Source organism: Micromonospora ferruginea (assembly GCF_013694245.2).
Classification (GTDB): domain Bacteria; phylum Actinomycetota; class Actinomycetes; order Mycobacteriales; family Micromonosporaceae; genus Micromonospora; species Micromonospora robiginosa.
Genome location: NZ_CP059322.2, coordinates 1263585 through 1321255, shown reverse-complemented (window position 1 = coordinate 1321255; position 57671 = coordinate 1263585). Strand labels below are relative to the sequence as shown.

The following is a 57671-nucleotide window of genomic DNA, read 5'->3' as shown; positions in this document are numbered from 1 at the left end:
GGTCGTCGGCGCGGCCGGTGAAGACGAGCTGCCCGCCGTGCGTCCAGCGGGCCCGGTCGCCGGTGCGGTACATCCGCGCGCCGTCGCCGGACGGGTCGGCGACGAACCGTTCCGCGGTCAGGCCGGGGCGCCCCGCGTACCCGCGGGCGAGCTGCGCGCCGGCGATGTAGAGCTCACCGTTCACCCCGACGGGCACCGGCCGGCACCGCTCGTCGAGCACGTAGAGGCGGGTGTTGGCCGTGGGCCGGCCGATCGGGACCACCGCACCGGGGTCGTCGCCGGCGCGGACCTCGTACGTGCAGCAGCCGACCACCGTCTCGGTCGGGCCGTACTCGTTGACGACGACCGAGCCGGGCGCCCGGGCGAGCCAGTCCCGCACCTCGGCGCCGGGCAACTGCTCGCCGCCGACGACGAACCGCCGGGCCACGGTGGCGTGCTGCTCGGGCGGCACCAGCGCGCCCAGCAGCGGCAGGTGCGCCGGGACGACCTTGACCAGCCCGAAGCCGCCGGACGTCCGGACCAGGTCGGCGAGGCCTTCGGCGCCGCCGGTCGGGCTGACCGTCACCGCGGAACCCGTGATCAGCGGCAGGAACAGGCTGGTCACGGTGAGGTCGAACGCCAGGGACGAGTGCAGCGGCGCCCCGCCCGCCGCGCCGTCGGCGTAGTCCCGGCGGGCCCAGGTCAGATAGTTGGCCAGTCCGGCGTGCGTGACGGCGACGCCCTTGGGCCGGCCGGTCGAGCCGGAGGTGTACATCACGTAAGCCAGGGCGTCACCGGCCGGCGCGGCGGCGGGGGCGGTGTCCGGCGCCAGGCTCAGTGCCGTCACGGTGAGCGCGTCGTCGATCGCCAGCACCGGCAGCCCGCCGACGGACAGCTCGTCGAGCGTGTCCTCGGTGCCGACCAGCACGACGGCGTTGCTGTCGGCCAGCACGAATCCGGCCCTTTCGGCGGGCTGGTGGATGTCGATCGGCAGGTATGCGGCGCCGGCCTTCCACACGCCCAGCAGCACCGGCACCAGGTCCGCCGACGGCGGCAGCGCCACCGCGACGACCCTCTCCGGTCCGGCGCCGTGCTGCCGCAGGACGTGCGCCAGCCGGTTCGCCCGCGCGTCGAGGTCACGGTACGACAGCCGCAGCCCCTCGCACACGACGGCGGTCGCCTCGGGTCGCCGCGTCACCTGCTCGGCGATGAGCGGCAGGATCGACGGCGCGACACCGGTCAGCGTGGTCTCGTTCCACTCCCGCAGCATCCGGCGCTCGTCGTCGCCGGGCACGTCGATCTCGTACGGCCGTAGCTGCGGCACCGCGGTGACCTGACGCAGCACCCGCACCAGCCGGGCCGTCACCGCCTCGGCCGTGGCCTGCTCGAACAGGTCCGCGGCCAGGACCACCGAGCCGCGCAGTCCGCCCGGCCGGCCGTCGGCGTCGTAGGCCTCGCTGACCGTCACCTCGATGTCGAACTTCGAGGAGACCGGTTGCCGCGCGGCGGGCGCGGCCGGACGGCGGCGGGGATCGGCCAGGCTCGTGCGCTGGTTCTGCACGGTGAGCATGACCTGCGCCAGCGGTGGGCGGGCCAGCGAGCGGGCCGGCGCCAGCTCCTCGACCAGCCGTTCGAACGGCACGTCCTGGTGCGCGAACGCGGCCAGGCTGCGCTCGCGGACCCGGCCCAGCACCTCCTGGAACGTCGGGTCGCCGGTCAGGTCGGTGCGGATCACCAGCGTGTTGACGAAGAAGCCGACGAGATCGTCGAGCGATTCGTCGGTACGCCCGGCCACCGCCGACCCGATCGGGATGTCGGTGCCGGCGCCCAGTCGCGACAGCAGCACCGCCAGCGCGGCCTGCACGACCATGTAGACGGTCGCGCCCTCGTCCTGCGCGACCCGCAGCACCGCCGCGTGCAGCTCGGCCGGCACGTCGAGGACGACGCGGTGCCCGCGGTGGCTCGTGACGGCCGGCCGCGGACGGTCGACGGGCAGCTCCAGTTCCTCGGGTACCCCGGCGAGCGCCTCCCGCCAGTAGCCCAGTTGGCGGGCGATGCGGCTGCCGGGGTCGCTCTCCTCGCCGAGCAGCTCACGTTGCCACAGCGCGTAGTCGGCGTACTGGACCGGCAGCGGCGTCCACCGCGGCGCGTGCCCGGCCTCGCGCGCGGCCAGCGCCTCGGTCAGGTCCCGCGCGAGGGGGCTCATCGACCATCCGTCGCTGGCGATGTGGTGCAGCACGACGACGAGCAGCACCACACCGTCGGGCCCGCGCAGCAGCTCGGCCCGGAAGGGAATGTCCCGGCTCAGGTCGAAGACCCGCTGCGTGCACTCCGCGACCGCCGCGGCCAGGTCACCCTCGACGGTCACCACCGTGAGCCGCCAGTCCAGCTCGGCGGTGCTCAGGATCCGCTGGTACGGCTCCCCGTCGATCGTCGGGAACACGGTCCGCAACGCCTCGTGGCGGGCCAGCACGTCGCCGAGCGCGGCGCCGAGCACCTCGACATCGACGTCGGACGGCATGGTGACGACGTGCGGCGAGTTGTAGGAGCTGTCCGCGTCGAGCTGGGCCAGGAACCACAGCCGCTGCTGGGCGTGCGACAGCGGGATCCGTTCGGGGCGTTCGCCGGCGATCAGGGCGGGTCGTGCCGCCGTCTCGGTGTCGGCCAGGTGCGCGGCGATCCCGGCGGGGGTGGGCTGCTCGAACAGGGTCCGGATCTCCAACTCGGCGCCGAGGACCACCCGCACCCGAGAGATCAACCTCACCGCCAGCAGGGAGTGCCCACCCAGGGCGAAGAAGTCGTCATCCACCCCGACCGTGTCGACACCGAGCACGTGCGCGAACGCGTCACACAGCGCCTGCTCCCGCTCGTTGGCCGGCTCCCGGCTCGACCCACCGGCATACTCCGGCGCCGGCAACCCCTTCCGATCCAACTTGCCGTTACCGGTCAACGGCAGCTCGGTCAGGGACACGAACGCCGACGGCACCATGTGCTCCGGCAGCCGCCCGGCCACAAACTCCCGTAGCCCGTCCACCGGACCGTCCGCCACCACATACGCCACCAGACGCCTGTCCCCCGGCTGATCCTCACGGGCGACCACCACCGCCCGCTCAACCACCGGATACGCCCCGACGACGGCCTGGACCTCACCCGGCTCGACCCGATAACCACGAATCTTCACCTGATCATCAGCGCGACCGGCGAACTCCACCACCCCGTCGGCGGTCCACCGCACCCGATCCCCGGTCCGATACCACCGCACCCCACCCGCGCCGGCAACGAACCGCGCCGCGGTCAAACCCGGCCGACCGGCGTAGCCCCGCGCGACCTGCGGGCCACTCACATACAACTCGCCGACCACACCCACCGGGACGGGTTGCAACCACTCGTCCCACACCACCACCCGCATATTCGGCACCGGCAACCCCAACACCCCACCCGAACCGGTCATCGGACCGGTCAGCACACCGATCGTGGTCTCCGTCGGGCCATAGTGGTTGAACACCGGCCGACCCACCGACACCACCGCATCCACCAACTGCGGCGCCGCCGCCTCACCACCGAGCACCAGTGACCCCGACGGCAGCACCGCCTCCACCCCACCGGCGGCTAGGGCAGCCAGGTGCGACGGGACGGCCTTCACATGCTCGATCTCGTGCTCACGCCAATACCCCGCCACCGCCGCCGGATCCACCACCATGTCCGCGTCCAGCACGTGCAGACAGCCGCCCGTGGCGAGACTGGTGAAGATCGTCGTGTTACCCAGATCCGTCACCTGCGCCTGCAACAAGCCGTAACGCGCACCCGGCGCACCCCACCCGAGACGCCGAGGCACCGCCGCCACGTAGTTCGCTAGACCCCGCTGCGTGACACCGACACCCTTCGGACGCCCCGTCGACCCCGACGTGTAGATCACGTAAGCCAAAGCGTCCAACGGCACGTCTACACCCGGCGCCTCGTCGGGCATGACGCCCAGCAGCGGATCGTCCACCGACACCGTCCGCATACCGGCGGGCAGATCACCCAACACCTCGTCCGTCCCGACAAGCACGGACACCCGCGCGTCGGTGAACATGAACGCCAGCCGATCCGTCGGCAAGCCCACGTCCACCGGTAGGTAGGCGCCGCCGGCCTTCCACACCGCCACCATCCCCACAACCATGTCCACACCACCCGGCAGGGCCAGACCCACCACCGAATCCACACCCACACCGTTGGCCCGCAACACCCGAGCCAGACGATTCGCCCGCGCATCCACCTGCGCGAACGTCAACGACACACCACCACCCACCACCGCCGGCGCACCCGGACACGCCGCCACCTGCCGCTCGAACAACGACACCACCGACACATCCACACCCAACAGGACCTCACCCACACCGGCCGACACCAGCCGCGCCAGATCCTCCTCACCCGACACCGCAACGGCACGCACCAACACCGACGGATCCGCCGCCACCTGCTCCAACACCCGCACCCACCCGGCCGACAACCGCCGCACCGAACCCGCATCGAACAGGTCCGCCGACACGATCACGGCGCCCTGGAGACCTGCCGGCCGCCCGCGTCCGTCGACGCTCTCCTTGGCGATGACCTCGACGTCGAACTTGGACGCCGTGGTCGACGGGCCGCTGCCGGTCCGCTCGGCGCGGGATGCGTCCTCCACGGCCGCCGCTCCGAAGTTCTGCAGGCTCAGCATGACCTGGAACAGCGGGTGCCGGCTGAGCCTGCGCGTCGGGGCCAGTTCCTCGACGATCCGGTCGAACGGCACGTCCTGGTGGTCGAAGGCGGTCAGGCTGCGGTCCCGGACGCGGCGGACCGCGTCGCGGAACGTGGGGTCGCCGCTCAGGTCGGTGCGGATGACGAGCGTGTTGATGAAGAAGCCGACGAGGTCGTTGAGGCTCTCGTCGGTGCGCCCGGCCACCGACGAGCCGACCGGGATGTCGGTGCCCGCGCCGACCCGGGACAGCAGGACCGCCAGGGCCGCCTGCAACACCATGAACAGCGTGGCGCCCTCGGCGCGGGCCAGCTCGACGAGCCGGGCGTGCACGTCGGCCGGCACGGTGAAGTCGGTGGCGTGGCCCTGGTTGCCGGCCACCGCGGGCCGGGGATGGTCGTAGGGCAGGTCGAGTTCGTCGGGGATCCCGTCGAGGGCCTGTCGCCAGTAGCCGAGCTGCTCGGCGGCGACGCTGGCCGGGTCGGCCTCGTCGCCGAGCAGTTCGCGTTGCCACAGGGCGTAGTCGGCGTACTGGACCGGCAGCGGCGCCCAGTCGGGGGCCCGTCCGGCGCTGCGGGCGGCGTACGCGGTGTGGACGTCGCGCCGCAGCACGCCCACCGACCAGCCGTCGGCGGCGATGTGGTGCACGACGAGGACGAGCACCCGGTCGGGGCCGGAGGTCAGCAGCGACGCGCGGATCGGCACGTCGCGGGCGAGGTCGAAGGGCAGCCGTACCCGGTCGGCGACGGCCTGCGCCGGGTCACCGGTCACCTCGGCGACCTCGAGGCGCCAGTCGAGGTCGGCCGGCGGCAGCACCTGCTGGTGTGGTTCGCCTTCGGCGGTCGGGAAGACGGTCCGGAGCACCTCGTGGCGTCCGAGCACGTCGCGCAGGGCCGCGGTGAGCGTGGCCGGGTCGGTCCCGGCGGGCAGCCGCAGCACGACCGGCAGGTGGTAGGTGGCGTCGTCGGGGTCGACCTGAGCCAGGAACCAGAGCCGGCGCTGCGCGAACGACAACGGAATCATCGGGCTTCCTCCCCGCGCATCGGGCGCAGTGCGGGCCGGTTCGGCCGCTGGGACGGTTGGGTCTGCAGGTGGGCGGCCAGGCCGGCCGGGGTGGGGTGCTGGAAGACCGTGCGGATCCGCACCTCGGTGTGCAGGGCCGCCCGGATCCGCGAGATCAGGCGCACCGCGAGCAGCGAGTGCCCGCCGAGGTCGAAGAAGTCGTCGTCGGCGCCGACATCGGCGAGGCCGAGAACGTCGGCGAACGCCCGGCACAGCGCGTCCTCGCGTTCGTCGGCCGGGGCCCGTCCGCGGCCGGCGGCCGGATGGTCGGGCCGGGGCAGCGCGTGCTGGTCCAGCTTGCCGTTCGCGGTGAGCGGGAAGTGGTCCACCACGGCCACCGCGGCGGGCACCATGTAGCCGGGCAGGAGCTGTCCGACGTGCCGGCGCAGGTCGTCGACCGGGCCGTCGGCGATGAGGTACGCGACCAGCCGGGGGTCGCCGGGTACGTCCTCGCGGGCGACGACCACCGCGTCGCGCACGGCGGGGTGGGTCAGGACGGCCGCGCGCACCTCGCCGGGCTCGATCCGGAAGCCTCGAATCTTCACCTGGTCGTCGGCTCGGCCGAGGAACTCGAGCGTCCCGTCGGCGGTCCACCGGGCCAGGTCGCCGGTGCGGTACACGCGCTGCCCGGGCTCGTACGGCGACGCCACGAACCGGTGCGCGGTGAGTCCCGCCCGGCCGAGGTAGCCCTGGGCGAGGCCGGCCCCGCCGACGTAGAGCTCACCGGTGACGCCGGCCGGGACGGGCTGCAGGGTGTCGTCGAGCAGATAGGTGCGCCACCCGGGCAGCGCGCGCCCGACGAGGCTGCCGTCGGCGGTCGCCACCAGCGCCGCGTCGAGCGCCGCGTGGGTGACGTGCACGGTGGTCTCGGTGATCCCGTACATGTTCACCAGTTGCGGGCCGTCCGGGAACGCGGCGTACCAGTCCCGCAGCCGGGACAGGTCGAGCGCCTCGCCGCCGAACACCACGTAGCGCAGCGTCAGCCGCGCGCGGGTGTCGTCGTCGAGCGCCGCCTGCAACTGGGCGAAGGCCGAGGGTGTCTGGCTCAGCACGGTCACCCGCTGCCGCGCCAGCACGTCGAGGAACTCGTTCGGCGAGCGGGTCACCTCGTACGGCACCACCACGAGCCGGCCGCCGGTCAGCAGCGCGCCCCACATCTCCCACACGGAGAAGTCGAAGGCGAAGGAGTGGAAGCACGTCCACACGTCGTCGGGACCCACCTCGAAGCGTTGCCGCGCGGCCGCCAGCAGGTCCATCACGCTGCGGTGGGTCACCACGCACCCCTTGGGCGCGCCGGTCGAGCCAGACGTGTAGATCACGTACGCCGGTTGGTCCGGCAGTACCGGGCCGCCGCGTTCGGCGTCGGTCAGCGGCGAGCCGTCGGGGTGGGCCACGGCGGGGTCGAGCGCCGGCACACCGGGGAAGTCGCCGGCGCCGACAACGCACACCGCGCCGGCGTCGGCCACCATGTAGGCCGCCCGGCCCGCCGGCTGCTGGGGGTCGATCGGCAGGTACACCGCGCCGGCCTTGACCACACCCAGCAGCGAGGCCACGACGTCCACTCCGCGGTCCAGCAGCACGGCCACCACGGCACCCCGGGTCACTCCGTGCGCCAGCAGGGACCGGGCGATCCGGTTCGCCCGGTCGTCCAGCTCGCGGTAGGTGACGCTGTGCGGGCCGGCCGACACCGCGACCGCGTCCGGCGTCGCGGCGACCCGCGCCTGGAACGCTCCGGCCAGGGACTCGACCGCGACGGGCACCTCGCCCTCGGTGCCGCGGTCCAGCAGCGACTTGCGGGCGGTCTCGTCGAGCACCTGTACGGCCGTCAGCGCCCGCTCGGGCGTCGAGGCCAGCGCCTCGGTCAGGTCCGCGACCGCGGTGAGCAGCAGGTCGCCCAGTTCGCCGGGGTCCGCCGGGGCGACCGCGTCGACGCTCACCGCGAAGCCATCGCCCTGGTCGTCGACCGAGACGCTGACCGGGTAGCTCTGCCGCTCGCGCGTGCGGACCGTGCGCACGCCGAGCGACTCGTCCTGCCGCTGCTCGGTGCGGGTCCGCCGGCTGCTGTGCCGGTAGTTGAACAGCGAGGTGAACAGCGGGCTGTCCGCCGGCACTCCGCTCGCCTGCCCGGCGAGGGCCAGGGTGGCCTGCTCGTGGTCCATCAGCGCGATCAGCTGGGCGCGCATGACCTCCACGGCGTCGCGCACGCTGAGTTCGCCGGTGCGTAGCCGGGCGGGCAGGGTGTTGATGAACAGGCCCAGGGCCCGGCCGGCGTCCGCGCCGGCGGTCATGCGGCCCAGCAGCACGGTGCCGAAGACGACGTCGTCGCGGCCGGAGACCACGGCCAGGACCCGGGCCCAGGCGACGTGCCAGACGGTCGCCGGGCTGGTGCCGGCCTGCCGGGCGACGTCCCGGATGCGGGCGGCTACGGCGCCTTCGACGGTGAGCCGGCTCTGCCGGGTGCCGCTGCCGTCGCCGTGGACGTCCATCAGCCCGTACGGGGCGGTGGGTTCGGTCACGTCGCCCAGCAGTTCGGCGAAGAACTCCTGGTGCGCGCCGTCGTCCCGGCGGGCCCGGGCGACGAAGGAGCGGTAGGGCACCGGGGGCGGGAGCTGGCCGCCACGGCCGGCCATGATCTCGCGGATCTCGTGCAGCGCCTTGTCCATGCCGGTGTGGTCCTGCACCAGGTGGTGCATGCGCAGCAGGGCCAGCCGGCGTCCACCGCCGCCGGGCACCTCGGCGATGTGCAGGTCCAGCAGGGGTGGCCGGTCCAGGCTCATGGTCATGCCGACCTGCGCGACGAGCCGGTCGGCCGGGTCGGCGGGGCCCGGTTCCAGGTCGACGGCGGTGACGGGCAGGGTCGCCTCGCGCCACACCACCTGGATCGGGTGGGGCACGCCGTCCCAGAGCACCGCGGTCCGGTAGACGTCGTGGCGGGTGACGACCTGGTGCAGGGCCGCGGCGAAGGCGTCGAGCCGCTCGGCGTCGTCGAACTCCAGCACGACCGCGGTGACGTACGCGTCGTCGGCCCCGGCGTCGGCCATGAGGTGGTGGAAGAGCATGCCCTCCTGCAGGGGCGCCAGCGGGTAGACGTCGGCGACGTTGGCCGCGCCACCGTCCACGGTGTCCACCACGACGTCGATCTCCGCCGGGGACAGCGTGACCAGCGGCAGCATGTCCGGGGTGAGGGTCCGTGCGCCGGCCGGGATGCGGGCGTCCGGGACCTCGACGGCGTCCGGTTCGGCGGCGGCAGCCAGGCCGGCTGGGGTCGGCGTCCGGAACAGCGATCGTACGGAGGCGTCGAGGCCCCGGTCGCGTAGCTGGTCGATGAGCCGGACGGCGAGCAGGGAGTGCCCGCCGAGGGCGAAGAAGTCGTCGTCCACGCCGACCGTGTCCACGCCGAGCACCTGGGCGAAGACCGCGCAGACGGTTTCCTCCCGGAAGTCCGCCGGCGGGCGCGAGACGGAGCCGGTGAGCGCCGGTTCGGGGAGTGCGGTGGTGTCGACCTTGCCGTTGGCGTTCAACGGCAACGCCGCCAACTCCACCACCACCGACGGCACCATGTAATCCGGCAACCGCTCACCCACGAACGCCCGCAACCCCCGCACCGAACCATCCGCCACCACATACGCCACCAACCCCTGCCCCCGCGCCACCACCACCGCCTGCCGCACCCCCGCAAACCGCAACACCACCGCCCGCACCTCACCCAACTCCACCCGAAAACCCCGCACCTTCACCTGCTCATCCACCCGCCCCGCGAACACCAACTCCCCACCCACAGACCACCGCGCCCGATCCCCGTCCGATACAACCGCTCACCCACCCCAAACGGCGACGCCACAAACCGCTGCGCCGTCAACCCCACCCGCCCCGCATAACCCCGAGCCACCTGCACACCACCCACATAAACCTCACCCACCACCCCCACCGGAACAGGCCGCAAACCCTCATCCAAAACCCACACCGAACAATTCGCCAACGGCCCACCCATCGACACCCCACGACCCGCCACCACCACACCACACGACACAATCACCGAACACTCCGTCGGCCCATACGCATTCGACAACACCCGACCACCCGCCCACGCCCACGCCGTCGCCTCACCAATCGCCGACGACCCCACCACCACATCCCGCCAATGAGCAAAACCCCGGATCCAACACCTCCAACAACGACGGCACCACACTCGCCGCCCCCACATCCAACCCCGCCAAACCCACCGGATCCCGCCGCTCATCCTCCGACGCCACCACCAACCGAACACCCCCGACAACGCCACCCCCACATCCAACACCGACGCATCAAAACTAAACGACACAAACTGCAACAACCCCCACCCCCACCCACCAACCGCGGCCCCAACACCGACACCACATTCACCAAACCCGCATGCGAACACGCCACCCCCTTCGGCACCCCCGTCGAACCCGACGTATAAATCACATACGCCAAAGACAACGGCAACACCACCACACCCGGATCCCCACCCCCACCACATCCAACCCCGCCATAACCGACTCATCCACCACCAACACCGCACCAGAATCCGCCACCATGAACTCCCGCCGCGCCACCGGCAACCCCGGATCCACCGGCACAAAACCCGCACCCGCCTTCCACACCCCCACCATCGCCACCACCACATCCACCCCACGCGGCAAACACACCCCCACCACCGAATCCACACCCACACCCACCGACACCAAAAAATTCGCCACCCGATTCGACAACACATCCAACTCCACAAACGACAACACCACCCCACCACACACCACCGCCGGCGCATCCGGCGTCAACCCCACCCACACCCGAAAACCATCCAGCACCGAACCCGGGACGTCGTCACGCCGCGGACCGTGGGCGAACGCCGCCAGTCGATCGCGCTCCTCGTCCAGTACGACGTCCACCGCCCGTACCGGCAGGTGCGGGGTGGCCGTCACCTGGTCGACCACCCGCATCCAGCGATCGGCGAGCGCCCGTACCGTCGGGTTGTCGAAGAGATCCGCCGAGCCGGTGAGGACCCCCGGCATGCCCGCCGGCCGCCCGGTCTCGTCGAAGGTCTCCCCGATGTGGAGTTCGAGGTCGAACTTGGCCGCCGACGTGCCGGCGCCGGCCGGCTCGTCGCCGGGCAGCAGGCGGACCGTCGAGTCGCCGCGCTCCGGGCGTCCGGCGCTCTGCAGGGTGCACATGACCTGGAACAGCGGATGCCGGGCCGCCGAACGCACCGGCGCCAACTCCTCCACCAGCCGCTCGAACGGCACGTCCTGATGCTCCAACGCGTCCAACCCACGCTCACGGACCCGACCCAACAGCTCCCGGAACGACGGGTTACCGCTGAGGTCGGTGCGGATCACCAGCGTGTTGACGAAGAAACCGACCACGTCGTCCAACGCCTCGTCACCACGCCCGGCCACCGCCGAGCCGAGCGGGATGTCGTCGCCCGCGCCCAGCCGCGACAGCAGCACCGCCAGAGCCGCCTGCACCACCATGAACACCGTGACGCCCTCGGCCCGGGCGAGAGCGGCCAGGCGTTCGTGCGTCTGAGCCGGCAGGTCGAACCGGATCCGGTGACCGCGATGGCTGGGGGTCGCCGGTCGGGGCGTGGTGGCCGGCAGCACGAGTTCCTCGGGCAGCCCGGCGAGGGCGTCACGCCAGTACGCGATCTGCCGCGCCAGCGCGCTGTCCGGGTCGTTCTCGTCGCCCAGCACCCGACGCTGCCACACCGCGAAGTCGGCGTACTGCACCGGAAGCGGCTGCCAGTCCGGGGCCGTGCCGGCGGTCCGCGCCTCGTACGCGAGCAGCAGGTCCCGCACCAGCAACCCGGCCGACCAGCCGTCGGACGCGATGTGGTGCACCACCATCACCAGCACCGGGCCGTCGTCGCCCTCGGACAGCCACGCCCGGAACGGCACGTCCACGTCGAGGTCGAAGTCGCCGGTCATCGGCGTGCCGCCCAACCGCCACCCCACCTCGGACACCGGCAGCACCCGCTGGTACGGCTGCCCGTCCTCCACCGGGAACACCGACCGCAGCACCTCGTGCCGCGCCAGCACGTCCCGGACGGCCGCCTCCAGCGCGTCGAGGTCCACGTCACGGGGCAGCGCGACGCGCAACGGGATCGAGTACAGGTCGCCGACGCCCTCCCACCGGGACAGGAACCACAGCCGCTGCTGACCGAACGACAGCGGCACCCGGGCCGGACGGTCCACGGCGGACAACGCGGGGACGTCACCGCTGCCGGGCGTACGCGTCAGCAGCCGCACCAGACCCGCGGGCGTCGGCGTCTCGAACACGGTGCGCACGGCCAGGCGTACGCCGAAGACGCGGGCGATCCGCGCCACCAGCCGCACCGCCAGCAGCGAGTGCCCGCCCCGGGCGAAGAAGTCGTCGTCCGGGTTCACGGCGGCCACGCCCAGCACCTCGGCGAAGACCCCGCACAGCAGTTCCTCGCGGGGGTCCGTGGCGACCCGGCCGGTGGACACGTGCTCCGGGTCCGGCAGCGCGTGGGTGTCGACCTTGCCGTTGGCGTTCAGCGGCAGCGCGGCCAGCTCGACGACCGCCGACGGCACCATGTAGTCGGGCAGCCGCTCGCCCACGAACGCGCGCAGCCCGTCGACCGTGCCGTCGGCGACGACGTAGGCCACCAACCGCTCGTCGCGGACGACCACCACGGCCTGCCGCACGGCCGGATGCTGAAGCACCACCGCCCGCACCTCACCCGGCTCCACCCGGAAACCCCGGATCTTCACCTGCTCGTCGGCCCGACCGGCGAACACCAACTCACCGCCACCGGTCCAACGAGCCCGGTCCCCCGTGCGGTAGAGCCGCTCGCCGGGGTGGAACGGTGACGCGACGAACCGTTGCGCGGTCAGCGCCGTACGGCCGGGATAGCCGCGGGCCACCTGCGGGCCCCCGATGTAGAGCTCGCCGGTCACGCCCGCCGGGACGGGCCGCAGCCACTCGTCGAGCACCAGCACCGAGGTGTTGGCGATCGGAGCGCCCATCGGGACCGGTCCGGTGTCGCCGTCGACGTCACCGGCGGTCACCATCACCGACGCCTCGGTCGGCCCGTACGTGTTCACCAGCCGCCGCCCCCGCGACCACACCCGCGCGGTCCGCTCCGACACGGCGGAGGCGCCCACCAGCACGGTGTCCGTGCGCGCCAGCTCGTCCGGCGTGATCGCCTCGAGCAGGGACGGCACCACGCTCGCCGAGTCGACGGCCAACCCGGCCAGCAGCCGGGGGTCACCACGCTGCTCCTCGGTGGCGATCACCAACGTCGCCCCGGACACCAGCGCCATCCCGACGTCCAACACCGACGCGTCGAAGCTGAACGAGGCGAACTGGAGGACGCGGCGACCCACGTCCGACCGCACCACGGGCGCGAGCGCCGAGACGACGTTCCAGAGGCCGGCGTGCGTGCAGGCGACGCCCTTGGGCACCCCGGTGGAGCCGGAGGTGTAGATGACGTATGCCAGGGACAGCGGCAGCACCGGCACGTCCGGCGCCGCGTCGTCGGCGCCGGACGCCTCGGCGAGGACCCGCTCGTCCACGACCGTCGCCGCGCCCGAGTCGGTGAGCATGAACTCGCGCCGCGTCCGGGGCAGCCCCGGATCCACCGGTACGAACCCGGCGCCCGCCTTCCACACGCCCACCATCGCCGCCACCACGTCCACCCCGCGCGGCAGGCAGATGCCCACCACCGCGTCGGCGCCGACACCCGCGGCGCGCAGGTGGTTCGCGACCTGGTTCGCGCGCGCGTCCAACGCGGCGTACGACAGCGTCACCCCGTCGCACACCACCGCCGGCGCGTCCGGGTTCGTCCGGGCCCGGTCCTGGAACCGCTCCAGCACGCTGCCCGGACCGAAGTCCCGCACCGGCCCCGACGCGAACCCGCTGAGCCGATCGGTCTCGTCGTCGAACAGCACCGGCACCGAGCTGACCCGCTCGCCCGGCCGGGTGACGACCGCCCGGAGCAGCCGCGCCCAGCGGGCGGCGAGCGCCGTCACCGCCGGCCGGTCGAACAGATCCGCCGACCCGGTCAGCGAGCCGCGCAGCCCGCGGGGCCGCCCGTCGTCGTCCAGCACCTCGCCCACGGTCAGGTCGAGGTCGAATCGGGAGGCCGCGGTGAGTGACCCGCGGTAGTCCTCCGGCGAGCTGATCCGCGCCCGCGACAGGCCCGGTTCGGCGTCGCCGACGTCCTGGACCGCGCACATCACCTGGAACAGCGGGTGGCGTGCCACCGAACGCACCGGGGCCAGCTCCTCGACCAGCCGCTCGAACGGCACGTCCTGATGCTCCAGGGCGTCCAGGCCACGCTCACGAACCCGACGCAGCACCTCGTGGAACGTCGGATCACCGCCGAGATCGGTACGGATCACCAACGTGTTGACGAAGAAACCGACCACGTCGTCCAACGCCTCGTCACCACGCCCGGCCACCGCCGAGCCGATCGGAATGTCAGCGCCCGCACCCAACCGCGACAGCAACACCGCCAGCGCCGCCTGCACCACCATGAACACCGTGACCCCTTCGGTACGGGCGAGATCACGCACGGCCCGGTGCACGTCGGCGGGCACTTCGATGGCCACGCTCTCGCCCCGGTGGCCCGGCACGGCCGGCCGGGGGCGCACGGTCGGAAGGGTCAACTCCTCGGGTAGGCCCGCGAGCGCGTCCCGCCAGTAGGCGACCTGCCGGGCGATCACGCTGCCCGGGTCGTCGACGCGGCCGAGCTGCTCGCGCTGCCAGACGGCATAGTCGGCGTACTGGACGGCCAGCGGCGCGGTCTCCGGCGCCACCCCGTCCCGGCGCGCGGCCAGCGCCGTGGTGAGGTCACGGATGAGGATGCGCTTCGACCAGCCGTCGCCGGCGATGTGGTGCATCACCAGCAGCAGCAACGCCTCCTCGCCCTCGTCGGCGGGCAGCAGGCTCGCCCGGAACGGCACCTCGGTCGCGAGGTCGAAGGGCCGCCGGGCCCGCTCGGCGACGGCCTCGGCCCGGTCGGGCTCGCCGTCCACCACGTCGAGCTGCCAGCCGAGTTCCGTGACGGGAAGGATCTTCTGGTACGGCTCGCCGTCGGCCGACGGGAACACGGTCCGCAGCACCTCGTGGCGCTCCAGCAGATCGAGCAGGCTCTCCTGCAGCGCGGCGGGCTCGGTCCCGGCCGGCAGCCGCAGGACGAGCGGGACGTTGTAGGTGGGGCTCGGTCCCTCCAACTGGGCGAGGAACCACAGCCGCTGCTGGGCGTAGGAGAGCGGGATTCGTTCGGGGCGTTCGCCGGCGATCAGGGCGGGTCGTGCCGTCGCGTCGGTGAGGTGCGCGGCGAGGCCGGCGGGGGTGGGCTGCTCGAACAGGGTCCGGATCTCCAACTCCGCGCCGAGGACCACCCGCACCCGAGAGATCAACCTCACCGCCAGCAGCGAATGCCCACCCAGAGCGAAGAAGTCGTCATCCACCCCGACCGAATCGACACCGAGCACATGCGCGAACGCCTGACACAACAACTCCTCGCGCGCGTTGGCCGGCTCCCGACGAGGACCCGACGCATACTCCGGCGCCGGCAACCCCTTCCGGTCGAGTTTGCCGTTACCCGTCAGCGGCAGCTCGGTCAGGGACACGAACGCCGACGGCACCATGTGCTCCGGCAGCCGCCCGGCCACAAACTCCCGTAGCCCGTCCACCAGACCGTCCGCCACCACATACGCCACCAGACGCCTGTCCCCCGGCTGATCCTCACGGGCGACCACCACCGCCCGCTCAACCACCGGATACGCCCCGACGACGGCCTGGACCTCACCCGGCTCCACCCGATAGCCACGAATCTTCACCTGATCATCAGCACGACCGGCGAACTCCACCACCCCGTCGGCGGTCCACCGCACCCGATCCCCGGTCCGATACCACCGATGTCCACCCGACCCGGCAACAAACCGCGCCGCGGTCAAACCCGGCCGCCCGGCATAACCCCGCGCGACCTGCGGACCACTCACATACAACTCACCGACCACACCCACCGGAACGGGTTGCAACCACTCGTCCCACACCGCCACCCGCATATTCGGCACCGGCAACCCCAACACCCCACCCGAACCGGTCATCGGGCCGGTCAGCACACCGATCGTGGTCTCCGTCGGGCCGTAGTGGTTGAACACCGGCCGACCCACCGACGCCACCGCATCGATCAGCGACTCCGGCGCCGCCTCACCACCCAAAACCAGCGACCCCGACGGCAGCACCGCCTCCACCCCACCGTCACCGGCGGCGAGCGCCGCCAGGTGCGACGGGACGGCCTTCACATGCTCGATCCCATGCTCACGCCAATACCCCGCCACCGCCGCCGGGTCCACCACCATGTCCGCATCCAGCACGTGCAGACACCCGCCCGTGGCCAAGCTGGTGAAGATCGTCGTGTTACCCAGATCCGTCACCTGCGCCTGCAACAAGCCGTAACGAGCACCGGGCGCACCCCACCCCAACCGCTGCGGCACCCCCGCCACATAGTTCGCCACACCCCGCTGCGTGACACCCACACCCTTCGGACGGCCCGTCGACCCCGACGTATAGATCACATACGCCAAAGCATCCAGGGGCACCTGAACACCCGGCGCCTCGTCCGGCATGACCTCCAGCAGCGGATCGTCCAACGACACCGTCCGCATCCCAGCCGGCAGATCACCCAACACCTCATCCGTACCCACCAACACCGACACCCGCGCATCGGTGAACATGAACGCCAGCCGATCCGTCGGCAGCGACACATCCACCGGCAGGTAGGCGCCGCCGGCCTTCCACACCGCCACCATCCCCACAACCATGTCCACACCACCGGGCAGCGCCAGACCCACCACCGAATCCACACCCACACCGTTGGCCCGCAACACCCGCGCCAAACGATTCGCCCGCGCATCCACCTGCGCAAACGTCAACGACACACCACCACCCACCACCGCCGGCGCATCAGGACACGCCGCCACCCGCCGCTCGAACAACGACACCACCGACACATCCACACCCGACAAAACCTCACCCACACCCGCCGACACCAGCCGCGCCCGCTCCCCCTCACCCGCCACCGCAACCGACCGCACCAACACCGATGGATCCGCCGCCACCTGCTCCAGCACCCGCACCCAACGCCGCCCGATCGCCTCCGCCGTACCCCGATCGAAGAGATCCGCGGCGGCGGCGATCGCGCCGCGCAGGCCCGCCGGCCGGCCGTCGTCGTCGCGCAGCTCGCCGACCATCACATCCAGGTCGAACTTGGCCCATCGGCGATCCGCGCGCACCGCCTCGGCCGTGACGCCGGGCAGGTCGAGCACCGCGTCGACGGTGTTCTGCATGGTGAGGATGACCTGGAAGAGCGGGTGCCGGGCCAGGGAACGCGCCGGCGCCAACTCCTCGACCAGCCGCTCGAACGGCAGGTCCTGATGCGCGAGCGCCTCGAGGCTGCGGTCGCGGACCCGGGCGAGCACGTCGCGGAACGTCGGGTCGCCGGACAGGTCGGTCCGGATCACCAGCGTGTTGACGAAGCCGCCGACGAGGTCGTCCAGGTTCTCGTCGGTACGCCCCGCCACCGCGGAGCCGATCGGGATGTCGGTGCCGGCGCCCAGCCGGGACAGCAGCACGGCGAGCGTGCCTCGCAGCAGCATGAAGAGTGTGACGCCCTCGGCCCGGGCGACGTCGGTGAGCGCCTGGTGCAGGGCGGGATTGACCTGTAGCGGCACGCTGTGGGCGGTGTGCGTCGGGACGGCGGGCCGCGTCCGGTCGTAGGGCAGGGCCAACTCGTCCGGTACGCCGTCCAGCGCCTCCCGCCAGTAGCCGAGTTGCCGCGCGCTGACGCTGTCCGGGTCGTCGGCGGCGCCGAGCAGGTCGCGCTGCCACAGCGCGAAGTCGGCGTACTGCACGGGAAGCGCGGTCCACTCCGGTTCCGTGCCCGCCAGCCGAGCGCGGTACGCGACGGAGAGGTCCTTGGCCAGCGGACCCATCGACCAGCCGTCCGCCGCGGCGTGGTGCAGCACCAGCACGAGTAGCTGGCGCCCCGCCGGCCCGCGCAGCAGCCCGGCCCGGAACGGGATGTCCACCGTCAGGTCGAACACGTGCCGCGCCCACTCGGCCGCCGTCGCGAACTCGTCCGTCGACGCCCCGTCGAGCTCCACGATGTCGAGCCGCCGCCCGATCTCCGGGACCGCGACGATCTTCTGGTACGGCTCGCCGTCCGCCGACGGGAACACCGTCCGCAACGCCTCGTGGCGCGCCAGCACGTCGCCGAGCGCGGCGTCCAGCGCCTCGTCGTTGACGTCGCCGGTCAGCTCCAGCACCACCGGCAGGTTGTACGTGGCGCTCGGCCCTTCCATCTGGGCCAGGAACCACAGCCGCCGTTGGGCGTAGGAGAGCGGGATTCGTTCGGGGCGTTCGCCGGCGATCAGGGCGGGTCGTGCCGCCGTCTCGGTGTCGGCCAGGTGCGCGGCGATCCCGGCGGGGGTGGGCTGTTCGAACAGGGTGCGGATCTCCAACTCGGCGCCGAGGACCACCCGCACCCGAGAGATCAACCTCACCGCCAGCAGCGAATGCCCACCCAGCGCGAAGAAGTCGTCGTCCACCCCGACCGAATCGACACCGAGCACGTGCGCGAACGCCTGACACAACAACTCCTCGCGCGCGTTGGCCGGCTCCCGACGAGGACCCGACGCATACTCCGGCGCCGGCAACGCCCTCCGATCCAACTTGCCGTTACCGGTCAGCGGCAGCTCGGTCAGGGACACGAACGCCGAGGGCACCATGTGCTCCGGCAGCCGCGCCGCCACAAACTCGCGTAGCCCGTCCACCGGACCGTCCGCCACCACATACGCCACCAGACGCCTGTCCCCCGGCTGATCCTCACGGGCGACCACCACCGCCCGCTCAACCACCGGGTGCGCCGCCACGACGGCCTGGACCTCACCCGGCTCCACCCGGTAGCCCCGGATCTTGACCTGATCATCGGCGCGACCGGCGAACTCCAGAACCCCGTCGGCGGTCCACCGCACCCGATCCCCGGTCCGATACCACCGCACCCCACCCGACCCGGCAACAAACCGCTGCGCGGTCAAACCCGGCCGACCGGCGTAGCCCCGCGCGACCTGCGGACCACTCACATACAACTCACCGACCACACCCACCGGAACGGGTTGCAACCACTCGTCCCACACCGCCACCCGCATATTCGGCACCGGCAACCCCAACACCGCACCCGAACCAGCCGCCACACCGACCCGACCGGCCCGATCCGCCGACCCCGCCACCACCCCGGACGACCCCGCCATCGGGCCGGACGACCCCGCCATCGCGCCGGACGAATCCGCCATCGCGCCGGACGACCCCGCCATCGCGCCGACCGAATCCGGGACCGACCCGACCGTGGCAGTAACCGACCCGGCCGAACCGGTGATCGGGCCGGTCAGGACGCCGATCGTGGTCTCCGTCGGCCCGTAGTGGTTGAACACCGGCCGACCCACCGACGCCACCGCATCCACCAACGAACGCGGCGCCGCCTCACCACCCAAAACCAGTGACCCCGAAGGCAGCACCGCCTCCACCCAGCCGCCGGCGGCGAGCGCCGCCAGGTGCGACGGGACCGCCTTCACATGCTCGATCCCGTGCTCACGCCAATACCCCGCCACCGCCGCCGGATCCACCACCACGTCCGCATCCAGCACGTGCAGACACCCGCCCGTGGCCAGACTCGTGAAGATCGTCGTGTTACCCAGATCCGTCACCTGCGCCTGCAACAAGCCATAACGAGCACCAGGCGCACCCCACCCCAACCGCTGCGGCACCCCCGCCACATAGTTGGCTAGACCTCGCTGGGTGACACCGACACCCTTCGGACGGCCCGTCGACCCCGACGTGTAAATCACATACGCCAGGGCGTCCAACGGCACGACCACACACGGCGCCTCGTCAGGCATGACACCCAACAGCGGATCGTCCACCGACACCGTCCGCATCCCAGCCGGCAGATCACCCAACACCTCATCCGTACCCACCAACACCGACACCCGCGCATCCGCGAACATGAACGCCAACCGATCCGTCGGCAGCGACACATCCACCGGCAGATACGCGCCGCCGGCCTTCCACACCGCCACCATCCCCACAACCATGTCCACACCACCGGGCAGCGCCAGACCCACCACCGAATCCACACCCACACCGTTGGCCTGCAACACCCGAGCCAGACGATTCGCCCGCGCATCGACCTGCGCGAACGTCAGCGACACACCGCCACCCACGACCGCCGGCGCATCAGGGCACGCCGCCACCTGCCGCTCGAACAACGACACCACCGACACATCCACACCCGACAAAACCTCACCCACACCCACCCGAGCCAGGAACTCCCGCTCCTCCACCCCGGCCACCACCACCGACCGCACCAACACCGACGGATCCCCGCCACCTGCGCCAACACCCGCACCCACCCAGCCGACAACCGCCGCACCGAACCCGCATCGAACAGATCCGCCGCCCCGGTCACCGTCCCCCGCAAACCCGCCGCGACACCCGCACCGTCAAACGTCTCCGCCACCATCACGTCCACGTCGAACTTCGCCGCCGGCCGCTCCACCGGCAGAAGCTCCACCTCGACGCCGTCCAGCCGCAGGGCCGACTCACCCATCCCGTGGGTCGTCAGCACCACCTGGAACAGCGGGTGGCGGGCCAGCGACCGCGCCGGCGCCAACTCCTCGACCAGACGCTCGAACGGCACATCCTGATACGACAGCGCTTCGAGGCTGCGCGCACGCACCCGCTGCAACACCTCGCGGAACGTGGGGTCACCGGACAGGTCGGTCCGGATCACCAACGTGTTGACGAAACACCCGACCAGATCATCGAGCGCCTCATCCGTACGCCCCGCCACCGCCGACCCGATCGGCACATCAGTGCCCGCACCCAACCGCGACAGCAACACCGCCAACGCCGCCTGCAACACCATGAACACCGTCACACCCTCGACGCGCGCCAACTCGACCAGCGCCCGGTGCACCCGCCCGTCGAGGTCGAAGCTCTCGGTGCGCCCCTGGTGCGACGGCTTCGCCGGCCGGGCGTGGTCGAACGGGAGCGGCAGTTCGTCCGGCGCCCCGTCCAGGGCCTGCCGCCAGTACGAGAGCTGCCGCGCGCCGACGCTGTCCAGATCGTTGTCGTCGCCCAGCAACTCGCGCTGCCACAGGGCGTAGTCGGCGTACTGCACGGGCAGCGGCGTCCAGCCGGGCGCCGCGCCGGCGCGGCGGGCGGCGTACGCGGTCGCGAGGTCGCGGGCCAGCGGCGCCAGTGACCAGCCGTCGCTGGCGATGTGGTGCATGACGATCACGAGCAGGTGCTCGTCCGGCCCGGTGGCCAGCAGCCACACCCGGATGGGCAGCTCCCGCGAGAGGTCGAAGGCGTGTCGCGCGCGGCGGTCGACGGCGGCGGCGAGTTCGTCCGGTGCCGCCGCGCTCAGATCCTCGACCTCGACGGTCCACTCCAGCTCGGTGGTGCGCCGGATCTGCTGGTACGGCTCCCCGTCGCGGGCCGGGAAAACGGTACGCAGCGCCTCGTGGCGGTCCAGCACGTCCCGGAAGGCGGCGGCGAGGGCCGCCCGGTCCAGCCCGCCGTTGATCCTGGCCACGGCCGAGCTGTTGTACATCGGGTTCGGTCCGTCGAGTTGCGCCAGGAACCACAACCGCCGCTGCGCGAACGACAAGGGAATCATCGAGCGTCCTCCGTACGGGCCGGGCCGCACCGCGGGCCGGGGTTGATCGGGCGGGTCGTCGGCTCCGGCCACTCGGCGAGCCGGCCGGGGTCTCCGGCTGTTCGGCGAGCCGGGCGCGTCGAGCGGGCGGGCCACGGGCACGAGCGCGGGATGGGGCGGGATCCGCGGCGAACACGAGCGCGGATGGAACGGGACGCGCGGCGTGCGCGAGGTGCGGTCCGCGCGGACGGGCGAGGGACGGGCCGATGCGCGAGCGGGCGGGTGGGGAGCGGCCGTACGACCGGGTGCGCCGGCCGGGCGCGGCACCGGAGGGGGAGGTGCCGCGCCGGCCGGCGGGTCACGTTGCGGCCGGTCGACGCCGGGTGGGTCAGGCCCGGCTCTCCTCCAGGGCCCGGATCAGGCTTTTCGGCCGCAGATCCGTCCAGTTCTTCTCGATGTAGTCGAGGCATTCCTGCCGGCCGTCCTCGCCGAACACGGTGGTCCACCCGTCGGGCACCTCGGCGAATACCGGCCAGAGTGAATGCTGCCCCTCGTCGTTGACGAGGACGAGATAACGGCCGTCGGGGTTCTCGAACGGATTCATCGGAATTCCTCTCTCGAGCGCGCCCCGGCGGGGTGCGCGAAGACGTGCGGGATGCCGGCGTGGCCCGCCAGGTGACCTGTCCGACCGTCACTCTCACCCGCTGCTTCCGCGGTGACAAGGACGTTCGCGGGTGTTCGACCGCAGCGCGGACACAGTCGAACACCGCAGCCGCCGGTCACCAGGAATTGCGTGTTCGACGGCCGCCGAAGAAGACCGGTCCCGGACACCGGCGGGCCTGAACGCATTTGACAACTGCAATTAGTCGCGCCCTGGGCGCGGGCCGGCCGCGATCCGCCCGCCGCGCGGTTGTCGGGGACAAAAAGGGCGACACGCCCGCCGCCGGGGCCGCGCCCTGGTCAAAGCATTAAGCTTCGGGTATACGAACGTTCTACTGTCCCGAAGTGCTATGAGGTTAGACGGATGAGTGTGGCGACTTGATCGAGTTCCACCTGGACGTGCGCTCGGGTGTCGCGCCGTACGCGCAGCTGGTCCAGCAGGTCCGTCAGGCGCTGCGGCTCGGGCTGCTCTCGGTCGGCGATCAGCTTCCGACCGTCAAGGAGGTCGTCGCCAAGCTGGCGATCAACCCGAACACCGTCCTCAAGGCGTACCGGGAGCTGGAGCACACCGGCCTGGTCGCCGCGCGGCCGGGCCTCGGCACGTTCGTCACCCAGAGCCTGGCCGACAAATCGCTGGCCGCTCACGAGCCGCTTCGACAGGAGCTGAGACAATGGCTCGCCAGGGCCCAGGCCGCCGGGATGGACGCCGACAGCATCGAAGCCCTGTTCATGACCACGTTCCGGACCTCGTTGGAGACGCGGCGATGACCTTTCTGCTCGACGCCGACGGGCTCGGGAAGCGTTACGGCCGGCAGCGCGTGCTGACCGACTGCACCGTGCGGATTCCGGCCGGGCACGTGGTCGGGTTGGTCGGCCCCAACGGCGCCGGCAAGTCGACGCTGCTGGAGCTGGCTGCCGGGCTGATCGAGCCGAGCGAGGGCAGCATCCGGGTGCTGGGCGAGGTGCCGGCGTCCAGCACGCGGCAGTTGTCCCAGGTCGGGTTCGTCGCGCAGCACGCGCCGGTCTATCGGGCCTTCACCGTCGCGGAGCATCTGCGCCTGGGTGCCGAGCTGAACGAGCGCTGGGACAGCGCGTTCGCCAACAGCCGCATCGAGCAGCTCGGGCTGGATCCGCAGCACCGGGCGGGTCAGCTCTCCGGCGGGCAGCGGGCGTTGCTGGCGCTGACGATGGCCGTGGCGAAGCGACCCGAGCTGCTGATCTTCGACGAGCCGGTCGCGACGCTGGATCCGCTGGCCCGGCACGGGTTCCTGCGCAATCTCATGGAGTCGGTCGCCGAGCTCGGCGCCAGCGTGATCCTGTCCTCGCACGTGATCGAGGATCTGGAGCGGGTCTGCGACTATCTGGTCGTGCTGTCCGCGGGCCGCATCCAGCTCGCCGACGACGTCGCCGACCTGACCGCCACGCACCACCGCCTGGTCGGGGGCCTGGATCTGCGTGCCGGGTTGCCGGAGGGGGTGGAGGTCATCGAGGAGCAGCGCACCAGCCGGCAGTCCACGCTGCTGGTCCGGTCGGCCGGGCCGCTGCCGGACGGGCTGCCGGAGGCCGAGCATCCCGATCTGGAGAACGTGATCCTGGCGTACCTGAACAAGGCGACGCCGATCCGCCGCACCGAGCCGGCGCAACCCGCGGCGGAGGTGGGCCGGTGATCTGGCTGACGTGGCGTCAGTTCCGCACCCAGGCCGTCGTCGCGGTCGCCGCCCTGGTCGTGGCCGCCGCCCTGTTGCTGTGGCTGGGCGTGAGCATCCGGCACGCGTACGACGCGGTGGTCGCCTGCGCCACGCCGGCGGCCTGCGCGAGCACCCGCGACGCGCTGCTGTCCCGCTACGGCGCGCCGGTCGCGGTCGCGGGCATCGTGCTGCTGGCGCTGCCGGCGGCGCTGGGCGCGTTCTGGGGTGCCCCGCTGCTGGCGCGTGAGCTGGAGGCGGGCACCTACCGCATGGTGCTGACCCAGGGGGTCACCCGCACCCGCTGGCTGCTGCCGAAGCTGGTGCTGACCGGGTTGTCGGCGGTCGTGCTGACCGGGACGTACAGTCTGTTGCTGACCTGGGCGGCGAGCCGGTTCGACCAGGTGCAGGGCGACCGGTTCACCCCGCTGACCTTCGCCGCCCGGGGGCTGACCCCGCTCGGCTACGCGCTCTTCGCCTTCCTGCTGGGTGTCGCCGCCAGCCTGCTGCTGCGCCGCTCGGTGCCGGCGATGGCGGTCACCGTCGCGGTCGTGGCCGCGGTCGGTGCCGCCGTGCCGGTGCTCGTGCGCCCGCACCTGGCGAGCCCGATCACGACCACGGTGGCGTTCACCCCGGACACCGTGCGCCGGTCGCAGTTGAACATCGCCACGGAGCTGCAGGTCGGCAACTATGTGCTGCCCGGCGCGTGGGTGTTGAACCGCTGGCACGACCTGCGCGACGCCGACGGAAACAAGGTCACCGCGCGCGCCGTCGACGACTGCCTCGGCGGCACTCCCGAGCAGGCCGCCCCGTGCCTCGCCGGGCGGTCGCTGCACTTCGAGATCTCCTACCAGCCGGCCGACCGGTACTGGCGGTTCCAGGTGATCGAGCTGGGCGGTTACCTCGTGCTCTCCGCGCTGCTCGCCGTCGCCGCGCTGCGCAGGATGCGCCGCCCGCTGGCCTGACGAGCCGCGCCCGCCAGGGCGGGTCCCCGCTTCGCACCGCTCCCCCGGCCCGGTCACGACCCGGTCGGGTTTCGACCGTGTCCCGACCGCAGTCGAACGCTGCCCGGATTCCCCATAGCCAGGGTGGCCGGCGCTAAGTACCATAGTGCTATGAACCTAGTTAAAGTGCAGTAGCAGGGCGCACCTCTCCGCCTTCCGATCGGAGATCGACATGACAATCTCCCTGTTCACACGAGGCGTCGAGCCCGGCACCCACCGCTTCGCGCCCGCTCCGAACTCCGACGCGCCGCAGCTCAACGTGCCCAACACGATCACCCTGGTCCGCACGGTGCTCGCGGTGGCCCTGGCCGCCGCCGGGCTCGCGCACGGCAACGCCTGGCTGGTCGTCGCGTCGTACGCGTGCTACTGGGCCGGCGACGTCCTCGACGGCCTGTCCGCCCGCCTGTTGCATCAGGAGACCCGCTTCGGCGCGGTGTTCGACATCGTCGCGGACCGCGCCTGCTTCGCCCTGGCCGCCGCCGGGCTGCTGGTGCTGCGGCCCGGCTCGCTGCTGCCCTGCACCATCCTGCTGCTGCAGTTCCTCACGCTCGACACCATGCTCAGCCTGTCGTTCCTGCGCTGGCCGATCCTCAGCCCGAACTACTTCGGGCAGGTGCACAACGGTGTGTACCGGTGGAACTGGTGGCCGCCGGCCAAGGTCCTCAACACCACCAGCCTGGTGGTCGCGGTCCTCGCGACCGACCTGCCGTGGATCGCCGCCGCGCTGGCCCTCGTCATCACCGCCATCAAGGTCGTGTCACTCGTCGTCGTGTCCCGGCTGCCGGCCGCCGAGCTTCCCGGCCGGCCGTGATCGGCATCCTGGCGGCCGCGCTCGGCGTCGGTTTCGTCTCCGCGTTCTTCCCGGGGCTGCCGGCGGAGCCCTACCTGATCGGCGCCGTCGCGACGACCAGCGCGCACCCGGTGCCGCTCGCCCTGGCCACGGCCGTCGGTCAGAGCGCCGGCAAGTTGGTGATCCTGCTCGCCGTGCGCGGCACGCTGCACGCCCCCGCCCTGCGGCAGTGGATCGAGAAGAAGCGCGCCGCGCTGGCGGAGCGGGCCGCCCGGGACGCCGCCCGGGACGATCCGGGCCCGCTGCGCCGCCTCGGCGCCCGCCTGGTCAAGCTCGCCCAGCTCAACCGCACCACCGTGGCGGCGCCCCTGCTACTGGTCAGCGCGATCGTGGGGATTCCGCCGCTCATCGTCATGACCTTCACCGCCGCCGCGGGGCAGATGAGCGCACCCGCCTTCCTGGCCACCTGCCTGACCGGCCGGTCCGTGCGGATGCTCATCATCGCCTTCGCGCCCAGCCTGCTCGTGGGCCACCTGTGAGCGGGGCGGAGGCCGGCGCGGCATCACCGGCCCAGCCAGCCCCCGTCGACGGCGAGGACGGTGCCGTGGACGTAGGCGGCGGCGTCGGAGGCCAGGAAGACCGTCGCGCCGGCCAGGTCCTCGGGTCGCCCCCACCGGCCCGCCGGGATGCGTTCCAGGATCGCCCTGTTGCGGTCCGCCTGGTCACGAAGCGCCTGGGTGTTGTCGGTGGCGATGTAGCCGGGGGCGATCGCGTTGACGTTCACGCCCCGGCCGGCCCACTCGTTGGCCAGCGCCCGGGTCACCCCGGCGATCGCCGACTTCGCCGCCGCGTACCCGACGACGTTTATTCCGCCCTGGAAGCTCAGCATGGAGGCGGTGAAGATGATCTTCCCGCTCCCCCTGGCGAGCATCTGCCTGCCGATTTCCCGGGCGAGCACGAAGGGCGCGGTCAGGTCGACCTGCACCACCTCGTCCCAGTCGGCGTCGGGGTGCTCGGCGGCCGGGGCCCGCCGGATGGTGCCGGCGTTGTTGACCAGGATGTCCACCGGGCGGGGACCGCCGGCCAGCGCCGCGGCCAACTCGGCCACCGCCGTCCGGTCGGCCAGATCCGCCCGGTACGGCGTGAAGCTGCGCCCCCGGGCCTCGACCCGCCGGGCCACCTCGCTGCCCTCGTTCTCCAGCGCGGCGCTGACGCCGATGACGTCGGCGCCCGCGCCGGCCAGCGCGTCCGCCATCGCCAGCCCGATGCCGCGCCGGCAACCGGTCACCACGGCCAGCCTGCCGCTGAGGTCGAACATGGTCATCGGCCACCGCCACAGTCGATCAGGATCTTGACCACCCCGCCGCGTTCCAGGGCGTCGAACGCGCCGGCGACGTCGCGCAGCGGCACCACCTCGGTGATGAGGTCCTCGGCCGGGACCTCGCCGGCCGCCAGCAGGCGGACCGCCTCGGTGAAGTCGACGCGCTGATAGACCCGGGCGCCGACGATCTCCAGCTCGCGCCAGAAGACCCGGTGCAGGTCCACCTCGCGGGGTGTCGGGTGGATGCCGACCACGACGAGGCGTCCACGGACGGCGAGCAGCCCGGTGGCGGTCCGTATCCCGCCCGCCGACCCGGAGACCTCGAACACCACCGCCGCGCCGGCCCCGCCGGTGCGCTCGTCGACGGCGTCGGCCGGGTCGGTGGTGGCGGGGTCGACCACGGTGAAGCCGAGTCGGGTCGCCACGTCGCGGCGGTGCGGATCGAGTTCGACCAGGAGAACGTGCGCGCCGGCGGTGCGGGCGACACCGGCGATCAGCAGGCCGACCGGGCCGGCGCCGATCACCACCGCGCGTTCGCCGGCCGCCAGCCGGGAGCGGCGTACATCGTGCACCGCCACGGCGGTCGGTTCGATCAGCGCCGCGTGCCGCAGGGACAGGCCCTCGGGCAGCGCCACGAGCGTCCCGGCCGGCACGGTCCAGGAGCCCTGCATGGCACCCGGTGAGTCGATGCCGATGAAGTCGAGCCGGTGGCAGACGTGCTGGTGCCCGGCGCGGCACGCCGGACAGTCTCCGCACCAGGCCAGCGGCATCACGGTCACCGCGTCGCCGACCCGCCAGCCGGTGACGCCGGCGCCCAGCTCGGCGATCCGGCCGGACATCTCGTGCCCGATCACGGCCGGGGCGGAGACCCGGTGGTCCATCGCGCCGTGCAGCACGTGCAGGTCGGTGCCGCAGATGCCGGTGTAGGCGACGACGACGCGGACCTCGCCGGGCCCGGGTGGGACCGCCGGTCGGTCCACGACGGTGAAGGTGCGGTTGCCGACGTACAGTGCGGCCTGGGTCATGTCGTTCCGCCTTCGCTCAGGTGCCAGACTTCCCGCATGGGCGCCCACCACTGCCCGGAGTCCGGGTCGGCCAGGGACTCCTGGCACGGGTCGGTGAGTTGCCACCACCGGCGGGTCTGCGGGTCGGCCGCGATGCGGGCCTGGTCGGCGGCGTGGTCGGCGCCGAAATACTCGTAGTAGCCGAAGAGCAGGTCGCCGTGCAGGAAGATCGTGTAGTTGCGGATGTTGGCCGCCCGGAGCGTCTGCTCCACGCTCGGCCAGACCTGGGCGTGCAGCCGCAGGTATGCCGCGCGCCGCTCCGGGCGTAGCCGGATCACCGTGCCGTAGCGTTGCATCCCTCTCCCGTTCCGTCCTCTCGGACCGCGAGCCGGTACACGCGCACCGCGGTGCCGGCGAAGATCTCGTCGCGTTCGCCCGCGGACAGCGGCGGCAGCGCCGCCCCCAGCGCGTCGCGCACCACGCGGTAGTCGGCGACGAGCAGGCAGACCGGCCAGTCGGAGCCGAACATCAGCCGCGACGCCCCGAAGGTCTCCACCGCGACGGCCACGAAGGGCCGCAGCGCGGCCACCGTCCAGCCGGGCCCGGCCTCGGTCACCAGACCGGAGAGCTTGGCGGTCACGTTGGGACTGGCGGCGAGCGCCGCCAGGTCGGCCGACCAGCCGGCCAGCCCGGCGACGCCGGCGCGGATGCGCGGCTTGCCCAGATGGTCCAGGACGAACGGCACCTGCGGCAGGTCTCGGGCCGCGCGGGCCGCGGCGGGGATCTGGTCGGCCCGGATCACCAGGTCGAAGACCAGCCCGGCGTCGGCCACCGCGACCAGGCCGCGGCGGACGTCCGGCCGGTCCAGGTAGTCGGGGTCGGGCTCGCCCTGCACCTGCGAGCGGATGCCCACCAGCAGCTCACCGCCGCGCATCCGCCGGTAGTCGGCGAGCGTGTCCGGCAGGTCGGGGTCGGTGACGTCGGCCCAGGCCACCACGCCGGCGATCGGTTCGGTGTCGGCGGCGTGGCCGAGAAACTCCGGGGCCTCGTCGCGGTGGCAGCGTCCGCCCTCCACCAGCACCGTGTGGCGTACGCCGGCGGCGTCGATCGCGGCGCGCAGGTCCGGCGGGGTGAACGGCCGGCGGATGCCGGCCAGGCCGGGGTCGTCGAGCCAGGTGTAGCCGCGTTCGGGTCGCCAGAGGTGGTGGTGCGCGTCGACGATCAAGACGTCTCCCTGCCCGTACGGGCCTCGGTGGAATCGGTCGGTTGCGCGCTCAGGCGGTCGCGGCCGGGACGGCGTCGCCGGCCGCGGTCCACTGCGGGCCGTCGGGGAAGCGGTACGCGTCGAGCGTGTCGGCCAGAAGCTGCCCGCTCATGCCCGGCGCGGTCGGCGCGCGGTAGCGACCCCGCTCGACGCGGACCGGATCGACGAAGTGCTCGTGCAGGTGGTCGACGTACTCGATGGCCCGGTCCTCCCAGCTACCGCTGACCGCCACGAAGTCGAACATGGCCAGGTGCTGGACGAGTTCGCACAGCCCCACGCCGCCGGCGTGCGGGCAGACCGGCACGCCGTGCTTGGCGGCCAGCAGCAGGATCGCCAGGTTCTCGTTGACGCCGCCGACGCGGCAGGCGTCGATCTGCACGACGTCGACCGCGTCGGCCTGGAGGAGCTGCTTGAACATCACGGCGTTGTGGACGTGCTCGCCGGTGGCCACCTTGACGGGGGCCAGGGCGCGCCGGACCGCGGCGTGGCCGAGGATGTCGTCGGGCGAGGTGGGCTCCTCGATCCAGTACGGGTCGAAGCCGCGCAGCGCGCTCATCCACCCGATCGCCTCGGGCACGCCCCAGATCTGGTTGGCGTCGACCGCGAGTCGGACCTTGGGCCCGACCGCCTGGCGGGCCAGCGCCATCCGGCGCACGTCGTCGTCGAGGTCGGCGCCGACCTTGAGTTTGATCAGGTCGTAGCCGTCCTGCACCGCCTCCTGGCACAGCCGGGTGAGCTTGTCGTCGTCGTAGCCCAGCCAGCCGGGGGTGGTGGTGTAGGCCGGGTAGCCCTCCTCGCGCAGCAGCCGTTCCCGCTCGGCCCGGCCCGGCACGCCGGCGCGCAGCAGCGCCAGGGCCTCGTCCTCGGTGAGGGCGTCGCGCAGGTAGCGGAAGTCCACCTGGGCGACGATCTGCTCGGGGGTGAGGTCGGCCAGCAGCTTCCACAGCGGCTTGCCGGCCCGTCGGGCGGCCAGGTCCCAGACGGCGTTGACGATGCCGCCGGCGGCCATGTGCACGACGCCCTTCTCGGGGCCGAGCCAGCGGATCTGGCTGTCGCCGATCAGGCGGCGGGCGAGCGCGCCCGGGTCGGCCACGATCTCGTCGACCGACGCGCCGACGATCAGGTCGGCGAGCGTCCGTACGGCGGCCACCTGGATCTCGGTGCCGCGGCCGACGGTGAAGACCAGCCCGTGGCCCTCGGCGCCGCCGGTGGTGCGCAGCACGACGTAGGCGGCGGAGTAGTCGGGGAAGGGGTTCATCGCGTCGGATCCGTCGCGGTGCCGCGAGGTCGGGAATCGCACGTCGAAGGTCGCTACGGACGAGATCAGCTCAGTCACCGTCTGCTCCCGGATCGTCGGATGTGTGTGCGTTCACTCCTGCGCCTTGCCCCCGGTGATCCGGGACAGCACAAGGGCGACCAGGATGACCGCGCCGTTGAGGAAGTTCGTCCACTGCGCGGGCACGCCGGCCAGCGTCAGCACGTTGACGATCATGAACAGCAGCAGCACGCCGGTGAAGGCGCCGACCATGCTGCCCTTGCCGCCGTTGAGGCTCACGCCGCCGATGACCGCGGCGGCGAACACCTGGAAGATCGCCCCGTCGCCCTGCCCACTGGGGATGGAGGCGAGCCGCCCGGCCTGGATCAGGCCGGCCAGCGCGGCGAGCACGCTGGCGGTGACGAGCGTGAGCCAGAGGATCCGGTCGGTGCGGATGCCGGCCGCCCGCGCCGCGTCGACGTTGCCGCCGATCGCGTACAGCGCCCGGCCGCCGGAGGTGTAGCCGAGCACCACGACGGCCACCGCGAACGCCACCAGGCACAGCCAGATGGAGACCGGCACCCCGAGCCAGGAGGCGCTGCCCAGATAGGACATCGACGGCGGCAGGCCGAAGAAGGTGCTGCCGCCGGAGATGCCGGTGAGCAGGCCCCGCAGCACGATCAGCATGCCGAGTGTGACGATGAAGCCGTTCAGTCCGTACCGGACGATCAGCAGGCCGTTGAACGCGCCGACGAGCGCGCCGACGAGCAGGGTGACCGGGACGGCCCAGGCGCCGTCGAGCAGGTCGACGCCGAGCCCGTGGGTGATCGCCGGGTCGACCACCAGCCAGGCCGCGACGCCCGGGGCAAGGCCGAAGGTGGACTCCAGCGACAGGTCCATCTTGCCGGTGATGAGCACCAGCGTCTCGGCGAGCACCAGGATCGCGATGGCGGACATGCTCTGCAGGATGTTGATCAGGTTGTCGCTCTGCAGGAAGACCGGGTTGACCAGTTGGCCGACCACGGCGATCACCACGATCGCCGGCACCAGCACCAGGTCCCGCAGGCGGGCCAGCGCGGGCATCCGCCGTCGGGCGCTCGGACGGTCGGTGGGCGCCGGTGCGCCCGTGGAGACAAGCGTGTCAGACATGCTCGGCCTGCACCCCTTCCATGGCGGCCACGAGGTCGGCGTCGCGCCAGCCCCGGGGCATCTCCCGCACGACGCGGCCGGCGAACATGACCAGCACCCGGTCGCACCCGCGCAGGTCGTCGAGTTCGTCGGAGACGATGAGCACGCCGGTGCCCTGGGCGGAGACCCGGTCGACCACCGCGAGCAGGTTCTGTTTCGACCGCACGTCGACCCCGGCGGTGGGAGTGATCAGCACCAGCAGCTTCGGGTCGCTGGCCAGCGCCCGACCCATCACCACCTTCTGCTGGTTGCCGCCGGACAGGCCGGACACCGGCTGCCCCGGGCCCGCGGTCTTGATGCCCAGGTCCGCGATGGACCGTTCGGCGAACGCGTCGCGGCGGGCCGGCGCGAGGAAGCCGCGACGGCGCAGCTTCCCCGGCACGGTCATGGTGATGTTCTCGGCGACCGACAGCATCGGCACCAGGCCCTGCCGGTGCCGGTCCTGCGGGACCAGCCCGATGCCGGCGTCGAGCGCGTCACGCACGCTGCCGGGGCGCAGCACGCGCCCGTCGAGGCGTACCGTGCCGCCCCACAGCCGGCGCAGGCCGACGATCGTCTCGGCCACGTCGACCTTGCCGCTGCCGCCGCCGCCCGCCAACCCGACCACCTCGCCGGCGCGGACGCGGAAGGACGCCTCGGCCCCGGCGCCGGTGACCAGGCCGTCGACGGCCAACAGCTCGGCGGCGTCCCCGGCCGGCGCGGGCCGGGTGGTGGCGGGCCCGGCGCCGGCCTCCTCGCCCGTCATCGCCGCCACCAACTCGGCCGGGGTGACGTCGGCGACCGCCGCGGTGCGGATGTGCCGGGCGTCGCGGAACACGGTGACGGTGTCGCAGATCTCGTAGATCTCCTGGAGGTGGTGGCTGATGAACAGGAACGTCACGCCCTGTCGCTGGAGATCGCGGATGCGGGCGAACAGCCGGGCGATGCCGCCGGCGTCGAGTTGCGCGGTGGGTTCGTCGAGGATGATGAACCGGGCCCCGAACGACAGCGCCCGGGCGATCTCGACGAACTGGCGTTCCTCGACGGTGAGCGTGCCGGCCGGCTGGTCCACGTCCGCGTCCACCGACCACTCCTGGAGCAGCCGCTCGGCCTCACGGCGCACGGTGCGCCACCGGATGAGCCGGTCCCGGCCCCGCGCGTGGCGGTTGAGGAACAGGTTCTCCGCGACGCTCAGCGTGGGGATGACTGTCGACTTCTGGTAGACGCAGGCGACCCGGCGTCGCCAGGCGTCGCGGTCGGCCAGTGGCGGGGCCGGGCGACCGTCGAACGCGACCTGCCCGCCGTCCGGTTCCTGCAAGCCGGTGAGGATGCCGACCAGGGTGGACTTGCCGGCGCCGTTGCGGCCGACCAGGGCGTGTGTCTCCCCCGGCCGGACCATGATGCCGGCCGAGTCCAGGGCGAGGGTGGAGCCGTAGCGCTTGGTGATGTCGACCGCCTCGACGACGGGTGGACCGTGGTCGGCCCGCCCGTCGTCGGGGCGTGCTGCGGGGTCGGTCACGACGCGTTGCCCCACAGCGTCCGGTCGTCGTACTTCAGGGTCGGTTGTCCGGCGATGGTGGCGCCGTCGGCGGTGACCAGCGGCGCGGCGAGCTGGTCCTCGAGCAGCCCGTCACGGACCTGGACGATGGTGCTGTCGTGGTCGGTCGGGCCGGGGGCGAAGGTCTTCCCGTCGATCGCGGCCTTGACGTAGTAGAGGCCGTACCTGGCGAACTGGTCGGCGGGCTGGCTGACCGTGGCGTCGATCAGGCCCGCCTTGATGTTCTTGAGTTCCTCCGGGATGCCGTCGTTGGACACCACGAAGACGTGCCGGGGGTCCGAGGGCGGGAACTGCAGGTTGCGCTGCTTGAGCACCTGGAGCGTGCCGGCGAGCGCGAACGAGGACTGCATGTAGACGCCCTTGATGTCCGGGTCGGAGGCGAGCCGGGTCTGGAACTTCGACGCCGCGAGGTCGCCCTTCCACTCGGTCGCCTCACCGAAGACGGTGATGCCCGGGTAGTTCTGCTTCATGCACTCGTTGAACGACTCGGTGCGGTCCCGGCCGTTGATCGAGTCGAGCCCGCCCTGGAACATGATGACCTTGCCCTTGCCGCCGAGCTTCGTGCCGAGGAACTGGCACGCCTTGGTGCCGTAGGCCCGGTTGTCGGCGCGGACCACCATGAAGACCTTGCCGGTGTCCGGCCGGGTGTCGATGGTGACGACCGGGATCTTCTTGTCGGCCAACTGTTGCAGCGACGGGGCGATGGCGGCGGTGTCCTGCGGCGCCATCACCACACCTTTGACGTTCTGGCTGATGAACGTCTGGGTGTTGGAGATGAGGGTGGCGATGTCGTTCTGCGAGTTGGTGGTCTTGAGGTCGACGCCCAGTTCCTGCGCCGACGGTGGGACGTACTTGATGTAGGCGTTCCAGAAGTCGGTGTCCGACCGGGGGTAGTCGACGCCGACGAGCGGCTTGCCGCCGGCGGCGCCGGCGTCGCCGCCGGAGGAGCATGCGGTCAGCATGCTCAGACCCAGCAGGGACACCAGTGTCAGGCGTAGCGAAATCGTGAGGCTCACCGTTCTCCTGTTCGGGTCCGATCTGCGCGGAGGGGGTGCTCGCTCGTCGACCGCCGGCAGACGACGGACGGCCAAAGGTCTGATGTCTTTATAGACGAAACTCTTTATGGCTGTCTAGGGACAGGTTTCCGGCGCGTTACCGGCGCCCACCGCTCGACCTCTGACGGACCGCTGAGCGCCCAGGTAGAGCTGGCCCCTGAGACGTGGATGTGCGGAGATATGATGTCTACCGGGCGAGCACCGGGGCGAGGGAGGGCGCATGGCACTGACCGACGAGGCCATCGCAAAGATCAGGCAGATGATCCAGTCCGGGGAGCTTCCTCCGGGGGCCCGGCTGCCTCCGGAGCCGCAGCTCGCGGTTCAGATCGGGCTCTCCCGCAGCGGCGTCCGGGAGGCGGTCAAGGCCCTGGAGTCGGCGCGCGTGCTCGACGTCCGCCGCGGCGACGGCACCTACGTCACCAGCCTGGCGCCACGCCTGCTGCTGGAGGGCGTCGGCCTGGCCGTGGAACTCCTGCGCGACGACACGCTGTTGGAGGTCATGGAGGTACGCCGGCTGCTGGAGCCGGCCGCCACCGGCCTGGCCGCCGCCCGCCTCACCGACGCCCACCTCGACGAGCTGGCGCAGCTCCTGGAGGACATGCGGACCGCCGCCGAGGACGCCGAGAAGCTGATCCAGTACGACACGGCCTTCCATCGCACGGTCATCGCGGCCACCGGCAACGAGACGCTCACCTCGCTGCTCGACGGGCTCTCCGGACAGACCGTGCGAGCCCGGGTCTGGCGCGGCCTGATCGAGGGCAACGCGGCACACGTCACGCTCGGCGAGCATCAGGCGATCTACCGCGCGCTGCGCGCCCGCGACCAGACACTCGCCCAGGCGACCGCGTTGATGCACGTCAACACCTCCGAGTCCTGGCTGCGGACGATCCTGGCCGAGACCGACGGCGACGGCCGGCCGGACTGACCGGAGCCAGGGTCACGACTCGACCAGCCCCTGCGCGACGAGGTCCGTCCAGAGCGACGCCGGGACCGGCGTGCCGGTGCAGGCGGCGTTCCGCCGCACCTGGGCCGGGCTCTTCGCACCGAGCACGACCGTCGCGACGGCGGGATGCCGCGCGACGAACGCGATCGCCGCCTGCGGCAGCGTCACCCCGTGCGCGCGGCACACCTCGGCGATGCGCAGCGCCCGGTCGTACAGGGGCTGCGGGATCGGCCCGTAGTCGTAGGTCCGCCCGGGGGTCTCGGTGGCCAGCACGCCGCTGTTGAACACGCCGGCGGCGAGCACCCCCACCCCGCGCTCCCGGCAGCGGGGCAGCAGCGTCCGCGCGGCGGACTGGTCGAGCAGGGTGTAGCGGCCGGCGAGCATGACGGTGTCGACGTCGGTGTCGCTGACGAACCGCTCCAGCATCTGCCACTGGTTCATGCCCACCCCGATCGCCCCGACCACGCCCTGCGCGCGCAGCTCGTGCAGGGCCGGGTACGCCTGCTCGACCGCCTGCCGCCAGTGGTCGTCGGGGTCGTGGATCAGCGCCACGTCCACCCGGTCGAGGCCGAGGCGGTCAAGGCTGGACTCCAGCGACCGGCGTACCCCGTCGGCGCTGAAGTCCCACCGGCGCACGTGGTCGGCGGGGACGTCGAACCCGGCCGCGTCGTCGCGCCGGTCGGCGGTGTCCGGGGACGGCACCAGGATGCGTCCGACCTTGGTGGAGACGCTGAACTCGGCGCGGGGCCGCCCGGCCAGCGCCGCGCCGAGGCGGCGCTCGGAGAGCCCGAGGCCGTAGTGCGGGGCGGTGTCGAAGTATCGGATGCCGGCACCCCAGGCGGCGTCGACGGCGCCGCGCGCGTCGTCGTCGGTGACGCCGCGGTAGAGGTTGCCGATCCCGGCCGCGCCGAAGCCGACCGCGGTGACCCGGACCGTCGAGCGGCCCAACCGGTTGGTTTGCACTGGGCTCCTCAGGTCGCGGGCGGGGGCGGAGCGTCGCCGGCCGGGCGCAGGCGCAGGCCGTGCACGCCGCCGTCGACGGCCAGCACGGTTCCGGTGGTGGCGGCGGCCAGCGGGCTGGCCAGGTAGGCGATGGCGGCGGCCACCTCGTCGGCCGAGACCAGCCGTCCGATGGGTTGGCGGGCCCGCAGGGCGGCGAGTTCGGCGTCCGGGTCGGCGGTCGCCGCGAGCAGCCTGCGCACCCAGGGGGTGTCGGCGGTGCCGGGGTTGACGCAGGTGACCCGGATGCCCTCGGTGACGTGGTCGGCGGCCATCGCCAGGGTCAGGGCCTGCACGGCGCCCTTGGTGGCGCTGTAGAGCGCCCGGTCGGGCAGGCCGGTGCCCGCCGCGATGGAGCCGATGTTGACCACCGAGGCGTGGCAGGAGGCGCGCAGCTCGGGCAGGGCCGCCCGGGTGACCCGGACGACGCCGACCACGTTGACGTCGAAGACCCGGTGCCACTCGTCGACCGGGTTCGCCTCGATGGTCCCCCGCGCGCCGACCCCGGCGTTGTTGACCAGGATGTCGATGCCGCCGAGATGGCGTGCCGCGGCGGCGACGGCCTCGGCCACGGAGGTGTCGTCGGTGACGTCGCACCGCAGGCCGCGCAGCGGGGCCGGCACCGCGGCGGGGTCCAGGTCGAGGCAGGCGACGGCGGCTCCCCGCGCGGCGAGCAGCCGGGCGGTGGCCAGGCCGATGCCGGAGCCGCCGCCGGTCACCACCGCCTTGAGGCCGGCGAACTCCGTGCTCATGGCTGCCCCCGCACGTCGCGGACGGGGCCGGTGGCCGGTGTGGTCACGGCGCCGATCCGCAGCGCGGGTTCGGTGAGCACGGGCAGTTCGCCCGACGCCAGCTCTCCCCCAACGATCATCGAGTTCATCTTGTCGATCGCTTCGTCGGTGACCGGCACGCCACCTCCTCCGAACATCCGACGTCTGGAAGCGTACTCCCCCGAATGCGGGTGGGCACACCCCGCACATCACGCCAGAGGTCTGATCTGATCCGACGGACGACGCCGTGATGCTCCTCCCACCGACGACGGTAGGCATGGGAGGTCTCGCCCCGGAAGAGCCCTTGCTCGGGCGGAGATCCGCCAGTAACGTCCGGCAAACACCTCCATTGTCTGGGCAATCGAGGCACCGCCGGCGATGAGAGGGAGTGGCGTGGAAGGGCTGGTGCGTGCGGCCCGGGCCGGCGACCGCGAGGCGCTCGCCGAGCTGGCGACCAGGACACTACCGTCGGTCTACCGTCTGGTCAGGGGCGTCCTGGGCGACCGGGCCGATGTGGACGACGTCGCGCAGGAGTGCATGATCCGCATGATCCGGGGCCTGCCGGAGCTGCGTGACCCGGACCGCTTCCGGCCCTGGCTCGCCACGATCGTCCACCGGCAGGTCAGCGACCACCTGCGGCAGCAGCCGCCGTTCGCGGTCACGCCGCTCACCGAGCCGGATGAGTTCCCGGACGCCGGCGGCGACGTGGCCGGTCGTACCGTCGTCGAGGCCGCGCTCAGCGGACAGCGCCGGGAGGTGGCCGAGGCGTCGCGCTGGTTGACGCCCGACGACCGGCGCCTGCTCGCGGCGTGGTGGCAGGAGGCGCTCGGCGACCTGAGCCGCGCCGACCTCGCCGGCATGCTCGGCGTGCGCGAGCCGCACCTGGCGGTACGGCTGCAGCGCATGCGCAACCGGTTGGACACGGCCAGGACGATCGAGGCCGCCCTGGGGCAGCGCCCCGGCTGCCCGGAACTGGCGGCGCTGAGGCGGACCTGGACCGGTGAACGCTCCCCGGTGTGGCGCAAGCGGTTCGGCCGGCACGTGCGTGACTGCGCCCGCTGCGGCGCGCACCGGGCCGAACTGCTCGCGCCGGAGCGGCTGCTGCACGGCCTGGTCGTGGTGGCGGTGCCGGCCGCCCTCGTCGCGGCGGTCCGGGCGGCGGTCGAGGCCGGGGCGGCGTCGCCGGCGCACGGCCCGGCGCGCCGACTCACCTCCGGGCAGCTCGCCGTGTCCGGAGCCGCCGCGGCGGCGCTGGCGCTGGGCGCCGTCATCTACGCGGTGTACCTGACACCCGACCCCGGCCCGGCGCCCGCCGTGGCCGCTCCGATCGCCTCGTCACCGACCCCCGCTCCCCCGTTGCGGGCCTCGGGCAGCCCGACCCCGACCGGCTCGCCCGCCGCCCGGCCGACGTCGGTGACCGGAGTGACCGTCGCGGACATCTTCGTCGCGCCCGACGGCGACGACGCCGCCGACGGCAGCCGGGAACGACCGTTCGCGACGGTGAACCGGGCGGTCGAGGTGGTCCGGCCCGGCCAGACCATCGCGTTGCGCGGCGGTGTCCACCGACTCAGCCGGCCGGTGGAGATCGACACCGACGGCGCCCCCGACCGGCGGATCGTCCTGAGCGGTTACCGCGGCGAACGCGCCGTCGTGGACGCGAGCGCGGTCGGCGACGGCAAACAGGCGGTGACCCAGCGCACCGCCTTCTGGACCGTGCAGGACCTGGAGGTACGCGGCTCCCGCAGCCACGCGTGGACGTGCAACGCCTGCCGGTTCACCACGTTCCGGCGGTTGTCGGTGCACGACAACTACCGCTCCGGCCTGACCCTGCGCGACCCGGGGACGTCCGGCAACCAGGTGCTCGACAGCGACTTCTACCGCAACTACGACCCACGGGAGCGCGGCAGCGCCGGGATCGGGCTGGGCGTCAAGTTCGGCGACGGCGACGGCAACGTGGTGCGGGGCAACCGGGCGTTCCACAACGCCGACGACGGGTTCGACTTCGGCGCCTTCCGCAGCCCGATCACGGTCGAGAGCAACTGGTCCTACGGCAACGGCCAGAACCGGTGGAACGCCGCCGGTTGGGACAGCAACGGCTTCGGCTTCTCCCTCGGCGGCGGCGAGACCACACCGTCGGCGGCGCACCGGGTCCGCGACAACGCCGCCTGGGACAACCGCGGCGACGGGTTCGGCGCCGAGGGCAACACCGGCGCGATGTCGCTGGTCGGCAACACCGCCTACCACAACGGCGGCGACGGGTTCGACCTGAGCGGCGCACGTGGTTCGGCCCGGGGCAACCTCTCGGTCGGTAACCGGCAACGACCGGCCCTGATCGGCCCGGACGTCACCGCCGACGACAACTCGTGGGATCGCGGCGAGTGGCGCGAGTCGTCGCTGCGTTCGGTCGACCCGACGGTGGCGCAGGGCCGGCGCGCCGCGGACGGCAGCCTCCCCCGCACCTCGTACCTGGACACCGGGAAAGGCGTCGGCGCCGACCTGGGTGACTGACGCGGCGCGCCCTGAAAGGCCCGCGACGCATCCGGGAGAGCTGGATAACACAAACCGGCGAGGTTTTCCGAATGGCGCCGTTCTCGTCGCTCCACGTACCGGCTGAGCAGGACGGATGTGCTTAGCTGTTCGGGCACGCGCCGGAGCCGGCAGCGTCGCCCATTCGCAGGAATGGGCCAAAGGGCGGGAATCATTTCCGGTCGTCATTCGCACGGGCAGCGGGTGACCTCGACCGGGACTCATTTCCCCGCACCATTTCACCGTTTGTCCCGCAGTCGCGGGAATGACGTCTCGACCGGGATCTGACGGGACGGTCCGGGCTGCCGTCCGGCGGTGACGTCACCTCCGTCCGCACCGAAAAGGAAGACGATGTCCAGCAGAAGACTCTCCGGGCGGCGTGCCGCCGTCACCTCGTCGGCCGTCGCCGCGGCGCTCGCCGTCCCGGTCGCCGTCGTGGCGCTCGTCGGACCCGCCGACGCCGCCACCCCGACGGCAGGCGGCACCTACACCCTGGCCAACGGCGCCAGCGGCAAATGCATCGTGGTGACCGGCGCCGGCACCGACAACGGAGTACGCCTCGCGCAGGTGGCCTGCGACGCCGGCGCCCCGGCGCAACAGTTCCGGGCGGTGTCGCAGAACGGCGCCTACGGCCTGACCAACCTCAACAGCGGCAAGTGCATCGACGTGCCCAACTACTCCAGCACCACCGGCGAACAGCTCTGGCAGTGGACCTGCGGCACCAGCACCAACCAGACCTGGACCCTCACCCCCTCCAGCGTCGCCGACAAGTTCCTCATCCGCAGCAACCTCAACAACCTCTGCATCGCCAACAAGGACGGCTCCACCGCCGGCAACAACCCCATCATCCAGGAACCCTGCGCCGACACCGCCCGCATGCAATGGCGCTTCAACCCCGTCGGCAGCACCCCCACCAACCCACCCACCACCCCGCCGTCGAGCGGGCCGTACGCGAACGCGCCGGACGGGTTCGCCGGCGCGGCCGGCACCACCGGCGGCGCCGGCGGCACCACGGTCACCGTGACCAACCAAGCCGACCTGGAGCGCTACGCCTCGGCCAGCACCCCCCACGTGATCCGGGTCGGCGCGGCGATCACGATCAGCCCGTACGGCAAGGAGATCCCGGTCAAGTCGAACAAGACCATCGTCGGCGTCGGCAGGGGCGGCCAGATCGTCAACGGCGGCTTCAACCTCGGCACCGGCACCAGCAACGTCATCATCCGCAACCTCACCATCCGTGACACCCGGATGACCTCCGACGACCCGGACGACAAGGACTTCGACTACGACGGCATCCAGATGGACACCGCCAACCGGATCTGGATCGACCACAACCAGATCGTGCGGATGAACGACGGTCTGATCGACAGCCGTAAGGACACCACCAACCTCACCGTGTCCTGGAACGTCATCGCCGAGGGCAACAAGGCGTTCGGCATCGGCTGGACCACCAACGTCACCGCCCGCATCACCATCCACCACAACTGGATCCACGACACCAACGTGCGCAACCCCAGCACCGACAACGTGCAGTACGCGCACCTCTACAACAACTACATGCAGAACGTCCGCGGCTACGGCAACTACTCCCGCGGCGCCACCAAGATGGTCATCGAGAACACCTACTACGACACCGTCAAGGATCCCTACTACCGCGACGACGCCGCCGAGCTGCGCCAGAGCGGCAGCGTCTGCGTCGCCTGCACCGGCCAGCGCGAGACCGGCGGATCCGCGTTCACCCCGTCGAGCTTCTACAGCTACCGGCTCGACCCCGCCGCCGACGTGCCCGCCCTGCTGCGCACGTACGCCGGCCCCCAGGCCGCCATCGGCCAGTGACGCCGACGGTGCGCGGCGGGCCACGGTCCGCCGCGCACCGCGCCCCTCCACCACCACCCCTGACATCGAGGTAGGAACATGTCCAAGAGAGCACTTCCGGGACGCCGGGTCGGCGTCCTGTCCACGGCCGCCGCCGTGGCGCTCACCGTCCCGGTCGCCGTCGTGGCGCTGGGCGGCCCTGCCGACGCCGCCACTCCGGTCGCCGGCGGCACCTACACCCTGGCCAACGGCGCCAGCGGCAAATGCATCGTCGTGACCGGCGCCGGCACCGACAACGGAGTACGCCTCGCGCAGGTGGCCTGCGACGCCGGCGCCCCGGCGCAACAGTTCCGGGCGGTGTCGCAGAACGGCGCCTACGGCCTGACCAACCTCAACAGCGGCAAGTGCATCGACGTGCCCAACTACTCCAGCACCACCGGCGAACAGCTCTGGCAGTGGACCTGCGGCACCAGCACCAACCAGACCTGGACCCTCACCCCCTCCAACGTCGCCGACAAGTTCCTCATCCGCAGCAACCTCAACAACCTCTGCATCGCCAACAAGGACGGCTCCACCGCCGGCAACAACCCCATCATCCAGGAACCCTGCGCCGACACCGCCCGCATGCAATGGCGCTTCAACCCCACCGGCAGCACCCCCACCACCCCGCCGTCGGGCGGGACGTCGACGGTCGCCTCGGACGGCAGCGGCACCTACCGCACGGTGCAGGAGGCCGTGGACGCGGTCCCCGCGAACAACACCACCCGGCGGGTCATCACCATCAAGCCCGGCACCTACCGGCAGGTGGTGCGCGTGCCGTCGAACAAGCCGAACATCACCTTCCAGGGTCTCGGCTCGTCGCCGTCGAACACCACGATCGTCTACCACAACTCCGCCCACACCAGCGGCACCTCCGGCAGCGCCAGCATGTTCGTCGACGGGGCGAACTTCGTCGCGGAGAACCTGACCATCTCCAACGACTACGACGAGAACACCTACGAGACCGGCGACCAGGCCGTGGCGTTGCACCTCAACGCCGACCGGGCGGTGCTGCGCAACGTGCGGCTCCTCGGCGACCAGGACACCTTCCTGGTCAACGACCGCACCCGCGCCTACGTGGTCAACTCCTACATCGAGGGCACCACCGACTTCGTCTTCGGCGGCGGCACTGTCGTCTTCAACGCCTGCACCGTCCACGAGAAGCGCTCCTCCGGCGGCACCATGACCGCCGCGAGCACCGACGCCGCCAAGACCTACGGCTTCCTGTTCTACCGCTCCACCATCACCGGCGCCGGCAGCAACAACACCACCCTCGGCCGGCCCTGGCGGCAGGGCGCGCAGGTGCTCTACCGAGAGTCCAACCTGAGCAGCACCGTCAAGAACGCCCAGCCGTGGACCAACATGGGCGACGCCACCTGGCAGAACGCCCGCTTCTCCGAATACCGCAACACCGGTGCCGGCGCGACCGTCAACGGCAACCGTCCCCAGCTCAGCGACGCGCAGGCCGCCACCTACACGCCGCAGAGGTACCTGGCCGGCAGCGACGGCTGGACCCCGATGTGAGACGCGGCCCCGCGTACCCCGCAGGCCTGATCCTGTCGTCGCGCGCGGCCTGACGGCGCGACCGGGACGGTGTGGCCGCCGTGGATGCCACGGCGGCCACACCGCGCAGCTCGTGCAGCGGGAGGCCATCCCGACCACGGCGCTGCCGTTCGCCCCGGTCGGCGGCGCGGAAGGGATCCTGATGTGGCTGCCCCGGATTCGTGGCCGCCAGGGCGTCAGGTGACCTGGATGGCCCCGGCCGGGCACAGGTCGGCGGCGCGGCGCACCCGCTCGTCGCTGCCCGCCGGCGGCGCGGTGACTCGCAGCAGCACCAGCCCGTCGCCGTCGTCCTGGGCGAAGACCTCCGGGGCGGTGAGCACACAGTTGCCCGAACCGCAGCAGGCGTCCCGGTCGACCCGCACCCGCACGGTCGCCGCCTCGCCGGCGGCGCTCACCACGTCACCGGCAGCGTGTCGAGGCCGAAGACGATGGAATTGTCCCGGGTGCTCAGCTCCTCGGGTGCCGCCGTCACCCGCAGTCCGGGGAATCGGCGGGCCAGCGCCACCAACGCGATGCGCAACTCGGCGCGCGCCAACGGCTGCCCGATGCACTGGTGCACCCCGAACCCGAAGGCCACCTGCTGGTGCGCCTGACGGTACGGGTCGAACGCGTCGGGATCGTCGAACACCTCGTCGTCGCGGTTGGCCAGGGAGATGAGGGCGATGGCGCCCTCGCCGGCCCGGATCAGCCGACCGCCGACCTCGACGTCCTCGACGGCGACCCGGAACAACCCGGTCCGCACGATGCTCAGGTAGCGCAGCAACTCCTCCACCAGGTCCGCCGCCCGCTCGGGCTCGTCGCGCAGGATCGCGTAGCGGGCGGGGTCCCCGGTCAGCAGCAGGACGCTGAGCCCGATCATGTTGGCGGTGGTCTCGTGCCCGGCGATGAGCAGCAGCAGCGCCATGCCGACCAGTTCGTCGACCTCCAACTCCCCCGGTTCGACCCGCTCCCGCACGAGTCGGCCGAGCAGGTCGTCGGCGTCGTCGGCCCGGGCCCGCCGGTCGTCCACGAGGGTCCGGACGTAGTCGCGCAGCTCCTCGAAGTCGCGCCGGACCCGCTCCGGCGGCATCTCGCGGTCGAGCAGCGTGCGGCTGCGGGTCTGGAAGAAGTCGTGGTCGGCGTAGGGGACGCCGAGGAGGTGACAGATCACCATGGACGGCAGCGGCAGGGCGAAGGTCGACACCAGGTCGGCCGGGGGCCCGGCGGCGGCCAGGTCGTCGAGCGCCTGGTCGACGGAGCCCCGGATCAGCGGCTCGATCCGGCGGACGTTCTTGATCATGAACTCGGCGGTGAGCATCCGCCGCAACCGGGAGTGCTCGGCGCCGTCCATCCGGATGAACGAGCCCTTGCTGTCGCCGGCCGTCGAGCGGGCCGGCGGTCGCAGCAACGGGAAGCCGGGGCGGTCGAAGTCGGAGCTGAAGGCCGGCTGGCGCAGCATGTGGCGTACGTCGGCGTGCCGGGTGACCAGCCACGCCGAGGATCCGGTGGGCAGTCGCACCCGCCGCACCGGGCCGACGTAGCGCCGGCGTTCGGCGTCGTCCAACGGAGTGAACGGGCCGCGGGCGGTGTTGACCGGGGGCCAGAGCGGCAGTTCCGTCTCCACGGTGCGCGTCACATGGACCACCTCCAACTGAAACAGTGAGTAGTCACATCAGTGCGCTACGTTACGCATCGGCGGGAGTCGACACAATCCCCCACCTTCGGTGCGGCCCGCCGGGCGACCGGAGATCATCGGCGGCCGTCGTGCCGGCTCACCACAGTGGATGGTGGTTGGAGTCGTGACCGGATTCGGGCTGGCGTACGCGGTTCCGCAGACCGCCGGGGCGGAAGCCCCCACTCCATCGCTCCGGCGACTGGACTCGAACCAGTACCTCTACGGATCAACAGTCCGCTGCCCTACCGATTGGGCGACGCCGGAATAGTCGTGCCTGAGCACGATGGTGCGCCGCCAGGGACTCGAACCCTGCACCAGCCGATTAAGAGTCGGCAGCTCTACCCCATGAGCTAGCGGCGCCTGTCGGGTGGCCTCACCGTGAGCCGGGCCGGTCGGGCGCGACCCGACGCCCTCCGGCTCCAACCGGCGCACCACCGAGTGCGCCACATTCCCGTTGCGTACCCCCGGCGCGATTCGAACGCGCGACCCCTGGATCCGTAATCCAGTGCTCTATCCGCTGAGCCACGGGGGCATGGTGTCGTCGGGTGGACTCGAACCGCCGACCTCTTCCTTGTCGAGGAAGCGCTCTGCCATCTGAGCTACGACCCCACGCGTACCCGGAGCGCGATTCGAACGCACACGTCCCCGACCTGAACGGGGTGCCTCCTGCCGTTCGGCTACCCGGGCATGTCCTGCGTGCCGACGCCCGGCCTCGAACCGGGGACCTCTCCGTCATGAGCGGAGCGCTCCGACCATCTGAGCTACGTCGGCGTGGTGCCCTCGGCGCGAGTCGAACGCACACTGGCGACGTCCTCAACGTCGTGCCTCTACCGTTGGGCTACGAGGGCATTGCGCTCCCGGGCCAGGATTCGAACCCAGCTCTCCGCATCCAGAGTGCGGCGTCTTGCCGGCTAGACGACCCGGGAAGGTGACCGGCGGGACGCACTCCCGCCGGCCGGTTCCGTGCTGCACGGCGCTCGGTCGGTGTCGCAGGAGCAGGAAACGAACCCGCGTCCTTTCCGAATGCCTGTCAGGGTGCCCGCCAACGGGCCTACCTCAGCGAGAGCGGTCGGCGGGCATCGAACCCGCTGCTTCGATGTGGAAGATCGACGTGTCCGCCCAGTTCACCACGACCGCTTGGCATGTCGTACGTAGGCCGTACGGGACTCGAACCCGTAACCGTCCGGCTGAGAACCGGATGAGCTGCCAATTGCTCCAACGGCCCATGGGACAGGCAGCAGGCCGGGTACGCACTGCGGCGTTTCCGGTGCCACCACCCCATCGTCCGGGACCAGCGAGTCGAACGCTGTGTCTCCCGCTCCCAAAGCGGGCGGGTCACCGTCTCCCCCGTCCCGGAAGGTGTTACCCCCGGCCGGCGCCTGCCGGCGCCGACCGAGGCCTCTTCCATGCCATCCACTGTGGAGTTGAGAATCAACGGCGCCTCCGGCCGTGGCCGCGGCGAAAGCAGGAGCGACAGGGTTCGAACCTGCAACCTTCGGTTTTGGAGACCGGTGCTCTCCCGGTTGAGCTACGCCCCTCTGTGATTGATCGGGTAACGAAAAAGCCGCCCTTCCCCTGTCGGGTGGGCGGCTTTCCAGCTTCCGCTGGCGCTATTCGCGCCGCCACCCCGACTTCCAGTTCTGCTCACTCGCGCGCAGATCGTGGGCTCGCCCGATCGAGGGCAGCACGACACCACCGCGCGGCTTGGACCGCATGGTTTCGGTGAGGGCGTACTGCGACACGGGGAGCTCCTTTTCCGGTTCGGTTGACCTTGCTGATCAAAGGTAAGCTCGGTGTCCGCGGTTGGCAACGAATATTCCGGAGCCGCATTCACGCGCCGGGGTGGCGGCGTCGTCGGCGGGCAGCGGACGCGACGGCTAGCCCAGTGCGAGGCGGACGCCGAGCGCGACGAACGCGACCGCGCAGACCCGGTTGATCCGCCGCGACCACCGCCGGTCGGCCAACCGGCGGGCGAGCCGGCCGGCGCCCGCGCCGAGGGTGACGTCCACGGCGAGTTGCACGGCGACGAACAGGGCGCCGAGCAGGACGAGTTGCGCCGTGGCGTTGCCGGCGCCGGGGTCGACGAACTGGGGCAGGAACGCCACGCTGAACAGGATCATCTTGGGGTTGAGCAGGTTCGTCGCCAGGCCGCGCAGAAACGCCCGGCCGGGCGACGCGCCGTGGTCCGGACCGGTGGCGGTGACCGGATCGCGGTGGCGGGCGGCCCGGATCCCCAGGACGATCAGGTAGGCGGCGCCGGCCCATCGGATGGCGGTGAACAGGACCGGTGAGGCGCTGATCAGCGTGGCCAGTCCCCCGACCACCGCCGCGACGTGCACGGCTTCCCCGGCGGCGACGCCGAGCGCGGCGACGACGCCGGAGCGGGCCCCGTAGCGGGTGGCGTTGGCCAGCACGAACATCATGTCCGGGCCGGGTGTGATCATGAGGACGACGATCGCGGCGAGGTATCCGGTGAGGGCCGCCACGGACAGTCCGAGCATCGTTCAGCCCTCCCCGGCGCCGTCGAGCAGGGCCCGGCGCAGCGCCAGCCGGTGTTCCCGCCGGATCTGCGCCTCCCGGTAGCGTCGCCGGTCCCCGTCGGTCTGCGGCAGCAGCGGCGGGACGGCGCGGGGGTCGCCGTGGTCGTCCACGGCCACCATCACCAGGTGTGCCGTGGCCACGTCGACCGGCGGTACCGCGCGGTCCCAGCGGTCCGCGCTGACCTTCACCGCCACCTCCATCGAGCTGCGGCCGGCCCAGGTGATCCGGGCGTCGACGTGGACCACGTCGCCGACGCGGACCGCGCGCAGGAAGGCGGTCTCGTCGATGGCGGCGGTGACCGCCGGGCCGTCGGAGTGGCGGGCGGCGACGACCCCGGCGACCGAGTCGATCAGGTTGAGGATCCGGCCACCGTGGACCGTACCCATCAGGTTGGTGTGGTGCTGGTCCATGATCTGCGACAGGGTCAGGTGCGAGGCCGACGGTGGTCGGCCGGCGAGTGTGATGGTGTCGGGCACTGTGCGGGTCCGTCCTCGATGCAGCGGACCGCCGACCGGGGGGCGCGCGTCGAGGGCACGCCGACGGATCGCGTACGGCGTGTCACCCGCCCGACCCACCCGCGAGGTCGACGGCAGCGCGCACCGGTGGTGCGCGCGGCGCGGGCAGGTCTTCGGACTCGCGGGCCGGACCGGGTTCGGTCGCCTACTGGCCGTCGCTTCCCGGGCCGGTGGCCCAGTGCTGATGACGGCGGTCGTTCCCACTCACCGCTGCGGGGCAGTCCCGGACTTCCACCGGGTTCCCTCTTACGACACCCGGCCGTCGCCGACCGGGTGAACCAGCGCTGCGGCCATCGTAGTCAGAGGTCGGGGTGTCGGCGGCGGGACGGGGTGGGTGACGCCGGTCTCGTCGGTGCGCCCGACAGCGGCACCGGTCGTGGCTTCCCGATCGAGGATGGGAGGCGTCGGGTGCGGGCGGGACGGTTGCCCGTCCCGCCCGCACGGGCCGACGGGACGGGTCAGGCCAGTGGCTGCTCGTCCTCGGGGGTCACCAAAATCGTCCGGCGACGCCGGGAGGAGAGGAACAGCACGGCACCGGCCGCCAGCGCCGCGATGCCGATTCCGCCGATCAGCCCGGCTTGCGGACCGGTGACCGGCAGCCCGCCGTCACCGCCACCGTCGCCACCACCGGCACCGCCGTTGCCGCCGTTGCCGTTGCCGTTGCCGCCATCGCCGCCGCCGGTCTTGGCGGCCAGCACCACGGCGAACCCGTCCCGGTTGTCGCCGGGGTCCACGTCGGCCACCGGTACGGCGGCGGCGTTCGCGGGCAGTGCCGTACGCGCGGGCGTGGCGCGGTCCTTGGTCGACCGTTCGGTGAGGCCCTCCACCCGCACGGTCCCGCCCTGCACCGTCGCCGGCGCGGTGGCCGACGCGGGGGTCGTCACGAGGTTGTACAGCTCGACCGCCGAGTAGACCGCGTCGTCCGGGTCGGTGTCCTCGACGGCCGGAACGAGGGTGAGGCCCGGATAGGTGCAGACCGCCGAGCGGCCGGCGTCGCCGAGCACGCACTGGGTCGGGGGCTTGGTGAAGGTCACGCCCTTGGGTAGGCGCAGCGTGACCCGCACGCCGTTGACCGCCGCGCGGCCCTGGTTGGCGACGGTCTGCCGCAGCGCTCCCGTCTCGCCCGGGTTCAGCGTGCCGGTGGGCTCGGGCCTGCCGTCGGCGCCGACCCGAACCGACTGCTTCACGTCGCGGGCCACCACCGAGAGGTCGGCGCTGCGCTGGTCGACCAGCACCAGTGGGAACGATCTGGTGTTGTCGGCCGGATTCGCGTCCTTGTCGGACCCGAGGGTGACCGACACCTCGAAGCTGCCCTGGTAGGGCCCGGCGGCCCCGAAGACGGCCGCGTCGATGGGCACGTCGGTGGTTTCACCCGGCCCGGGGATCAGCTCCGGCAGCAGTTGGCAGTAGAACCCCCCGAAGTCGCCGTCGCACTCGCCCACGCCGCCACCGGCGTGCCAGATCAGGGCGACCGGCAGGGGGTCGGGGCCCTCTGCCGGCTGGCGAACACGGACGACGACGTCGCGTGGGGTCTCGTCCCCCCGGTTGCTGATCTTGAGGTAGACGACCTTCCGCTCGACGCCCAGCGGGATCGTCGTCCCGGAGGCGTCGACCGCGAGGTCCGGGCCACGCTTCGCCGCCGCGGCGGGCACGGCGGGAACAGCCACCCCGGCGAGGACGACCAGCGCGGCGGCGACAGTTCGCGACAGCCGCCGACGACCAAAGCTCATGGCAGGACCCTTCAGGACGCGCGGACAGTGTGCTTGGGAACACTATCGGCAATTGGCGTCCGCCAGTGCCCCCGCGCCATCACGGCGGGCCCGCTCCGGCGACGTCACGAGCGAGCAGGAAGCACTCACTCCGAGATCGCAGTCGCCTCCAGTTCGACGAGCACGTCGGGCTCGAAGAGGTGGTCCACCCCGATCAGCGACGCCGGCGGAAGGGGCCAGGGAAGGCCGAGTTCCTCGACGACCGATTCGATCCCGGCCATGAACGGCCCGATCTTCTCGGGCGACCAGTTGGTGACGTAGAAGGTCAACCGGACCACGTCCTCGAAGGACGCGTCGGCTCCGGCGAGGGCTCGGCCGGTGTTGCGCAGCGCCTGCGCGACCTGCCCGGTCAGGTCACCCGGGGCGACCGGTGAGCCATCCGCCAGTCGGGCGATCTGACCGCTGACGTGGATGTGACGCGACCCGGTGGCTACCGCCACGTGCTCGTAGGGGGTGTGCGGCTGAAGACCGTCGGGGCTGAAGCGGGTGACAGGCATCGTTTCTCCTCCACAGGAACCAACTCGGTTTACCATTGATACCTAGTTGACGGAGGACACTTCAAGGAGACCTGGTTTCATGCGCGATACCACCACCCCCCACGTCGGCGAGCTGCGCATCGACGCACCCCACCGCGAGTTGCTCGACCAGGTGCTGGACAAGTGGTCGCTCAGCGTTCTCAACGAGCTGTGCGAGCGCCCGTGCCGGTTCAACGAGCTGCGCCGGGCGGTCCCGGCGGTGACGCAGAAGTCGCTCACGGCGACACTACGACGTCTGGAGCGCAACGGGATCATCGAGCGCGAGGTGGTCGCGACTCGTCCGGTCGCGGTGGAGTACCGGATCACCCGGTTGGGAAAGACCCTGCGCGCCCCGGTCGACACGCTCCTCGAGTGGGCCGACACGTACCTGCCCCAGATCGAACACGCCCGCAAGGCGTTCGACGCCGAGATCGAATAGATGAGTACGCCCTGACCGAGGCCGGCCGGTCCGCGCACGGCATCGTCTACCGGCTGTGTGACCGGAGTCGCCGGCACCTCGACGCGGTCCTCGCCAGCCGGGACCGATTCGATTCGGGGTCAACGCAGCCACCATCGTCGGACCCGACGACGTCCGCAGGCTACGCCGACTAGCAGCACGCGCAGCCGGGGTGGCATCCGCAGGCGTCGCCTCCGTCGGCGGCGGGCTCACCGGCGACGGTGTCGGTGCCGGTGAGGGTGGCGGTCGGTGGGACGGCGCAGCAGGCGTCGCCGCGCCACGCCTCGCGGCCTTCCTTGACTGCGACGGCGGCGATGACCAGCGCGGCGATCGGGTCGGCCCAGGACCAACCGAACAGGCTGTTGACGCCGAGGCCGACGAGCAGGACCGCGGACAGGTACGTGCACAGCAGGGTCTGCTTGGAGTCGGCGACCGCGGAGCGGGAGCCGAGTTCCCGGCCGGCGCGCCGCTGCGCGTACGACAGCACCGGCATGATCGCCAGCGACAGCGCGGCCAGCACCAGGCCGATGCTGGAGTGTTCGGCGTCGGCGCCGCCGGCCAGCGCCCGGACCGACTCGACGGTGACGTAGGCGGCGAGGGCGAAGAACGACACCGCGATGACCCGAAGCGCGACCTTCTCCCGGGCCTGCGGGTCAGGGGCGGCGAACTGCCAGGCCACCGCCGCGGCCGAGGACACCTCGATGACCGAGTCGAGGCCGAAGCCGATCAGCGCGGTCGACGAGGCCACGGTGCCGGCGGTGATCGCCACCACGGCCTCGATGACGTTGTAGGTGATGGTGGCGGCGACGAGCAGCCGTACCCGGCGGGCGAGCACCTGGCGGCGGGCCGGCGACGGCCCGGCGGGGGTGAGGGCGACCAGGGGCAGGGTCATCAGCAGCAACCCTTCCCGGAGGCGTCCGGGCAGGCGGCGGGGTCGACGGCCAGGACGAGGCCGAGAAGGTCGGCCAGGGCGTGCGCCAGGCGAGCGTCGGCCAGCTCATAGCGGGTACGGCGACCCTGTGGCACGGCGACCACCAGACCGCAGCCACGCAGGCAGGACAGGTGGTTCGACACGTTCTGCCGGGTCGCGCCCAGCAGGTCGGCCAGCTCCGCCGGGTAGCCCGGCCCGTCCCGCAGCGCGAGCAGCAGCCGCGCCCGGGTCGGGTCGGACAGGGCGTGACCGAAGCGGGCCAGCACCTGCGAATGCATCAACGTCTCCACCCGCTGGATAGTACATCGAACGCTGTACAAAGCAAGACGAAGCCGCCTTGCTCCGCACACGGCCCCTGGAGCGGCCACCGAGGAGGTCGATCAGGCACCCATATGCTCAACGGGTGAAGGACAGCGAGCAGGCAGTGCTGACCGGGATCCTGCAGCCTGCCCAGGACGTGACCGGGTGACAGCGGCGGGCACGAGGTGCCGACCGCGTCCCACCGAGCGCCGGGCAGCGCTGGTCAGTCACCTGCCCTCAGCGCGCTGAGCACGGCCGCCACCTCCGGGCGTGACGCAGCCGGTCGCCGGACCGCAGCCGTGATGCGCCGGGTCAGCGGCGGGTTCAACGGCCGGGTCACCACCCGGTACCGCGGGTCGACCGCCAGCTTCGGCAGCATGGTGATCGAACGGCCGTTTTCCACGTGCTGCAGCGCCAGCATGTAGTTGTTGAACCGGCAGATCACCACGGGCTCGAACCCGGCCTCCCGACACAGCCGGGTGGACAGCTCGGACATGTACGAGCCGGCGACGTCGAACGTCCAGCGCTGCTGCGCGCACGCCTCCAGAGCCACCGACTCGACACTGCTCAGCGAGTGCCCCGGGGGCAGCACGAGCACGACCGGGTCGGTGGCGAGCGGCACCAGGTCGATCTCCGGGGAGAGCTGCGCGCCGGCGAAGTCGGCCGTCGTGATGATCAGATCCACGTCACCCCGACGCAGCGCCGGCATGCTCTCGTGCGGCTCCAGCTCCAGCAGCACCACCTGCACGTCCGGGTGCCGGGCCGCGAGACGGGCCAGCGCCGGTTCGGCGAGGGCTTGCACGGCACTCTGGAACGCGGCCACGGTGACCGTGCCGGCCGGCTCGTCGGCGAGGCGACGCAGCTCCGCCTCGGCCGCGTCCATGGCCGCAAGAATCTCCCGAGCCCGACCGGCGAGCAACATTCCGGCCGCGGTGAGCCGCACCCGCCGCCCGGTGCGCTCCAGCAGCGCGGTCCGGGTCTCCCGTTCCAGCGTGGTCAGCTGCTGCGACACCGCCGACGGGCTCAGGTTGCCGCGCTGCGCGACGGCCCGGACGGTGCCGTAGGTCGCCAGGTCGGCGAGCAGGCGCAGTCGCCACGGATTCAGCGTCATGGCCCCCGACTGTACGGCTCTGCTTAACAGCGACAACGGAAATGTGCGATGGACGTGCCCGTCCGGGACTGCCTAGCGTCGGTCCATGGCTGATTCGTTCTGGTCCGACGCCGATCGTCACCTGGTCCGCTACATCGGCGCGGGCAGCTTCGTACGCGAGATCATCGAGCGTGCCGAAGGCAGTTTCCTGTTCACCGCCGACGGCCGCCGCCTGCTCGACTTCACGTCGGGCCAGATGAGCGCCATCCTCGGCCACTCCCACCCGGCCGTCGTGGCCACGATCCAGCACCAGGCCGCCACCCTCGACCACCTGTTCAGCGGCATGCTGAGCCGGCCCGTGGTCGAGCTGGCCCGCCGCCTCGCCGGCTCCCTGCCCGCGCCGCTGGAGAAGGTCCTGCTGCTCACCACCGGCGCGGAGTCCAACGAGGCGGCGATCCGGATGGCGAAGCTGGTCACCGGCCGGCACGAGATCATCTCGTTCGCCCGATCATGGCACGGGATGACGCAGGCGGCGGCCAGCGCCACCTACAGCTCGGGGCGCAAGGGGTACGGGCCCGCGGCACCCGGCAACTTCGCGATCCCCACGCCGAACGCGTACCGGCCCGACTTCACGCTCCCCGGCGGCGAGCTGGACTGGCGGCGTCAACTGGAGTTCTCGTTCGAGCTGTTCGACGCCCAGTCGGTGGGCAGTCTGGCGGCGTGCGTCGTCGAGCCGATCCTCAGCTCCGGCGGCGTCATCGACCTGCCGCCGGGATACCTCGCCAAGCTGCGCGACAAGGTGCACGAACGCGGCGGGCTGTTGATCCTCGACGAGGCGCAGACCGGCCTGTGCCGCACCGGCGAGTGGTACGCATTCCAGCGTGACGGCGTGGTGCCGGACATCCTGACCCTGTCCAAGACGCTCGGCGCCGGCCTTCCGCTGGCGGCGGTGGTGACCAGCCCGGAAATCGAGCACACCGCGCACGAGCGCGGTTTCCTCTTCTTCACCACGCACGTCTCGGACCCACTGGTGGCCGCGGTCGGCAACACGGTCCTGGACGTCCTGGAGGCCGACCGGCTCGACGAACAGGCGGCGCACCTGGGCGCGTACCTCCGCAAGGGTCTGCTGGAGATCGGCGAACGGCACCCGGCGGTCGGCGACGTGCGCGGCCGTGGGCTGCTGGTCGGGCTCGAACTAGTCAGCGACCGGGAGTCGGAACGCCCGGCCGACGCACTGGGCGCCGCGGTGACCGCGCGCTGCCTGGAGCTGGGCCTGCACATGAACGTGGTGCAGCTACCCGGCATGGGCGGCGTCTTCCGCATCGCGCCGGCGCTCACCTCCACCCACGCGGAGCTGGACCTGGGCCTGGAGATCCTCGACCGGGCGCTCGCCGACGTGGCGCCGCGGTAGCGAGGCACGACGTAGTCTCTCCCGGCGGAGCCGGTTGCCGGTGTTCCCTGTCGTAGCAGGTGTTCTCGCCGCAGTGACCGCCAGGTCGGCAGTGCGCTCGCCAGCATCGCCGGCAGCAGGCAGAGCCCGTGAGCGTGTGTTCGCGGCCAGGGCCGCCATCTCGGTGGTCTGGCGCTAGCCCACGGTGGCCCTGTCCAGGATCTCCTGTATGTGATCGACCGTCAGGGCCGGGTTGGCCGCGGCGGCCTCGGCCAGTCCGGGATCGTTGAGAAGCGCGGTGACCCTCGGTGCCGGAAGGCGTGGGCTGCTTGCCATCGCCTGTCGCACGGTGGCGTCCGGGTCGGTGCTGAGTCGGTCGACGGTTTCGGTGGCGGCGTGCGGGTCGAGGGCGACGAGCCGTCGTATCGCCGGGTCCGGGTTGTCGGCGAAGCGGGCCAGTCCTTCGATGGGGAACTGTGGCAGCTCGCTGAGCCGGTCCCGGCCGCAGCAGTGGTATTCCAGATAGCAGCGCAGCAGCAGCGCCGGCGGCGCGGCCGGGTGGTGCTGGGCGAGCAGGACCCGTACGCCCAGGTCGGGGTCGTCGGCGAGCACAGTGACGATGTCCGCCGGCAACTCGGCGTTGCGGGCCGCTCGTCGGCGCAGCAGCGGATTGGTCGAACCGGCCCACCGCAGCGCATCGGTGATCTCCTGCGCGGCCTCCTCGGGATACGGGATCCAACGGCAGCGGACGTCCGCGGAGCCGAAGTGGCCGTCGCCCGGCACGGTGGTCACGTCGATGTCGATGCCGGCCCGCTGTTGCTCGGTGAGGCCGGGATGGGTGGAGACAGCGGTGCGCACCTCGACCGCCGGGTCGGTGGCGAGCCTGACGAGCTGGTCGCCGGTCAGGTCGACGCGACCGGTGATTCCCTGCCGGACCGACGGGTCGGGGTGGCGCAGCAGCGCTTCGACCACGTCCGGCGGGACGCTCGGGTTCTTGCCCATCACCCCCAGCGCAGCCGTGTCGCCGCTGGCGAGCACCTGATCGATCAGCGCCCGGGACAGTGGACGCTGCAGCACGTACCAGAATGCGTGACAGTGCTGATCCGGCAGATCCGCAGGCTCCATCACTCGCTGCCGGTGCGCGACGGACGCCACGGCGGCTGCCCGCACGTCGGGCACCTCATCCTCCAGCAGCGCCTGGAGCGACCGCTCGTCCAGCCGGTTGAAGGAACCAGCCGCGAACCGACGCACACCCGGCCGGGGGTGCGCGGCGGCCAGCCGGAACAGACGCCGGTCATACCTGGTCGCCTCGAACAACTCGCCGATCAATTCCTCTCGGCTGAACGGCATGTCGGAGGGCGGGGCGTCGAGCGCGGTCAACAACCTGACCAGCACGTCGTCAGGCAGCGGCTCCTGACCGGGCCGGCCGAACGCGCGCATTCTCACCCGCCACACCGGGTCGGCCAGCAGCTTGGCGCGCGCCCGAGAGTCGACTTGCGGGTGGGTGGCCAGCGCTCCGCGGATCCTGGGCGAGGGATGGTGCAGCATCGCATCCCGCACCGGCGGCGGCAGCTCACGGCGGCGTCGTAGCCCATCGCACACCTGCTCCGGCCACGAATCCACCAGCCGCAACAGCACGTCGACCGGCGCTGCCGGGTTCCTCGCCAGCCCCCGCAGCAGAGGTGAAGGAGACGAACACCGATCCAACCAGGCATCACCGATCATCGGGCGCTCATGCCGTAGGACGGGGTGGCGTGGATGCCCGTGCCGTACTCGTATCGTAAGCCGGCGTCTGCGATGAACTGCGCGGCGTGCGGCAGCACGGGGTGAGAGCCGATCTTGCTGACGGCCATCCGGCGAGCCACTCGATTCAGCTTGCCGGAGGCGCTGGTGACCGCCGCCCAGTTCCATGCGGCGGGATCACCGAGACGCGGCACGGCTGTCGCCCACGCCGCGGCACGTTTCTCCGAGTTGTGGTTGGTATGGCTCCATCGCAACTCCTGCACCCCCACGGGACCGCCGTAGTAGAGCTGCACCAGACCCCAGCCTTCGCAGCGATACCGGAACGTCGGGCTTCCCGGCACGCTCGCAGGCAGGTCGAGCCGCCGCACCATGGGCGCCGCTCCGGAACCGACGACGTACAACGCCAGGTGCCGTCCACCTGGAGCAGCGGCAACTTCAGCAGCAGTGGAGAATTCCCGCAGTTCGCAGTCCCGCTGCGAGTCGGACTCGAAGACACGGAACAAGCCCAGTTCGAAGACGGCGTCGAGGACCGCAGGCCAATCGTCGTCTGCGGCATAGAAGTCCAAGTTCGGCACGATCCAACTATCCCGATCGGGGCGACACGAGCGCCACGCAGCACCCGCTCATCGGCACGACCGAGCGTTCGACCAACCCACGCCTGTCACGCATGATCCTCTCACCCGTCGGAGCGGGCGCGCGATCAGCGGCATGAGCGTGCATCCGGCCGCCCCGGATGTGCGTCACGATGCGTCATGGCTCGCCGTTGGCCGCCGCGCAGTTGGCGGGGAGATCACGGAGTGCAGCCGAGCCGAGGCTGGCTTGTCGGTGTGCGGCCCTAATGTGTGGAGCATGACGCGATATGTCGACGAGGATCTGCACGGTGCGGAGTTCCGCGAGTGTGATCTCACCGGGGCGCGCCTGATCGGTGTCGTCATGCAAGATGTCGTGATCGACGGATTGGTCACCAACCTCGTGGTGAACGGTGTCGACGTCACGCAGTACGTCGAAGCAGAGCTGGACCGGCGTCATCCGGTACGGGCGCTGATCCGCTCCGAGGACCCTGCCGACCTGCGCGAGGCAGCACGTCAGCTCCATACCGGCTGGGCCGCCACGATCGAGCGGATCCGCCAGACGCCCGGCATCGAGCGCCGCAGCGTGAACGACGAGTGGTCAGCGGTGCAGACCCTGCGCCACCTGGTCTTCGTCCACGACTCGTGGTTCCGCCGCTGCTGCCTGGGCTCGACACAGCTGTTCACGCCGATGGGCATCGGGCCGAGCGTCGAGCCCTACGACGGAGCGCACGGGCTTGACCTCTCGTCCGACCCGGCCCTGGACGAGATAGTGAGCGTGCGTGACGCACAGGCCGCCGAGCTGGAGGCCTGGCTCGACAAGGTCACCGCGGCACAACTAGCCGCGCGAGCGCCGGTGCCCGACGACGATGTCTGGCCGCCGTACGCCCGGGGCCGCTCGGTGCGGCAGTGCCTCCGCACGGTGCTCAACGAGACCTTCGAGCACCACGGCTTCTGCGTCCGCGACCTCGACCTGATCTCGGCACAGGACCGCTGAGTAGGGCCGGCCGTCGACCCGGCCTCTTACCCATGCGGGTATCGCTGATCGTCTGCGCGCTGCCGAACTGCTGACCCCGGAGCTGGACGCGGCACTTCTGGAGCATCCGGCGGCTCTGGCTTACGTGTTGCACACGGCACGGAAAGGCTCCATGGCCCGTGGCTCGGCTCGCCGGGCTGCGCGAGCCGGCAAGCGTTGTGCACCATCCGCGTCAAGTCGGGTGTGCACTGCTGGCTCGCGAGACGCTCGCCGCGACCGGGTCATGAACTTGCGCCTCTTGGGTGCGGCGATCTCCTGTCAGTCGCGGCGCGG

At 71.8% G+C, this 57671-nt stretch carries 42 protein-coding genes, 10 tRNA genes and 1 riboswitch (1 of these 53 only partly in view); of the genes, 12 read left to right on the top strand and 40 right to left on the bottom strand.

The features are described 5' to 3' along the window. The 7 genes from H1D33_RS05885 to H1D33_RS05865 all read right to left on the bottom strand — a co-directional run. Nucleotides 1-5719 carry the 5' portion of a non-ribosomal peptide synthetase gene (locus H1D33_RS05885; RefSeq protein ID WP_307755358.1) on the bottom strand. It extends 5360 nt beyond the left edge of the window, so only the first 5719 of its 11079 coding nucleotides appear in the window; the start codon lies at nucleotides 5717-5719; its stop codon lies off the left edge, out of view. Continuing rightward, nucleotides 5716-9489: a non-ribosomal peptide synthetase gene (locus H1D33_RS05880; RefSeq protein ID WP_307755357.1), complete on the bottom strand. Its 3774-nt coding sequence runs from the start codon at nucleotides 9487-9489 to the stop codon at nucleotides 5716-5718. Before H1D33_RS05880 ends, H1D33_RS05885 begins: the two co-directional genes overlap by 4 nt. A 2-nt stretch (nucleotides 9490-9491) precedes the next feature. Beyond that, complete coding sequence (locus H1D33_RS30270; protein WP_414685532.1) at nucleotides 9492-9962, bottom strand: AMP-binding protein; 471 nt, start codon at nucleotides 9960-9962, stop codon at nucleotides 9492-9494. Nucleotides 9963-9994: 32 nt separating this feature from the next. Next, complete coding sequence (locus tag H1D33_RS30265; RefSeq protein WP_414685531.1) at nucleotides 9995-10177, bottom strand: hypothetical protein; 183 nt, start codon at nucleotides 10175-10177, stop codon at nucleotides 9995-9997. A gap of 23 nt (nucleotides 10178-10200) precedes the next feature. Beyond that, nucleotides 10201-20031 (bottom strand): non-ribosomal peptide synthetase, encoded by a 9831-nt coding sequence (locus H1D33_RS05875; protein ID WP_307755422.1) that lies wholly within the window; start codon nucleotides 20029-20031, stop codon nucleotides 10201-10203. After that, nucleotides 20010-21491, bottom strand: coding sequence for a condensation domain-containing protein (locus tag H1D33_RS05870; RefSeq protein WP_181569036.1), 1482 nt, complete (start codon nucleotides 21489-21491; stop codon nucleotides 20010-20012). Before H1D33_RS05870 ends, H1D33_RS05875 begins: the two co-directional genes overlap by 22 nt. A 367-nt stretch (nucleotides 21492-21858) precedes the next feature. Then, on the bottom strand, nucleotides 21859-22080 hold the full coding sequence (locus tag H1D33_RS05865) for an MbtH family protein (protein WP_181572883.1): 222 nt from the start codon (nucleotides 22078-22080) through the stop codon (nucleotides 21859-21861). Between the two features lie 428 nt (nucleotides 22081-22508). On the opposite strand from H1D33_RS05865, the gene H1D33_RS05860 reads away from it, so the two are divergent. The 5 genes from H1D33_RS05860 to H1D33_RS05840 all read left to right on the top strand — a co-directional run bounded on the left by H1D33_RS05860 (nucleotide 22509) and on the right by H1D33_RS05840 (nucleotide 26148). Continuing rightward, nucleotides 22509-22898 (top strand): GntR family transcriptional regulator, encoded by a 390-nt coding sequence (locus H1D33_RS05860; RefSeq protein WP_181569037.1) that lies wholly within the window; start codon nucleotides 22509-22511, stop codon nucleotides 22896-22898. Further along, the gene (locus tag H1D33_RS05855; protein WP_181569038.1) at nucleotides 22895-23797 is read left to right on the top strand and encodes an ABC transporter ATP-binding protein; all 903 of its coding nucleotides are present in this window, start codon (nucleotides 22895-22897) and stop codon (nucleotides 23795-23797) included. Before H1D33_RS05860 ends, H1D33_RS05855 begins: the two co-directional genes overlap by 4 nt. After that, nucleotides 23794-24780 (top strand): hypothetical protein, encoded by a 987-nt coding sequence (locus H1D33_RS05850; RefSeq protein ID WP_181569039.1) that lies wholly within the window; start codon nucleotides 23794-23796, stop codon nucleotides 24778-24780. The genes H1D33_RS05855 and H1D33_RS05850 overlap by 4 nt, the downstream gene beginning before the upstream one ends. 211 nt (nucleotides 24781-24991) lie before the next feature. After that, on the top strand, nucleotides 24992-25630 hold the full coding sequence (locus H1D33_RS05845) for a CDP-alcohol phosphatidyltransferase family protein (RefSeq protein ID WP_181569040.1): 639 nt from the start codon (nucleotides 24992-24994) through the stop codon (nucleotides 25628-25630). After that, complete coding sequence (locus H1D33_RS05840; protein ID WP_181569041.1) at nucleotides 25627-26148, top strand: VTT domain-containing protein; 522 nt, start codon at nucleotides 25627-25629, stop codon at nucleotides 26146-26148. Before H1D33_RS05845 ends, H1D33_RS05840 begins: the two co-directional genes overlap by 4 nt. Before the next feature lie 23 nt (nucleotides 26149-26171). On the opposite strand, the gene H1D33_RS05835 is transcribed toward H1D33_RS05840, so the two are convergent. Genes H1D33_RS05835 through H1D33_RS05800 form a run of 8 tightly spaced genes read right to left on the bottom strand, consistent with a single transcriptional unit; the run spans nucleotide 26172 to nucleotide 34194 of the window. Beyond that, nucleotides 26172-26933 (bottom strand): SDR family oxidoreductase, encoded by a 762-nt coding sequence (locus tag H1D33_RS05835; RefSeq protein WP_181569042.1) that lies wholly within the window; start codon nucleotides 26931-26933, stop codon nucleotides 26172-26174. Next, entirely contained in the window at nucleotides 26930-27955 is a 1026-nt protein-coding gene (locus tag H1D33_RS05830; RefSeq protein WP_181569043.1) for a zinc-dependent alcohol dehydrogenase, read from the bottom strand. Before H1D33_RS05830 ends, H1D33_RS05835 begins: the two co-directional genes overlap by 4 nt. Next, on the bottom strand, nucleotides 27952-28290 hold the full coding sequence (locus tag H1D33_RS05825) for an L-rhamnose mutarotase (protein WP_181569044.1): 339 nt from the start codon (nucleotides 28288-28290) through the stop codon (nucleotides 27952-27954). The genes H1D33_RS05830 and H1D33_RS05825 overlap by 4 nt, the downstream gene beginning before the upstream one ends. Further along, nucleotides 28269-29159, bottom strand: coding sequence for an amidohydrolase family protein (locus tag H1D33_RS05820; RefSeq protein ID WP_181569045.1), 891 nt, complete (start codon nucleotides 29157-29159; stop codon nucleotides 28269-28271). The genes H1D33_RS05825 and H1D33_RS05820 overlap by 22 nt, the downstream gene beginning before the upstream one ends. 49 nt (nucleotides 29160-29208) lie before the next feature. Continuing rightward, the gene (locus tag H1D33_RS05815; protein ID WP_181569046.1) at nucleotides 29209-30534 is read right to left on the bottom strand and encodes an enolase C-terminal domain-like protein; all 1326 of its coding nucleotides are present in this window, start codon (nucleotides 30532-30534) and stop codon (nucleotides 29209-29211) included. A gap of 33 nt (nucleotides 30535-30567) precedes the next feature. Beyond that, nucleotides 30568-31602 (bottom strand): ABC transporter permease, encoded by a 1035-nt coding sequence (locus tag H1D33_RS05810; protein ID WP_181569047.1) that lies wholly within the window; start codon nucleotides 31600-31602, stop codon nucleotides 30568-30570. After that, nucleotides 31595-33139: a sugar ABC transporter ATP-binding protein gene (locus H1D33_RS05805; protein WP_246411631.1), complete on the bottom strand. Its 1545-nt coding sequence runs from the start codon at nucleotides 33137-33139 to the stop codon at nucleotides 31595-31597. The genes H1D33_RS05810 and H1D33_RS05805 overlap by 8 nt, the downstream gene beginning before the upstream one ends. Then, the gene (locus H1D33_RS05800) at nucleotides 33136-34194 is read right to left on the bottom strand and encodes a sugar ABC transporter substrate-binding protein (protein WP_246411633.1); all 1059 of its coding nucleotides are present in this window, start codon (nucleotides 34192-34194) and stop codon (nucleotides 33136-33138) included. Before H1D33_RS05800 ends, H1D33_RS05805 begins: the two co-directional genes overlap by 4 nt. A gap of 259 nt (nucleotides 34195-34453) precedes the next feature. Between H1D33_RS05800 and H1D33_RS05795 the strand changes: the two genes are divergently transcribed. Further along, nucleotides 34454-35158, top strand: coding sequence for a FadR/GntR family transcriptional regulator (locus H1D33_RS05795; protein WP_181569049.1), 705 nt, complete (start codon nucleotides 34454-34456; stop codon nucleotides 35156-35158). Nucleotides 35159-35170: 12 nt separating this feature from the next. Here the strand turns inward: H1D33_RS05795 and H1D33_RS05790 are convergent, their stop codons facing one another. The 3 genes from H1D33_RS05790 to H1D33_RS05780 are packed head-to-tail and all read right to left on the bottom strand — an operon-like array spanning nucleotide 35171 to nucleotide 37085. After that, a complete protein-coding gene (locus H1D33_RS05790) occupies nucleotides 35171-36139 on the bottom strand; it encodes an aldo/keto reductase (protein ID WP_181569050.1) in 969 nt (322 codons plus the stop codon). Between the two features lie 8 nt (nucleotides 36140-36147). Further along, nucleotides 36148-36927, bottom strand: coding sequence for an SDR family NAD(P)-dependent oxidoreductase (locus H1D33_RS05785; protein WP_181569051.1), 780 nt, complete (start codon nucleotides 36925-36927; stop codon nucleotides 36148-36150). Then, nucleotides 36924-37085 (bottom strand): hypothetical protein, encoded by a 162-nt coding sequence (locus tag H1D33_RS05780; protein WP_181569052.1) that lies wholly within the window; start codon nucleotides 37083-37085, stop codon nucleotides 36924-36926. Before H1D33_RS05780 ends, H1D33_RS05785 begins: the two co-directional genes overlap by 4 nt. A gap of 253 nt (nucleotides 37086-37338) precedes the next feature. Between H1D33_RS05780 and H1D33_RS05775 the strand changes: the two genes are divergently transcribed. The 3 genes from H1D33_RS05775 (at nucleotide 37339) to H1D33_RS05765 (ending at nucleotide 42849) form a co-directional block, all read left to right on the top strand. Then, nucleotides 37339-39453 (top strand): sigma-70 family RNA polymerase sigma factor, encoded by a 2115-nt coding sequence (locus H1D33_RS05775; RefSeq protein WP_246411635.1) that lies wholly within the window; start codon nucleotides 37339-37341, stop codon nucleotides 39451-39453. Between the two features lie 369 nt (nucleotides 39454-39822). Next, nucleotides 39823-41307: an RICIN domain-containing protein gene (locus H1D33_RS05770; protein ID WP_181569054.1), complete on the top strand. Its 1485-nt coding sequence runs from the start codon at nucleotides 39823-39825 to the stop codon at nucleotides 41305-41307. Nucleotides 41308-41385: 78 nt separating this feature from the next. Further along, entirely contained in the window at nucleotides 41386-42849 is a 1464-nt protein-coding gene (locus H1D33_RS05765; RefSeq protein WP_181569055.1) for a pectinesterase family protein, read from the top strand. Nucleotides 42850-43064: 215 nt separating this feature from the next. Here the strand turns inward: H1D33_RS05765 and H1D33_RS05760 are convergent, their stop codons facing one another. From H1D33_RS05760 to H1D33_RS05680, 17 genes are all read right to left on the bottom strand, one after another. Continuing rightward, nucleotides 43065-43286, bottom strand: a complete 222-nt coding sequence (locus H1D33_RS05760) for a ferredoxin (RefSeq protein WP_246411638.1) — start codon at nucleotides 43284-43286, stop codon at nucleotides 43065-43067. Next, nucleotides 43280-44503 carry a cytochrome P450 gene (locus H1D33_RS05755; protein WP_181569056.1) on the bottom strand — a complete coding sequence of 408 codons (1224 nt, stop codon included), beginning with the start codon at nucleotides 44501-44503 and terminating at the stop codon, nucleotides 43280-43282. The genes H1D33_RS05760 and H1D33_RS05755 overlap by 7 nt, the downstream gene beginning before the upstream one ends. Before the next feature lie 229 nt (nucleotides 44504-44732). Beyond that, nucleotides 44733-44806: transfer RNA gene (locus H1D33_RS05750), tRNA-Asn, on the bottom strand. A 20-nt stretch (nucleotides 44807-44826) separates the two neighbouring features. Beyond that, a tRNA-Lys gene (locus H1D33_RS05745) sits at nucleotides 44827-44902 on the bottom strand. Between the two features lie 99 nt (nucleotides 44903-45001). Then, a tRNA-Arg gene (locus H1D33_RS05740) sits at nucleotides 45002-45074 on the bottom strand. A gap of 82 nt (nucleotides 45075-45156) precedes the next feature. Continuing rightward, nucleotides 45157-45229: transfer RNA gene (locus H1D33_RS05735), tRNA-Leu, on the bottom strand. A 10-nt stretch (nucleotides 45230-45239) separates the two neighbouring features. After that, a tRNA-Met gene (locus H1D33_RS05730) sits at nucleotides 45240-45313 on the bottom strand. Between the two features lies 1 nt (nucleotide 45314). Beyond that, nucleotides 45315-45390: transfer RNA gene (locus H1D33_RS05725), tRNA-Leu, on the bottom strand. 6 nt (nucleotides 45391-45396) lie between these two features. Next, nucleotides 45397-45468, bottom strand: a tRNA-Gln gene (locus H1D33_RS05720). 138 nt (nucleotides 45469-45606) lie between these two features. Continuing rightward, nucleotides 45607-45679 (bottom strand) — tRNA-Gly (locus H1D33_RS05715). Nucleotides 45680-45694: 15 nt separating this feature from the next. Then, nucleotides 45695-45767: transfer RNA gene (locus H1D33_RS05710), tRNA-Glu, on the bottom strand. Between the two features lie 240 nt (nucleotides 45768-46007). Then, a tRNA-Trp gene (locus H1D33_RS05705) sits at nucleotides 46008-46080 on the bottom strand. Nucleotides 46081-46152: 72 nt separating this feature from the next. Beyond that, nucleotides 46153-46284 (bottom strand): hypothetical protein, encoded by a 132-nt coding sequence (locus H1D33_RS05700; protein WP_281370385.1) that lies wholly within the window; start codon nucleotides 46282-46284, stop codon nucleotides 46153-46155. Between the two features lie 135 nt (nucleotides 46285-46419). After that, nucleotides 46420-47043 (bottom strand): LysE family translocator, encoded by a 624-nt coding sequence (locus H1D33_RS05695; RefSeq protein ID WP_181569057.1) that lies wholly within the window; start codon nucleotides 47041-47043, stop codon nucleotides 46420-46422. A gap of 3 nt (nucleotides 47044-47046) precedes the next feature. After that, entirely contained in the window at nucleotides 47047-47559 is a 513-nt protein-coding gene (locus H1D33_RS05690) for an acyl-CoA thioesterase (RefSeq protein WP_181569058.1), read from the bottom strand. A 126-nt stretch (nucleotides 47560-47685) separates the two neighbouring features. Beyond that, a riboswitch (cobalamin riboswitch) is annotated at nucleotides 47686-47896 on the bottom strand. A gap of 160 nt (nucleotides 47897-48056) precedes the next feature. Beyond that, nucleotides 48057-49328, bottom strand: coding sequence for a COG1361 family protein (locus tag H1D33_RS05685; RefSeq protein WP_181569059.1), 1272 nt, complete (start codon nucleotides 49326-49328; stop codon nucleotides 48057-48059). Between the two features lie 125 nt (nucleotides 49329-49453). Continuing rightward, entirely contained in the window at nucleotides 49454-49864 is a 411-nt protein-coding gene (locus H1D33_RS05680; RefSeq protein WP_181569060.1) for a RidA family protein, read from the bottom strand. Between the two features lie 79 nt (nucleotides 49865-49943). Between H1D33_RS05680 and H1D33_RS05675 the strand changes: the two genes are divergently transcribed. Next, complete coding sequence (locus tag H1D33_RS05675) at nucleotides 49944-50321, top strand: winged helix-turn-helix transcriptional regulator (RefSeq protein ID WP_181569061.1); 378 nt, start codon at nucleotides 49944-49946, stop codon at nucleotides 50319-50321. Between the two features lie 169 nt (nucleotides 50322-50490). Here the strand turns inward: H1D33_RS05675 and H1D33_RS05670 are convergent, their stop codons facing one another. From H1D33_RS05670 to H1D33_RS05660, 3 genes are all read right to left on the bottom strand, one after another. Continuing rightward, nucleotides 50491-51231, bottom strand: coding sequence for a cation efflux transmembrane domain-containing protein (locus H1D33_RS05670; RefSeq protein ID WP_181569062.1), 741 nt, complete (start codon nucleotides 51229-51231; stop codon nucleotides 50491-50493). After that, nucleotides 51231-51548 carry an ArsR/SmtB family transcription factor gene (locus tag H1D33_RS05665; RefSeq protein WP_181572886.1) on the bottom strand — a complete coding sequence of 106 codons (318 nt, stop codon included), beginning with the start codon at nucleotides 51546-51548 and terminating at the stop codon, nucleotides 51231-51233. The genes H1D33_RS05670 and H1D33_RS05665 overlap by 1 nt, the downstream gene beginning before the upstream one ends. A gap of 245 nt (nucleotides 51549-51793) precedes the next feature. After that, nucleotides 51794-52681, bottom strand: coding sequence for a LysR family transcriptional regulator (locus H1D33_RS05660; protein ID WP_181569063.1), 888 nt, complete (start codon nucleotides 52679-52681; stop codon nucleotides 51794-51796). 85 nt (nucleotides 52682-52766) lie between these two features. Between H1D33_RS05660 and H1D33_RS05655 the strand changes: the two genes are divergently transcribed. After that, nucleotides 52767-54071 (top strand): aspartate aminotransferase family protein, encoded by a 1305-nt coding sequence (locus H1D33_RS05655; protein WP_181569064.1) that lies wholly within the window; start codon nucleotides 52767-52769, stop codon nucleotides 54069-54071. A gap of 174 nt (nucleotides 54072-54245) precedes the next feature. On the opposite strand, the gene H1D33_RS05650 is transcribed toward H1D33_RS05655, so the two are convergent. Both H1D33_RS05650 and H1D33_RS05645 read right to left on the bottom strand, forming a co-directional pair. Then, on the bottom strand, nucleotides 54246-55610 hold the full coding sequence (locus H1D33_RS05650; RefSeq protein WP_307755356.1) for a hypothetical protein: 1365 nt from the start codon (nucleotides 55608-55610) through the stop codon (nucleotides 54246-54248). A gap of 161 nt (nucleotides 55611-55771) precedes the next feature. Further along, the gene (locus tag H1D33_RS05645) at nucleotides 55772-56368 is read right to left on the bottom strand and encodes a hypothetical protein (protein WP_181569065.1); all 597 of its coding nucleotides are present in this window, start codon (nucleotides 56366-56368) and stop codon (nucleotides 55772-55774) included. A gap of 274 nt (nucleotides 56369-56642) precedes the next feature. On the opposite strand from H1D33_RS05645, the gene H1D33_RS05640 reads away from it, so the two are divergent. Then, nucleotides 56643-57359 carry a DinB family protein gene (locus tag H1D33_RS05640; RefSeq protein ID WP_181569066.1) on the top strand — a complete coding sequence of 239 codons (717 nt, stop codon included), beginning with the start codon at nucleotides 56643-56645 and terminating at the stop codon, nucleotides 57357-57359. The last annotated feature ends 312 nt before the right edge of the window (nucleotides 57360-57671 follow it).

What these genes read in the sequence shown, in the direction of transcription:
- H1D33_RS30270 (WP_414685532.1), bottom strand. Translation starts at nt 9,962, where the DNA reads ATGTGGGGGCGGCGAGTGTGGTGCCGTCGTTGTTGGAGGTGTTGGATC.
- H1D33_RS05870 (WP_181569036.1), bottom strand. Translation starts at nt 21,491, where the DNA reads ATGATTCCCTTGTCGTTCGCGCAGCGGCGGTTGTGGTTCCTGGCGCAA.
- H1D33_RS05855 (WP_181569038.1), top strand. Translation starts at nt 22,895, where the DNA reads ATGACCTTTCTGCTCGACGCCGACGGGCTCGGGAAGCGTTACGGCCGG.
- H1D33_RS05845 (WP_181569040.1), top strand. Translation starts at nt 24,992, where the DNA reads ATGACAATCTCCCTGTTCACACGAGGCGTCGAGCCCGGCACCCACCGC.
- H1D33_RS05835 (WP_181569042.1), bottom strand. Translation starts at nt 26,933, where the DNA reads ATGACCATGTTCGACCTCAGCGGCAGGCTGGCCGTGGTGACCGGTTGC.
- H1D33_RS05830 (WP_181569043.1), bottom strand. Translation starts at nt 27,955, where the DNA reads ATGACCCAGGCCGCACTGTACGTCGGCAACCGCACCTTCACCGTCGTG.
- H1D33_RS05825 (WP_181569044.1), bottom strand. Translation starts at nt 28,290, where the DNA reads ATGCAACGCTACGGCACGGTGATCCGGCTACGCCCGGAGCGGCGCGCG.
- H1D33_RS05810 (WP_181569047.1), bottom strand. Translation starts at nt 31,602, where the DNA reads ATGTCTGACACGCTTGTCTCCACGGGCGCACCGGCGCCCACCGACCGT.
- H1D33_RS05795 (WP_181569049.1), top strand. Translation starts at nt 34,454, where the DNA reads ATGGCACTGACCGACGAGGCCATCGCAAAGATCAGGCAGATGATCCAG.
- H1D33_RS05785 (WP_181569051.1), bottom strand. Translation starts at nt 36,927, where the DNA reads ATGAGCACGGAGTTCGCCGGCCTCAAGGCGGTGGTGACCGGCGGCGGC.
- H1D33_RS05770 (WP_181569054.1), top strand. Translation starts at nt 39,823, where the DNA reads ATGTCCAGCAGAAGACTCTCCGGGCGGCGTGCCGCCGTCACCTCGTCG.
- H1D33_RS05765 (WP_181569055.1), top strand. Translation starts at nt 41,386, where the DNA reads ATGTCCAAGAGAGCACTTCCGGGACGCCGGGTCGGCGTCCTGTCCACG.
- H1D33_RS05695 (WP_181569057.1), bottom strand. Translation starts at nt 47,043, where the DNA reads ATGCTCGGACTGTCCGTGGCGGCCCTCACCGGATACCTCGCCGCGATC.
- H1D33_RS05685 (WP_181569059.1), bottom strand. Translation starts at nt 49,328, where the DNA reads ATGAGCTTTGGTCGTCGGCGGCTGTCGCGAACTGTCGCCGCCGCGCTG.
- H1D33_RS05680 (WP_181569060.1), bottom strand. Translation starts at nt 49,864, where the DNA reads ATGCCTGTCACCCGCTTCAGCCCCGACGGTCTTCAGCCGCACACCCCC.
- H1D33_RS05675 (WP_181569061.1), top strand. Translation starts at nt 49,944, where the DNA reads ATGCGCGATACCACCACCCCCCACGTCGGCGAGCTGCGCATCGACGCA.
- H1D33_RS05670 (WP_181569062.1), bottom strand. Translation starts at nt 51,231, where the DNA reads ATGACCCTGCCCCTGGTCGCCCTCACCCCCGCCGGGCCGTCGCCGGCC.
- H1D33_RS05665 (WP_181572886.1), bottom strand. Translation starts at nt 51,548, where the DNA reads ATGCATTCGCAGGTGCTGGCCCGCTTCGGTCACGCCCTGTCCGACCCG.
- H1D33_RS05660 (WP_181569063.1), bottom strand. Translation starts at nt 52,681, where the DNA reads ATGACGCTGAATCCGTGGCGACTGCGCCTGCTCGCCGACCTGGCGACC.
- H1D33_RS05655 (WP_181569064.1), top strand. Translation starts at nt 52,767, where the DNA reads ATGGCTGATTCGTTCTGGTCCGACGCCGATCGTCACCTGGTCCGCTAC.
- H1D33_RS05640 (WP_181569066.1), top strand. Translation starts at nt 56,643, where the DNA reads ATGACGCGATATGTCGACGAGGATCTGCACGGTGCGGAGTTCCGCGAG.